At 65.1% G+C, this 40,542-nt stretch carries 36 protein-coding genes, 1 tRNA gene, 1 rRNA gene and 2 pseudogenes; 19 read left to right on the top strand and 21 right to left on the bottom strand.

Annotated elements, in window-relative coordinates:
* The first annotated feature begins 9 nt into the window (after positions 1 to 9).
* The 4 genes from rrf to E8F06_RS04120 all read left to right on the top strand — a co-directional run bounded on the left by rrf (position 10) and on the right by E8F06_RS04120 (position 3,497).
* A 5S ribosomal RNA gene (rrf, locus tag E8F06_RS04135) occupies positions 10 to 125 on the top strand.
* Positions 126 to 282: 157 nt separating this feature from the next.
* A complete protein-coding gene (locus E8F06_RS04130; RefSeq protein WP_280364516.1) occupies positions 283 to 1,275 on the top strand; it encodes an asparaginase in 993 nt (330 codons plus the stop codon).
* A 232-nt stretch (positions 1,276 to 1,507) separates the two neighbouring features.
* Positions 1,508 to 2,455, top strand: coding sequence for a Ppx/GppA family phosphatase (locus E8F06_RS04125; protein WP_280364514.1), 948 nt, complete (start codon positions 1,508 to 1,510; stop codon positions 2,453 to 2,455).
* Positions 2,456 to 2,477: 22 nt separating this feature from the next.
* Positions 2,478 to 3,497, top strand: coding sequence for a transporter (locus E8F06_RS04120; RefSeq protein ID WP_280364511.1), 1,020 nt, complete (start codon positions 2,478 to 2,480; stop codon positions 3,495 to 3,497).
* Between the two features lie 161 nt (positions 3,498 to 3,658).
* Here E8F06_RS04120 and E8F06_RS04115 read toward each other — a convergent pair.
* A tRNA-Arg gene (locus tag E8F06_RS04115) sits at positions 3,659 to 3,735 on the bottom strand.
* 320 nt (positions 3,736 to 4,055) lie between these two features.
* Here E8F06_RS04115 and gabD point away from each other — a divergent pair.
* The 4 genes from gabD (at position 4,056) to E8F06_RS04095 (ending at position 9,844) form a co-directional block, all read left to right on the top strand.
* Entirely contained in the window at positions 4,056 to 5,507 is a 1,452-nt protein-coding gene (gene gabD / locus E8F06_RS04110) for an NADP-dependent succinate-semialdehyde dehydrogenase (RefSeq protein WP_190834870.1), read from the top strand.
* Between the two features lie 168 nt (positions 5,508 to 5,675).
* Positions 5,676 to 6,953, top strand: a complete 1,278-nt coding sequence (gene gabT / locus E8F06_RS04105) for a 4-aminobutyrate--2-oxoglutarate transaminase (protein WP_280364505.1) — start codon at positions 5,676 to 5,678, stop codon at positions 6,951 to 6,953.
* A 342-nt stretch (positions 6,954 to 7,295) separates the two neighbouring features.
* A complete protein-coding gene (locus tag E8F06_RS04100; RefSeq protein ID WP_280364502.1) occupies positions 7,296 to 8,507 on the top strand; it encodes an HDOD domain-containing protein in 1,212 nt (403 codons plus the stop codon).
* A 116-nt stretch (positions 8,508 to 8,623) separates the two neighbouring features.
* A complete protein-coding gene (locus E8F06_RS04095) occupies positions 8,624 to 9,844 on the top strand; it encodes an HDOD domain-containing protein (RefSeq protein WP_280364500.1) in 1,221 nt (406 codons plus the stop codon).
* Here E8F06_RS04095 and E8F06_RS04090 read toward each other — a convergent pair.
* Together E8F06_RS04090 and E8F06_RS04085 are read right to left on the bottom strand one after the other, a co-directional pair.
* The gene (locus E8F06_RS04090; protein WP_280364498.1) at positions 9,841 to 10,431 is read right to left on the bottom strand and encodes a 2-hydroxychromene-2-carboxylate isomerase; all 591 of its coding nucleotides are present in this window, start codon (positions 10,429 to 10,431) and stop codon (positions 9,841 to 9,843) included. The genes E8F06_RS04095 and E8F06_RS04090 overlap by 4 nt on opposite strands.
* A 40-nt stretch (positions 10,432 to 10,471) precedes the next feature.
* Entirely contained in the window at positions 10,472 to 11,212 is a 741-nt protein-coding gene (locus E8F06_RS04085) for an SDR family oxidoreductase (RefSeq protein WP_280364496.1), read from the bottom strand.
* An 87-nt stretch (positions 11,213 to 11,299) separates the two neighbouring features.
* Between E8F06_RS04085 and E8F06_RS04080 the strand changes: the two genes are divergently transcribed.
* Positions 11,300 to 11,872 carry a TetR/AcrR family transcriptional regulator gene (locus tag E8F06_RS04080; RefSeq protein ID WP_280364494.1) on the top strand — a complete coding sequence of 191 codons (573 nt, stop codon included), beginning with the start codon at positions 11,300 to 11,302 and terminating at the stop codon, positions 11,870 to 11,872.
* On the opposite strand, the gene E8F06_RS04075 is transcribed toward E8F06_RS04080, so the two are convergent.
* Entirely contained in the window at positions 11,861 to 12,781 is a 921-nt protein-coding gene (locus E8F06_RS04075) for a LysR family transcriptional regulator (RefSeq protein ID WP_280364493.1), read from the bottom strand. The genes E8F06_RS04080 and E8F06_RS04075 overlap by 12 nt on opposite strands.
* A 60-nt stretch (positions 12,782 to 12,841) precedes the next feature.
* A complete protein-coding gene (locus tag E8F06_RS04070) occupies positions 12,842 to 13,744 on the bottom strand; it encodes a DMT family transporter (RefSeq protein WP_280364491.1) in 903 nt (300 codons plus the stop codon).
* 143 nt (positions 13,745 to 13,887) lie between these two features.
* Here E8F06_RS04070 and E8F06_RS04065 point away from each other — a divergent pair, with 143 nt between their 5' ends.
* Positions 13,888 to 14,811 (top strand): autotransporter domain-containing protein, encoded by a 924-nt coding sequence (locus E8F06_RS04065; protein ID WP_280364489.1) that lies wholly within the window; start codon positions 13,888 to 13,890, stop codon positions 14,809 to 14,811.
* A 100-nt stretch (positions 14,812 to 14,911) separates the two neighbouring features.
* On the opposite strand, the gene E8F06_RS04060 is transcribed toward E8F06_RS04065, so the two are convergent.
* Together E8F06_RS04060 and E8F06_RS04055 are read right to left on the bottom strand one after the other, a co-directional pair.
* Complete coding sequence (locus E8F06_RS04060; protein ID WP_280364487.1) at positions 14,912 to 15,076, bottom strand: rubredoxin; 165 nt, start codon at positions 15,074 to 15,076, stop codon at positions 14,912 to 14,914.
* A 96-nt stretch (positions 15,077 to 15,172) separates the two neighbouring features.
* Positions 15,173 to 16,237, bottom strand: coding sequence for a fatty acid desaturase (locus E8F06_RS04055; protein ID WP_280364485.1), 1,065 nt, complete (start codon positions 16,235 to 16,237; stop codon positions 15,173 to 15,175).
* A gap of 100 nt (positions 16,238 to 16,337) precedes the next feature.
* Here E8F06_RS04055 and E8F06_RS04050 point away from each other — a divergent pair, with 100 nt between their 5' ends.
* Complete coding sequence (locus E8F06_RS04050; protein ID WP_280364484.1) at positions 16,338 to 17,345, top strand: AraC family transcriptional regulator; 1,008 nt, start codon at positions 16,338 to 16,340, stop codon at positions 17,343 to 17,345.
* Positions 17,346 to 17,452: 107 nt separating this feature from the next.
* On the opposite strand, the gene E8F06_RS04045 is transcribed toward E8F06_RS04050, so the two are convergent.
* Complete coding sequence (locus E8F06_RS04045; RefSeq protein ID WP_280364481.1) at positions 17,453 to 18,148, bottom strand: Crp/Fnr family transcriptional regulator; 696 nt, start codon at positions 18,146 to 18,148, stop codon at positions 17,453 to 17,455.
* A gap of 84 nt (positions 18,149 to 18,232) precedes the next feature.
* Here E8F06_RS04045 and E8F06_RS04040 point away from each other — a divergent pair, with 84 nt between their 5' ends.
* Positions 18,233 to 18,757, top strand: coding sequence for an Mpo1-like protein (locus tag E8F06_RS04040; RefSeq protein ID WP_280364479.1), 525 nt, complete (start codon positions 18,233 to 18,235; stop codon positions 18,755 to 18,757).
* Between the two features lie 191 nt (positions 18,758 to 18,948).
* Here E8F06_RS04040 and E8F06_RS04035 read toward each other — a convergent pair whose 3' ends face one another.
* Both E8F06_RS04035 and E8F06_RS04030 read right to left on the bottom strand, forming a co-directional pair.
* Positions 18,949 to 19,701, bottom strand: coding sequence for a hypothetical protein (locus E8F06_RS04035; RefSeq protein WP_280364477.1), 753 nt, complete (start codon positions 19,699 to 19,701; stop codon positions 18,949 to 18,951).
* A 121-nt stretch (positions 19,702 to 19,822) separates the two neighbouring features.
* A complete protein-coding gene (locus E8F06_RS04030) occupies positions 19,823 to 20,611 on the bottom strand; it encodes a helix-turn-helix domain-containing protein (protein WP_280364474.1) in 789 nt (262 codons plus the stop codon).
* Between the two features lie 124 nt (positions 20,612 to 20,735).
* Here E8F06_RS04030 and E8F06_RS04025 point away from each other — a divergent pair, with 124 nt between their 5' ends.
* Positions 20,736 to 21,137: a hypothetical protein gene (locus E8F06_RS04025; RefSeq protein ID WP_280364470.1), complete on the top strand. Its 402-nt coding sequence runs from the start codon at positions 20,736 to 20,738 to the stop codon at positions 21,135 to 21,137.
* Positions 21,138 to 21,173: 36 nt separating this feature from the next.
* Here the strand turns inward: E8F06_RS04025 and E8F06_RS04020 are convergent, their stop codons facing one another.
* From E8F06_RS04020 to dibA, 7 genes are all read right to left on the bottom strand, one after another.
* Positions 21,174 to 21,914, bottom strand: a complete 741-nt coding sequence (locus E8F06_RS04020; protein ID WP_280364519.1) for a sulfite exporter TauE/SafE family protein — start codon at positions 21,912 to 21,914, stop codon at positions 21,174 to 21,176.
* 222 nt (positions 21,915 to 22,136) lie between these two features.
* Positions 22,137 to 23,126: a sulfate ABC transporter ATP-binding protein gene (locus E8F06_RS04015; RefSeq protein ID WP_280364468.1), complete on the bottom strand. Its 990-nt coding sequence runs from the start codon at positions 23,124 to 23,126 to the stop codon at positions 22,137 to 22,139.
* A gap of 5 nt (positions 23,127 to 23,131) precedes the next feature.
* Positions 23,132 to 24,004, bottom strand: a complete 873-nt coding sequence (cysW, locus tag E8F06_RS04010) for a sulfate ABC transporter permease subunit CysW (RefSeq protein ID WP_280364465.1) — start codon at positions 24,002 to 24,004, stop codon at positions 23,132 to 23,134.
* Between the two features lie 10 nt (positions 24,005 to 24,014).
* Entirely contained in the window at positions 24,015 to 24,833 is an 819-nt protein-coding gene (cysT, locus tag E8F06_RS04005; RefSeq protein ID WP_280364463.1) for a sulfate ABC transporter permease subunit CysT, read from the bottom strand.
* 201 nt (positions 24,834 to 25,034) lie between these two features.
* Entirely contained in the window at positions 25,035 to 26,033 is a 999-nt protein-coding gene (locus E8F06_RS04000; protein WP_280364460.1) for a sulfate ABC transporter substrate-binding protein, read from the bottom strand.
* Between the two features lie 128 nt (positions 26,034 to 26,161).
* Positions 26,162 to 26,344 (bottom strand): sulfur starvation response protein OscA, encoded by a 183-nt coding sequence (oscA, locus tag E8F06_RS03995; RefSeq protein WP_151131208.1) that lies wholly within the window; start codon positions 26,342 to 26,344, stop codon positions 26,162 to 26,164.
* A gap of 193 nt (positions 26,345 to 26,537) precedes the next feature.
* Positions 26,538 to 28,442 carry a phosphodiesterase DibA gene (gene dibA / locus E8F06_RS03990; protein WP_280364457.1) on the bottom strand — a complete coding sequence of 635 codons (1,905 nt, stop codon included), beginning with the start codon at positions 28,440 to 28,442 and terminating at the stop codon, positions 26,538 to 26,540.
* A 173-nt stretch (positions 28,443 to 28,615) separates the two neighbouring features.
* Here dibA and desA point away from each other — a divergent pair, with 173 nt between their 5' ends.
* The gene (gene desA, locus E8F06_RS03985; protein ID WP_280364454.1) at positions 28,616 to 29,803 is read left to right on the top strand and encodes a delta-9 fatty acid desaturase DesA; all 1,188 of its coding nucleotides are present in this window, start codon (positions 28,616 to 28,618) and stop codon (positions 29,801 to 29,803) included.
* 498 nt (positions 29,804 to 30,301) lie between these two features.
* Here the strand turns inward: desA and E8F06_RS03980 are convergent, their stop codons facing one another.
* Both E8F06_RS03980 and E8F06_RS03975 read right to left on the bottom strand, forming a co-directional pair.
* Positions 30,302 to 30,538 carry a hypothetical protein gene (locus E8F06_RS03980; RefSeq protein WP_280364452.1) on the bottom strand — a complete coding sequence of 79 codons (237 nt, stop codon included), beginning with the start codon at positions 30,536 to 30,538 and terminating at the stop codon, positions 30,302 to 30,304.
* Positions 30,539 to 30,592: 54 nt separating this feature from the next.
* Positions 30,593 to 31,558, bottom strand: coding sequence for a LysR family transcriptional regulator (locus tag E8F06_RS03975; protein ID WP_280364450.1), 966 nt, complete (start codon positions 31,556 to 31,558; stop codon positions 30,593 to 30,595).
* Positions 31,559 to 31,708: 150 nt separating this feature from the next.
* Between E8F06_RS03975 and E8F06_RS29330 the strand changes: the two are divergent.
* The 3 genes and pseudogenes from E8F06_RS29330 to E8F06_RS03955 all read left to right on the top strand — a co-directional run bounded on the left by E8F06_RS29330 (position 31,709) and on the right by E8F06_RS03955 (position 34,846).
* Positions 31,709 to 32,771, top strand: a pseudogene (locus E8F06_RS29330) (HlyD family secretion protein).
* Positions 32,771 to 33,799, top strand: a complete 1,029-nt coding sequence (locus tag E8F06_RS03960) for a DUF2955 domain-containing protein (RefSeq protein ID WP_280364444.1) — start codon at positions 32,771 to 32,773, stop codon at positions 33,797 to 33,799. Before E8F06_RS29330 ends, E8F06_RS03960 begins: the two are co-directional and overlap by 1 nt.
* A 75-nt stretch (positions 33,800 to 33,874) precedes the next feature.
* Positions 33,875 to 34,846, top strand: a complete 972-nt coding sequence (locus tag E8F06_RS03955; RefSeq protein WP_280364442.1) for a sensor domain-containing diguanylate cyclase — start codon at positions 33,875 to 33,877, stop codon at positions 34,844 to 34,846.
* A 163-nt stretch (positions 34,847 to 35,009) separates the two neighbouring features.
* On the opposite strand, the gene E8F06_RS03950 is transcribed toward E8F06_RS03955, so the two are convergent.
* Both E8F06_RS03950 and E8F06_RS03945 read right to left on the bottom strand, forming a co-directional pair.
* Positions 35,010 to 35,873 (bottom strand): ABC transporter ATP-binding protein, encoded by an 864-nt coding sequence (locus E8F06_RS03950; RefSeq protein WP_280364440.1) that lies wholly within the window; start codon positions 35,871 to 35,873, stop codon positions 35,010 to 35,012.
* A pseudogene (locus E8F06_RS03945) lies at positions 35,870 to 37,390 on the bottom strand (ABC transporter permease); the annotation flags it as partial. The pseudogene E8F06_RS03945 and the gene E8F06_RS03950, both read right to left, overlap by 4 nt.
* Before the next feature lie 368 nt (positions 37,391 to 37,758).
* Here E8F06_RS03945 and E8F06_RS03940 point away from each other — a divergent pair.
* Both E8F06_RS03940 and E8F06_RS03935 read left to right on the top strand, forming a co-directional pair.
* Entirely contained in the window at positions 37,759 to 38,811 is a 1,053-nt protein-coding gene (locus tag E8F06_RS03940; RefSeq protein ID WP_280364437.1) for an aliphatic sulfonate ABC transporter substrate-binding protein, read from the top strand.
* A gap of 471 nt (positions 38,812 to 39,282) precedes the next feature.
* Positions 39,283 to 40,505 (top strand): IS3 family transposase gene (locus E8F06_RS03935; RefSeq protein WP_280360116.1). Its coding sequence is split into 2 segments (ribosomal slippage): positions 39,283 to 39,628 and positions 39,628 to 40,505, totalling 1,224 coding nucleotides; the frame shifts between segments, so codons are not numbered across the junction.
* Positions 40,506 to 40,542: the final 37 nt, after the last annotated feature.

The following is a 40,542-nucleotide window of genomic DNA, read 5'->3' as shown; positions in this document are numbered from 1 at the left end:
ACCGAATTGCTTGACGACCATAGAGCGTTGGAACCACCTGATCCCATCCCGAACTCAGCAGTGAAACGACGCATCGCCGATGGTAGTGTGGAGCTTCTCCATGTGAGAGTAGGTCATCGTCAAGCTTCTATCCCAAACCCCCGATACGCCCAGGCGTGTCGGGGGTTTGTCTTTGCGCGCAAGAAAATTCAAGCTCGCGAAATACAACCAAAAGCCCGTAGGCCAAGGCGCCGAGCGGGATTAGGATGGCTGGGACTGCAGTACAACAAGAACGGAGAAACCATGTCCCCCTCCCGCAAGCTCCTGGTGCTCTATACCGGGGGCACCATCGGCATGCAGATGACCGACGCAGGCCTCGCACCCGCTTCCGGCTTCGAGGTGCGGCTGAGAGCCGAGCAGGCTGCACACCCTGAGCGTCTCGTTCCTGATTGGATATTCCGCGAGCTGTCACCAATCCTCGACAGCGCCAATATGACCCAGGCCAACTGGCTGCAAATGCGGGATGCGATTGTCGAGGGCGTGGAAAAGGAAGGCTGCGATGCCGTCCTGCTCCTGCACGGCACGGATACCCTGGCCTATAGCGCCGCTAGCCTTTCCTTCCTGCTCTTGGGGTTGCCCGTGCCGGTGGTACTGACCGGATCCATGCAGCCAGCAGGCGTCGAAGGTGGCGATGCCTGGCCTAATCTCTTCGGCGCTCTGGAGCGGCTTCATACCGGCATCGAGTCTGGTGTGTACCTCTATTTCAATGGCCACCTATTGCCGGGTACACGGGCTGGCAAGCAGAAGAGCGACGCCTTCGACGCCTTCACTGAATCACGGCGACCGGCACGTGGCATTCGCGCCAACAGCGTTCCTGATGCCCTCAACTATCGCCACCCGCGTCGTCCGGCGGTATTGGCAGTACAGCCGCTGTATCCAGGCCTAGGCGCGGCCCAGCTGCGCGCAACACTGGAAACGGGCGTCCAGGGCTTGCTGCTGGAATGCTACGGCAGTGGTACCGGCCCATCCGACAATGCCGAGTTGCTTGCTGCCTTGAAGGATGCTCACGCGCGGGGCGTGGTGCTGGCGGCGATCAGCCAATGCCCCGAAGGATCTGTCGAGTTCGACATCTATGCCGCTGGCAGCCTGCTGGCCAGTGCCGGGCTGGTTTCCTGCGCCGGGATGACCCGGGAAGCCGCCCTGGGCAAGCTGTTCAGCCTGATCGGGCTTGGGCTTTCCCAGGCTGATGTCGAAAGCTGGCTGGTCCAGGACCTCTGCAGAGAGCTGGCGGGCTGACGCATCTAGCTTCAGTACCCTGCGCTGTTAGTCCCCTCGCCTGAGTCGACGGGCCAGCCACTCGCCTGGCCCGCTGTCTTCACCCGCAGAGTCCTTCCCCGCCACCTGGCAGCTTCTCCCTGGCCTGTCATCGAAGTGTCATGGGCTGCGCGGCACCATTTCCCATCCTTTTTATATGCTCACGGGTGGCCGCCGTAGTCGCCCGCTTGCCAGCCAGACAGGGACTCTCTGCATGAAAGGCGATGCTTCGCTGTTTGCCGCCGTGGATCTCGGCTCCAATGCGTTTCGCATGATGATCGGCCAGCGAGTGCTTCGGGATAAGCGCCTGGTCATCGAGAAGATCAAAACGCTCCGCGAACCCGTTCGTCTCGCCGAAGGCCTGCAGGACAACGCCCTCGACCCGCGCGCACTGGAGCGTGGCTGGCAGGCCCTGGAGCGATTCGGTAAGCGCCTGCGTGGCTTCGAGGAGGCGCGCGTGCGTGCCGTAGCCACCAGCGCCGTCCGCCAGGCCAGGAATGCTTCGACCTTCCTAGTGGGGGCCGAAGCGCGCCTGGGATTCCCCATCGACGTCATCTCCGGTCAGGAAGAAGCCACGCTTGTCTACGCCGGCATCGCCCATACCATGCCGTGCGAATCCACCACCCGCCTGGTGGTCGATATCGGGGGTGGCTCCACCGAGCTGATCATTGGCCGTGGAAGTCAGCCGATCTTCACCGAAAGCGTTGCCGTGGGAAGCGGCGCCTTCGGTAAACGCTACTTCTACGACGGGCGCGTCGACAGCCGATCCCTCCAGGCGGCCGAACAGGCTGCCTGCATGCAGTTTGCTCGCGCGGCCCGACAAGTGCGCCAGCATGGCTGGCACATCGCTGTCGGCTCCTCTGGCACGGCGCGCATGCTGGCCAAGGTACTCAAGGCCAATGAACTCAACGACGGCAGTCGTGATGGCATCACCTATACCGGGCTGCTGCGCCTGTCGCTGCAACTGCTTGAGGCGGGCCAGGTCAAGCGCTTGAAGCTGGATGGGCTTCAGACACACCGGCTTGGCACGCTCCCAGGTGGATTGGCCGTTATGCTGGCCGCGTTCAAGGTATTCGGCATCGAGGAAATGTTCCCCTCCGAGCCGGGATTGCGTTTCGGCCTGCTGCACGGACTGATGCATGGCGGCGCCCGGCATTGCTGAGCGTCCATCCGCACGCGCACGCATGAATCTCGGCATGCTTTCAGGTCCCCAGGACGCCGACCTCCACGGTCTGCTCTATGGCTTCGTGTTCCGTCCGGGGGAGTCGGGCCAGGAAGTCGACTCGGCCGAGGCGCTGCGCTGCCTGCACAATCCACGTTCGCCTGATGAATTCCTCTGGCTGCATCTCAACCTGGCCCATGCGGCGTGCGAGCGCTGGATGAAGGTCAACCTGGACCTGCCGGAATCCTTCTTCGAGACCCTGCGAGAAGGCTCGCGCTCCACACGGATCGAACACGTCGAGGCCGCCCTGCTGGCCGTGGTCAACGACGTGGTCTTCAACTTCGGGATGGTTTCCTCGGACGTGTCCACCCTCTGGGCCTGTGCGCGCAGTCGCCTGCTGGTGAGCGCGCGGCTGCAACCGCTGCACTCGGTGGACAAGCTGCGCTCCTCGGTGAAGAAGGGCGAACGCTTCAGCTCGCCGATCGAGCTGCTGGTCCACCTGCTGCGCGACCAGGGTGACCTGCTCACCCAGATCGTTCGGGAGGCCGGTATGAACGTCGACCGTATCGAAGACCAGATGCTCTCCCAGCGCCTTGCCGACAATCGCGCCGAGCTGAGCGCCATGCGCCGCGTCCTGGTGCGCCTGCAGCGGCTGCTGGCGTTGGAGCCGGGCTCTCTGCTGCGGTTGCTCAATCGGCCCCCTGAGTGGCTTAGGGAGCGGGACGTACAGCAGCTGCGTGCTGCCACCGAAGAGTTCACGCTGATCATCAGCGACCTCACCAGCCTCGGCGAGCGCATCAAGCTCCTGCAGGAAGAGATCGCCGCCAAGCTCAACGAACAGACCAACCGCACGCTCTTCACCCTGACGATGGTTACCGTGCTCGCCCTGCCGATCAACATCATCGCCGGCTTCTTCGGCATGAACGTCGGTGGCGTTCCCCTGGCGGGCGATCCCCACGGCTTTTGGGTGCTGGTGGCGCTGGTGGCCACCTTCACGGTACTGGCCGGGCGCTGGGCGTTCCGCAAACGCGGCGACTACTGATCCAGCCAATTCCCGTAATCCCCGACGGCATCCTGCCGGGCTTCGGCACCGCTAGCATCCGCGTCCGGGTCTACAGGTAGGTCGCCCCTGTCGGTTCATGACATCGGATATATCCGAAAACGAAAAAGGCCCCAGGATTTCTCCTGGGGCCTTCTCGTATATGGCGCACCCGGCGGGATTCGAACCCACGACCCCTGCCTTCGGAGGGCAGTACTCTATCCAGCTGAGCTACGGATGCTTATGGGGGCGCAATAATACCGATGTCAGGGCTTGGCGTCCATGCGGGTTCCTTTGTTCGTGATGTTGAACGATGGTGCCGCTTGGGGTCATCTTTGATCAGGATTTCGACAAACAGTAACGACTTTTTGTTGATTTTATCGAACGGGCTATTGCCCTCAGGTTTTCGGCACCCTAGGATTCCGTTTGAGATTTCAAACGCCCCCTCGCCTTACCAGAAGCCGGGCCGTTCCAATCACTCCGTCCTGGCCAATCCTGTATTGGCTGAAGAACAACAACCTGCCCCGGGGCCCGTGCAGCGCCGGTGTGAAGGAGACAGAGATGCAATTGAAAGACGCCAAGCTGTTCCGCCAGCAAGCCTATATCGACGGCACCTGGCTGGACGCCGACAGTGGCCAGACCATCAAGGTCAACAACCCGGCCACTGGCGAAATCATCGGCAGCGTGCCGAAGATGGGCACCGCTGAGACCCGCCGCGCCATCGAGGCTGCCGAGCGTGCTCTGCCGGCCTGGCGTGCGCTGACCGCCAAGGAACGCGCCAACAAGCTGCGTCGCTGGTTCGAACTGATGATGGAGAACCAGGACGACCTCGGCCGCCTGATGACCATCGAGCAGGGCAAGCCGCTGGCCGAAGCCAAGGGCGAGATCGCCTACGCCGCTTCCTTCATCGAGTGGTTCGCTGAAGAAGCCAAGCGCGTATACGGTGACGTGATCCCCGGCCACCAGCCCGACAAGCGCCTGATCGTGATCAAGCAGCCCATCGGTGTGACCGCTGCGATCACCCCGTGGAACTTCCCGTCCGCGATGATCACCCGCAAGGCCGGCCCGGCTCTGGCCGCCGGTTGCACCATGGTGATCAAGCCTGCTTCCCAGACCCCCTTCTCTGCCCTGGCCCTGGTCGAACTGGCCGAGCGCGCCGGCATCCCGAAAGGCGTCCTGAGCGTGGTCACCGGCAGCGCTGGCGAAGTCGGCGGCGAGCTGACCAGCAACCCGGTCGTTCGCAAGCTGTCCTTCACCGGCTCCACCGAGATCGGTCGCCAGCTGATGGCTGAATGCGCCAAGGACATCAAGAAGGTTTCCCTGGAGCTGGGCGGCAACGCACCCTTCATCGTTTTCGATGACGCGGACCTCGACGCCGCCGTAGAAGGCGCGCTGATCTCCAAGTACCGCAATAACGGCCAGACCTGCGTCTGCGCCAACCGCCTGTACGTGCAGGACGGCATCTACGACGCCTTCGCCGAGAAGCTGAAGGCCGCCGTGGCCAAGCTGAAGATCGGTAATGGCCTGGAAGACGGCACCACCACCGGCCCGCTGATCGACGAGAAAGCCGTGGCCAAGGTCCAGGAGCACATCGCCGACGCCGTTTCCAAGGGCGCCAAGCTGCTCGCCGGTGGCAAGCCACACAGCCTGGGTGGCACCTTCTTCGAGCCGACCATCCTGGTCGACGTGCCGAAGAACGCCGCCGTGGCCAAGGAAGAAACCTTCGGCCCGCTGGCTCCGCTGTTCCGCTTCAAGGACGAGGCCGATGTCATCGCCATGGCGAACGACACCGAATTCGGCCTGGCTTCCTATTTCTACGCCCGTGACCTGGGCCGCGTGTTCCGCGTGGCTGAGGCGCTGGAGTACGGCATGGTGGGTATCAACACCGGCCTGATCTCCAACGAAGTGGCGCCCTTCGGCGGCGTGAAGGCCTCTGGCCTGGGCCGCGAAGGTTCCAAATACGGCATCGAGGACTACCTGGAGATCAAGTATCTCTGCCTCGGCGGTATCTGATCCAAAGACGGGGCAAGGCGCGAAAGAGCGCGCGGCGCCCCAGCTCCACCCATGAAGAAACGGGCCTCCGGCAAGCCTTCGCAGTCGATCATCGTATGCTGCGACGGCCCCTACCGGGGGCATTCATCCTTGAGACTGAGCCGCCCGATGAGCGGCCGTGAGGAACTTATGAGCAAGAACGAATCCCTGCTGAAACGCCGTGCCGCAGCCGTTGCCCGCGGTGTCAGCCAGATCCACCCGATCGTCGCCGAGCGCGCCGAAAACGCCACCGTCTGGGACGTCGACGGTCGTGAGTACATCGACTTCGCCGGCGGTATTGCCGTACTGAACACCGGCCACCTGCACCCGAAGGTGATCGAGGCCGTTCAGGAGCAGCTGACCAAGCTGTCCCACACCTGCTTCCAGGTTCTGGCCTACGAACCCTACATCGAGCTCTGCGAAGAGATCGCCAAGCGCGTACCGGGTGACTTCGCCAAGAAGACCCTGCTGGTGACCTCCGGCTCCGAAGCCGTTGAAAACGCCGTGAAGATCGCCCGTGCCGCCACCGGCCGCGCTGGCGTGATCGCCTTCACCGGCGCCTACCACGGCCGCACCATGATGACCCTGTCCCTGACCGGCAAGGTGGTTCCGTACTCCGCCGGCATGGGCCTGATGCCGGGCGGTGTGTTCCGTGCCCTGGCTCCGTGCGAACTGCACGGCGTGAGCGAAGACGACTCCATCGCCAGCATCGAGCGCATCTTCAAGAACGATGCCCAGCCGCAGGACATCGCTGCCATCATCATCGAGCCGGTTCAGGGCGAAGGTGGCTTCTACGTCAACTCCAAGGCCTTCATGCAGCGCCTGCGCGCCCTGTGCGACCAGCACGGCATCCTGCTGATCGCCGACGAAGTGCAGACTGGCGCTGGCCGTACCGGCACCTTCTTCGCCACCGAGCAACTGGGCGTCGTGCCTGATCTGACCACCTTCGCCAAGTCCGTTGGCGGTGGCTTCCCGATCTCCGGCGTCGTCGGCAAGGCCGAAGTCATGGACAGCATCGCTCCCGGCGGCCTGGGCGGCACTTATGCCGGCAGCCCGATCGCTTGCGCCGCGGCCCTGGCCGTGCTGAAAGTGTTCGACGAAGAGAAACTGCTGGAGCGCAGCCAGGCTGTAGGCGAGCGCCTGAAGGCCGGCCTGCGTGAAATCGCAGCCAAGCACAAGGTCATCGGCGACGTTCGTGGCCTGGGTTCGATGGTTGCCATCGAGCTGTTCGAAGGCGGCGACGAAAGCAAGCCGGCTGCCGAACTGGTTGGCAAGATCGTGGCCAAGGCTCGCGACAAGGGCCTGATCCTGCTGTCTTGCGGCACCTACTACAACGTCATCCGCTTCCTGATGCCGGTCACCATTCCCGACGCACAACTGGACAAGGGCATCGCCATTGTCGCCGAGTGCTTCGACGAACTGGCCTGATTCCCCAGGTAGTGAAAAAAGACCCGCTTCGGCGGGTCTTTTTTTGCCTGCGCGAATTGATTGCTGGCAGACCTTCGGCCTGCTTGGCGAATGAATTCACCCCTACAGGCGTGGGCGAAGCTTCGCGCAGCGTGGATAACGCCCTCCGGGAAGGGCGGTGGTGCCCCGCTCGAACTTTCCTGCGCTGCGTTCAACCTTGGTCTACACCACTTTCCAGCGTGCAGGCCGCGGATTAGACTGCCCGCCGCAATTTCATGACGACAGATCCTCCCCCTCCTTCAGCCAATTCCTGGCCCTGCGCAGGGTTTGTCACGGACGACCCACCCGCTATTCGAGGTATCCATGCCCGCCGCCGCCCAGGTTCCGGAAGTCCTGATTGCCGAGGCCGATCCCTGGACGTCGGATCTGCTGGCGCAACTGGTCCTGGATATTCGCGGTGATGTCCGCGTGGTGCAGGTGGCCGACGGCTGCGAAGCCCTGGCCCGCTGCAAGCGGCGGCTGCCGGATCTGGTGATTGCCGACGGCGAGCTGGGTGGGATCGATGGGGTGGAACTGCTGCGCCAATTGCGCCGCCATCCGCGCACGCCGGCCCTGCCTTTCGTGCTGATCAGCGCCCGCGTCGATGCGGCCAGCGTGCGTGCCGTGCGGCCGCTGGCGCCATCGGCGTACCTCGGCAAACCCTTCAACGCCGCCAAGCTGCGCAAGCGTCTCGGCGCCCTGTTGCCCGCCGGTGACGGCACAATGGGCCAGCAGACGCCGGCCTTGCTGATGAGCAGCCTGAAGGAATACCTGGACAGCGTTCGCGAAGAGGGCCAGGGAGCGCCCTTGCTGGACGATGTCCGCGACGCCGTGAGCCAGTGCCTGCAGGCGGATCAACTCGACCTGCGCGATCTTGATGAAATCTTCTCCCGCGACCCACAGATCACTGCTCGGCTGATCGCTGCTGCCAACAGCGCGGCCCAGCATCTCGGCATGCCCTGCCAGACCCTGGCCCAGGCCATGCAGCGGCTGGGCGTCACCCGCGTGCTCAACCTCGTGCTCGGCATGGCCCTGGAGCGTAATGCCCGGTTGCGTGACCCGCGCCTGTCGGAGCTGGCCGACCTGGTCTGGCAGGCCGCCCAGCGCAGCGCCGAGCTGGCCTACTGGGTGGCCAGCGAACTGGAGCTGGATGCCGAGCTCTGCTACACCGCCGGGCTACTGCACAACATGGGCGAACTGGCCCTGCTGCGCAGCCTGCAGGATTGGCAGGACGCCGGCGGCAACCTGGGTAACGAGGAGCTGCAGGACGTGATGCAGCGGCGGTCGGCGGGCTTCGGTTCGGCCCTGCGCATCCGCTGGCGCCTGCCCTTCGGCCTGCGTGAGCTGGTGGCTGCGTTCCACGGCCTGGGCGCCGGAGTGTTCTCCCGCGAAGCCCTGGTGCTCAACCTCTGCGCCGCGCTGCTGCGCCTGCCCCATGGCGAAACCCCGGCGAGCCTGACGGACGAGCGCGCGGCCCGACTGCTGCGTCTTGACGCCGCACTGCTGGAACGGTTGCCGGGACGCCTGCTGTCCTGATGCCGTCCGGGCTGGCGTGCCAGCCCCGGCATTGTCTAGTCTGCTGAAATGCTCGTTGCAGTTGTACGAGCGGTACAGGAAATTTCCGGGAGTTGAGCGGAACAGGATCGCCACGCATGGCTGATATGGAACAGGCACCCAGGGTGCTGATAGCCGACCCCGATCGCTGGAGCGCCGAGCTGCTTGTTGCGCTGGTGCGCAAGGCGCGCTGCGATGCCCAATTGGTGGTGCTGCAGGACAGCCTTAGCGTGCTAGAGCATTGCAGCACCGGTTGGCCTGACCTGCTGATCGTCGACTATGGCCTGCCCGGCATCGGCGGACTGGAGCTGCTGCGGGAAGTGCGCCGCCAGCGGCGCCATCCGCCCGTGCCATTTTTCCTTATCACCGAACGCGTGGATGCGGCCAGCGTTCGCGCCGCCCTGCCGTTGGCCCCCACCGCCTACCTGGCCAAGCCATTCAACGCCGAAGACCTGTTGAAGCGCCTGCGCAACCTGCTGCTGGAACCGGGTGAGGAGGTCGCCTGCCCAGTGCCGTCCAGCTCCACCGGGCAAGCACTGGACGACTACCTGGCCGAGGCGCGTGAATCCTCCGCGGGAGCGCCGCTGCTGACCACGGTGCTGGACGCGCTGCGGCTGGCCCTGGATGCCCCCACGCGCGACCTTGCCGAACTGGAGCCGCTGTTCCACCAGGACCCGCAGCTCACCGGCCAGCTGATCGCTGCCGCCAACAGTGCCGCCCAACACCTGGGCAGCGGCTGCCAGACCCTTGCCCAGGCCCTGTCCCGGCTCGGCCCACAGCACAGCCTTAACCTGGCACTGGGCCTGGCCCTGCAACGCAGCGTCAACCTCACCGATCCCTTGCTGGTGCCCCACGGCGAGCGCCTCTGGCGGCAATCGCAGCGCACCGCCGAGCTGGCGCGCTGGTTGGCGCAATGCCTGGAAGGGGATGGCGAGCGCTGTTACACCGCTGGGTTGCTGCACTCGCTGGGAGACCTTGCGGTGCTGCGTAGCATCCAGAGCTGGCGTGACGACGGCGGAGAAGGGCTGACCGAGGAGCAGGTCGACGCCGCACTGCACACCCATGGCGCACCCTTCGGTTCGGCCCTGCGCACCCGCTGGCGCCTGCCTCTGGAACTGCGCCAGTTGATCGCCGCCGCCTACCAGCTCGGCGGCGGCGTCTACTCGAAGGACGCGCTCATCGTGCACATCGCCAAGCTCGCGGCCGAGCTGCCCGAGGGCGAAGACGCCAGCGGCCTCGCCCGGCACAAGGCGGCACGGATGCTCGGCCTGGATGCCAGCTTGCTGGCGTCGCTGCCGAATCTGGCCGCTGCCGGCTAGGCCAGCGCCTCCTCGACGAAGTCCAGCCGGTCCTGGCCGAAGTACATCTCCTCGCCGACGAAGCAGGTGGGCGCGCCGAACACGCCGCGCTTCACCGCTTCCTCAGTGGCAGCCTTCAGTGCGTCCTTTACCTCCTGATCGCCCACCAGGGCCAGCAGTGCTTGCGGATCGAAGCCGGCTTCCTGCAGGACGGCGGCCACCACGGCGGGGTCGCCGAGGTTGCGCTTGTCCTGCCAGAGGGCGCGGAACATGGCGTCCAGATAGGCCCCGAAGCGTTCCGGCTGGCGCAGCTGCACGCCGATGGCGCCGCGCATCAGGGTCAGGGTATTGATGGGGAAGTACGGGTTGAAATGCATTGTCACGCCGTAGCGACGGGCGAAGCGCTGCATGTCGATCATGGTGTGGCGGGCCTTGGCCGGGACTGCGGCCGGGGACGCGTTGCCGGTGGCCTGGAACACGCCGCCCAGCAGCATCGGGCGGTAACGCAGCGTCGCGTCATGGCGCGCGCAGATACCCGGCAGCTGCGTCCAGGCCAGGTAGCTGGCCGGGCTGCCGAGGTCGAAGAAGAATTCGACCGTTTTGGTCATGGGTGCATTCTCGTCGTTGGTTGTCGGCTACGGCCAGGGATTACCAGCGTTCCATCCAGGGCCGCAGATCCAGCTCGAACGTCCAGGCATCGCGGGGCTGGCTATGCAGATACCAGTAGTTCTCGGCGATGTGCTCGGGGGCGAGGATGCCGTCCTGGTCCTTCAGTGCATAGCGCTCGGGGAAGCTCTCGCGGATGAATTCGGTATCGATGGCGCCGTCCACCACCACGTGGGCCACATGGATGTTCCTCGGTCCCAGCTCGCGCGCCATGCTCTGGGCCAGGGCGCGGATGCCGTGCTTGGCACCGGCGAAGGCGGCAAAGCCAGCGGCGCCACGCAGGCCAGCGGTGGCGCCGGTAAAGAGAATGGTGCCGCGCCCGCGGGTGACCATGCGCTTGGCCACCGCCTGGCTGGTGAGGAAGCCGGAGAAACAGGCCATCTCCCAGATCTTGAAGTATTTGCGCGCGGTCTCTTCGAGGATGCTGCAAGGCACGTTGGCGCCGATGTTGAAGACGAAGGCTTCGATCGGGCCGATGTCCCGCTCGATGGTTTCCACCAGCTCGGCGACGTCTTCTTCCTTGCGCGCATCGGAGCCGAAGCCATAGGCCTCACCACCGTCGGCGCGAATGGCATCCACCAGCGGCTGCAGCTTGTCGGCGCTGCGCCGGGTCACGCAGGCCACATAGCCCTCGCGGGCGAAGCGCCGGGCGATGGCACCGCCGGTGGCGTCGCCCGCACCAATTACCAGTACGACTTTCTTGTTTTCGGTCTCGCTAGCCATGCTGCTCACCTTTACTGAACGATCGTTAGCTGAACGTACGTTATGCTATGCTCGCCAACGCGTCAAGCCAGTCCACCGGAGGTCGTCGTGCGTTACTCAGCCACCCACAAGGAAGAAACCCGCCAGAAGCTGCTGGAAAGCAGCGGTTCGATCGCCAAGAGCGGCGGTTTTTCCACCACCGGTGTCGACGGCCTGATGAAGGCAATCGGCCTGACCGGCGGGGCCTTCTACAGCCATTTCCCGTCGAAGAACGACCTCTTCACCGCCATCGTCCAGCGCGAGCTGTCCCGTAGCCTGATCGGCCAGGTGGCGCGTGGCGAAGGCTTCTGCCGCGACAAGCTGGAACGTTGCCTCGACCATTACCTGAGCATGGCCCATCTGCAGAACCCCGACACGGGCTGTGCCATCCCGACCCTGGGTGCGGAGATCGCCCGTGCCGACTTCACGGTACGCGAGGAGGCCGAGCACTGGATGCTGGAGTTGCAGCGGGCCTGGGCGGAAATCCTCGAAGACGGCGAACTGGCCTGGGCACTGATTTCCCAGTGCGTTGGTGCATTGGTCGTGGCGCGCATGCTCGCCCGCGAAGAGACCCAGTCCGAAGTGCTGAGTGCCAGCCGGAGTTTCCTCGGCCGGGTGGTGGATGACCGGCTAGAGCAGTGACTGCTCGGCGCAGACGCTCAGAATCTGCTCCCTCAGCCAGACATTCGCCGGGTCCTGGTCGAAAGGCTGCGCCCAGAGGAGTTCCAGGGAAAAGCTCGGCAGGTCGGGCAGCCGGCTGGTGACGGTGCGGGCGTCGCCCAGGCGTTCGTGAACCCGCGCCGGCATGACCATCAGCAGCTCGCTGGCGGGGATCAGTTGCAAGGCCGCCAGGTAGTTGTTGGTCCGGGCGGCGATCTGCCGCGAGCGGCCCTGCTGCTGCAACCAGCCATCGATCATGTTGCGGTCCGAGTCCCAGGGCGTGGGAAATACCTGGCGCCGCGCACAGAAGGCATCCAGGTTATCCACAGCAGCGGTGCCAGCGGCGCGTACGCAAAGCAGGTCGTCCTTCAACAGCGCCAGGCTCACGAGGCCAGGATGGGCGCGGTGCTGGTGCGGGCCGAAGCCCAGGGCCAGATCCAGTTCGCCATGGACCAGCGCCTCAGCGGGGATTTCTCGCCCCAGGCGCTGCACATCAAGGCTGACCGGGTAACCGGCATCGCTCAGCCGGCGCAGCAAAGGCGGCAGGATCAGCAGCTCGAAATACTCCGGCGCGCAGAGCCGGAAGGTGCGCGGAGCCTGGCTGGGGTCGAAGGCATTGGCCTCGCTGAAGCAGGCGTTCATCAGCTCGATCATGGCGCGGGCGTGAGGGCGCATGGCCAGGGCCTTGCGGGTGGGGCGCATGCCGCTGCGGGTGGCGATGAACAACTCGTCGTCCAGGGTACTGCGCAGTTTCTTCAGGCTGTAGCTGACGCTGGAGGCGCTGAGGTTCAGTACTTCCGCCACGTCCCCCAAGTGCTGCCGCTCATGGATTTCGAGAAACACCAGTAGGTCCTGGATATCGATCTTGCGCAGTCCGTTGGCGAGCAGCATGGCCGGGTTCCATTGGGCGGGAGCGCCATCAGAACCCGCGCCAGTCGACATGGCAAGCACTCAGGCGGCCGCCGTGCGCGCCGGGCTCAAGCGCGCCAGCCAGAGCATGCCGAGGACGATCAGCACGGCGCCGGCCCAGGCCAGCGGCGCGGGTGCTTTATGCAGCCAGAAGCTCTGCAGCAGCAGGGCGAACAGGCCGCTCAGGTAGCTGTAGGCGATCACCGTAGCCGGCGGCAGCCAGTAGATGGCCCGGTGCAGCAGCCAGAAGGTGGCCAGGGTGGCGGTCAGGGCCAGGTAGAACAGCCAGGCGACGTCGCGCAGGGCGATCCCTTGCAGGCCTTCCCAGCGTTGTCCGAGGGTGCTCACCAGGGCCAGCAGCAGGCCGCCCGCCAGCAGGTTGCCGCAGGCCACGGAGGCGGCGCTGCGCTCGCCGCCGAGCCAGGGTTTAAGGCGCTGGCTGAGGGGGCCGTAGAGGGCCATGGCGAAGCAGCCGACGCCGTACACGCTGTAGGCGTAGGTGTCGAAATGGGCATTGTCGAGACCGAGCAGGGCCAAGGCGCCGAAGGCCGCGACCAGGGTCGGCCACAGGCGTTGCAGCACCGGCTTGTGCAGCAGCAGGCGTTCGCCACCGAGGGTCAGCAACGGCACGCTGACATACAGCAGCGCGGTATCCAGCGCCTTGGTGTGCTTCAGGGCTTCGAACAGGCTGCCGAAATAGAGGGCCAGCAGACCGCCCAGCAGCGCGTGGGCAAGTAGCGCACGACCGCCGGGGAGACCGGTGCGGCGCAGCAGCAGGAAAGGCAGGAACAGGCTGCCGGAAAGCAGTAGGCGTAGGGCGGTGAGGGGCAGGGCGTCGAGGGTGGGATTCACCTCCGCGGCGGCGAAGAACGACAGCGCCACCAGCAACGCCCAGAGCAGCATCGAGGCGTTGGCGTTGAGACCGGGGGAGAGGGATGGGCGCATGGTGAAGCTCCTGTGTGTGCAGGTGGCCATTGCGCCAGCGGGGCGAAATTCCGGCAAATCAGAAACTCGCGAGTAGATTCGGGAAATTGAATTGCCCAGCATGACGCTAGAGTTATCCACATTCCCCGCTGGAGATGCCCGTCATGGGTCAGGATCGATCGTCACGCGCTGCCTTCGCCGCACTCTGTGCTTTGCTGATGAGCGCGCCGGCCCTCGGCGACTCCCTCGCCGCCGCCAGCCGTGCCTACCTGCTGGAAGACAGCCATTTCCTCCGCGACGCTGCCTCCGAGCGCATCCAGCAGATTCGCTTTTCCTTCCGCGAACCGCCGCTGGACGAAGGTCAGTCGCCGGCTTGGGCGCGGGCCTTCGGCAGCCACGGTTCGACTGATGCTGACCACCGCGCGCCGCGTCGGGAGCGGGATATCGGCGGCGGGCTGCTGGGCAGCGAGCGCAAGCTGGGCAACTGGCTGGTGGGTGGATTGGGCGGCTACTCGGCGAGTTCGGTGGAAGTGGCGGGCGAGGACGCGGATATCCACAGCCTGCACCTGGGCGTCTACGCCGGTACCAAGATCTACAACCAGATCGGCGTGAAGCTGGGTGCGGCCTGGAGCGGCCACGACGGCGACCGGCGCGCGGCCGCCGGGGACAGCGGCCAGGTGTTCGGCGAACTCAGCTACTCGCTGGATTTTCGCGACTTCAGTGCCGAGGGTTTCAGCGAGCTGGCCTATGTGCGGCTGGACAGCGATTCGCTGGGCTCCCTCGACAGCCAACGCGACGAGATCGGTTACAGCACCTTCGGCCTGCGCGGCACCACGCGTATCGAGCTGGCTTCGGGGCGGCGCCTGACGGCACGCATGAGCTCCGGCTGGCGCCATGCCTACAGCGATAGTCGGCTGGAAGATGAGAGCGGCGCCGCCGTGGCCCTGACCCGCGATGCCTTCAGGCTGGATGCGGGCTTGGATTACCAGCTCACCGAACAGGCTTACGCCGGGCTGTTCTACAACGGCACCTACGCCGAGGACGCGCGCGACAACGGGGTGACGGCGCGGGTAAGCCTGCGCTTCTGACCCCTTGTAGGATGGGTTGAGCTTGCGAAACCCATCAACCGTGCGATGGGTTTCGCTCCGCTCTACCCATCCTACGAGAGAGCCTCGAATCGAGCCGGGCTCAGATTTCCTGCATATCGAAGTCGTTCTTGCCCACGCCGCAATCCGGGCAGATCCAGTCATCCGGTACGTCGTTCCAGGCGGTGCCGGCGGGGATGCCCTCTTCGGGCCAGCCTTTGGTTTCGTCGTAGATCAGGCCGCAGACCACACAAATCCAGGTTTTCATGCCGCTACCTCTTGCTTGCAGCTGTGCTCGGGGAAAGGCGCGCGCCGGGGGCGCGCGCAGTCGCGATCATAGGGGCGGCGGTGCGTCGCCCGTGCCCTAACCAAGGGTGGGTTGGGCGGCAGTCTTCTCCTTCGGGTTCCAGCGGTTGGCGCGGGCGAAGGTGCCGAAGTCGTTGAAGCGCACGCCCATCTCGCGCATCACCCTGTGCGCCACCGGCGCCGTCAGCTGACGGATGTAGAAGGGTTCCTTGACTACGAAATGGTGGATGGCGTGGGTGCTGCCGAAGTTGAAGCAGAAAGCCTGCAGCGGCCACATCCACCAGGGATTGAGCACCTGGGTCTGCTGGATCACGTTGCCCAGTTCGACGTCACCGTAGTAGTGCATGTTGGAGCTGACGAAGTGCAGGCAGAAGGTGCGCAGCACGTTCGGTCCCACGAGCACCACCACGGCGATGTTGACGATGTTCATCGCCTCCAGGGTGCCCGCCGACCAGGCGATGGGCGTATTCAGGGCCCAGGCCAGGGTGTCGAGGGCGTGGAAGCCGAGGAACACGTACCAGGTGCCCCAGTTCAGCAGGGCCAGCGGTGCGTAGACCTTCAGGGTGCGCCAGAGGATGCTGCGTTTCTGCGCCCAGGTCTTGGCCCGGCCCATGCGGATCAGCGAGGACATCACGTTGTCCCCCACCATCAGCAGGCGCGCCAGGCCCCAGGGTTCACCGTTGGTGATGGCGCGTTCTTCCAGGTCGGTTTCGGTACCGGACACCTTGTGATGGTTGAGGTGCAGGTGGCGGCGAACCCAGGGGTTGATGGTGCTCGGCCGCGCCATCCAGACCAGCGCCATCATCAGGTTGTGCGGCACCTTGCGCTTGCGGAAGTACATGCTGTGGATCAGGTCGTGCTCCAGCTCGTGGGTCAGCGAGGCTAGGAAGGCGTTGAGCAGCAGGCAGGCCCACCAGGCGATCTGGTCGTTCAGGTAGAGCAGGGCGGAGCCCAGCATGCCGGCCAGGGCGAAGGCGAGGATGCCGGCGCCGATGGCGTCCTGGTGGTTCAGCACGGGGTAGCGCTGGCGCAGCTCGTTGCCGTGGGCCATCACCACTTCACGAATATGCGCTGATCGCTGTTGGTCATTCAGCGAGCGGGGGCTTGCGGGCTTGGCGGACATGCTTCCATCCTCTTACTGGAGATGGTTCTACTGTGCCGTTCCGGGCTGTCGCCGCGCCCGACCGAGCACGCCAACCTGTTGACCGGAAACGCCAACCTGCATGAGCGAACCCACCACCCTCGCCAGCTGGACCCGAGCCCTGCGCAAGCAGCTGGACGCGCTTGGCCTCGACAGCGCCGACCTGTGCCGGCAGGCGCAGCTCGACCCGGCGCTGATGGACGACCCCAACGCACGCTATCCCTTGTCTGCTACCACCCGGCTCTGGCAACTGGCAGTAGAGGCCAGTGGCGACCCGGCGCTCGGCCTGAAGATTTCCACCTACGTCAGCCCCACCACCTTCCACGCCCTGGGCTACGCGCTGGTGGCCAGCGCCAGCCTGCGGGAAGTGTTCGAGCGCGTCGTGCGTTATCACCAGGTGGTCAGCGACGCGCTGGAGCTGGAGCTCAGCCGCCAGGGCGACCGGTACCTGTTCCGCCTGCGGGTGCGTGAAGATGGATTCGAGCCGGCGCCGGAGGCAGTGGATGCCTTCGCCGCGATCTATGTGCGCACCTGCCGCAACCGCATTGGCCGCGACTACGCGCCGCTGGCCGTGCACCTGCGGCGGCAGGAGCCGGCGGACCCGCAGCCCTGGCACCAGGTGTTCCGCGCGCCGCTGGTCTTCGGTGCCGAGGAAAACCTGCTGGAGTTCGCCGCCGAGGATTTCGAGCGGCCGCTGGACGATGCCAATGCGGAACTGGCCGAACACAACGAGGCGGTGCTCAAGCGCACCCTGGAGCAGCTTCAGCAGCCCACCTGGTCGCGCAAGGTACGGGCCTGCCTGGAGGCCCAGTTGCCCAATGGCGAGCCTTCTGCCGAGCGCATCGCCCACTCCCTGCACCTCAGCCTGCGCAGCCTGCAACGCCATCTGGCGGACGAAGGCTGCAGCTACGAACAACTGCTCGGCGACACTCGCCAGGCGCTGGCGCTGGTCCACATGCGCGACCCGCGCTGCTCCATCAGCGAGATCGCCTACCTGCTCGGTTTCGCCGACACCAGCAGCTTCAGCCGCGCCTTCAAGCGCTGGACCGGGCAGAGCCCGAGCCAGTATCGGGATGGTTTGCCGCGCTGATCGTTGGGTTTCGTTCCTCTACCCAACCTACTTTCCCGATTTGTAGGTTGGGTAGAGCGCAGCGAAACCCAACAGGCGGAGTGTGGATCGATAGAGCATCAACCGCCCTACGGCTTGCCCTGTGCGGCGCGCTTGAGCAGGTCCGGATCGAGAATCTCGATCTCCCCGTAATTCAGGCGCAACGCACCCTGTGCCTCCAGTTCCTTGAGGATCTGGTTGGTGGTCTGGCGGGAGATCGACAGCATCAACGCCAGTTGCTCCTGGGCAAGGTGGATCGAGCGCCGGCGCACCGTCAGGCCGCCATACCCCTCGGCGATCATCAGCAGCCGCCGCGCCAGGCGCTGGGGTGCTGGCAGCAGGCTCATTTCCTCCAGGGCGATGAACGCCAGGCGCAATTTCTGGCTCATCAGCAGGGCGAAGTCGCGCCAGTGCGAAGGCTGTCGATCGAGCAGGGCCAGCAGCGGCGCCTGGGGCAGGTGGAGCAGGGTCACCTGGCCGTCGGCGAAGGCATCGTGGGTTCGTGGCTGACCGTCGAACAGGGAGATTTCGCCGAACCAGTGGGGCGGCTCCACCAGCACCAGCAACGCCTCCTTGCCACTTTCGCTGATGCTGCCGACGCGAATTGCCCCTTCCAGCACCGCATAGAGCCCACAGGGCGGATCGCCCCGGCGGAACAGGCGCTGGCCAGGTTCCAGCCGGCGCAACTGAGCCATGGCCAGGAGCTCGTCCTGCAGGGCGGCGGGCAACAGGCTGAACCATTGGCCGGTCAGCAGGAGGTCGCGATGGTGCTTGAATTCGATCATGGGCTTTGTCGGCTAGCTGACAGAGGTTGCCTGGGGCATGACGCCATTATCGGCGCAACTGCCTGCAAACCTGAGGACACAACAATGAAAACCCTCATCGACCAACTTGGCCAGTACGCCGAGTACCACCGCGACCGCCGCAACATCGCCACCCATTTCGTCGGCATTCCGCTGATCGTCGTCGCCGTTGCCGTGCTGCTGTCCCGTCCGGGGACAGAAGCCTTCGGCCTCTGGTTGTCGCCGACGGCGTTGGTTAGCCTGGTGTCGGCGCTCTATTACTTCCGCCTCGATCTGCGTTACGGCCTGGTAATGGCCGTGCTGCTGACAGTGAGCCTGTGGATCGGCGCGGCCCTCGCCGTCCAGGACACCGCCACCTGGCTCGGCGCCGGGCTGGGGCTGTTCGTGGTGGGCTGGATCATCCAGTTCGTCGGTCACTATTACGAGGGCCGCAAGCCGGCCTTCGTCGACGACCTCACCGGGCTGATCATCGGGCCGCTGTTCGTGGTGGCCGAACTGGGCTTCCTGCTGGGGCTGCGCAAGGAAGTCGAGCATGCCGTGGAAGAACGTGCGGGTCCGACCTGTATTCGGGAGAAGAAGGCGGCGGTTTGATGTATGGAGGGATATCCGACTTCCCTCACCCCCGGCCCCTCTCCCAGAGGGAGAGGGGGGACTCGCGCCTACGGCCAGGAATGCAGCTCGTAGGGTGGGCCGGGCGGCGTTCCGCTTCAGCCCACCGTCGCGGGTCAGCGTGGGCTAAAGCCCACCCTACAGAGTTCGTGCTTCTGGCGAGCAAACGAGTTTCAGGGAGCGGGGGAGAGGGCGCCCAACGCCAGCAACTGCCCACTCATCGACCGTGCTTGGCGGTCCACCATCATGGGCGCGTAGGGCCGGCCGGAGGCGCTGACCAGCGTGTTGCTCTGGCTGTTCAGATCGCTCAGTGCCGTCCTCAGGAAACCCCAGCGAGTCTTCAGCTTGGCCAGCGCCGGGTCGGCTTTTTCGTCCAGCGGCGCCAATTGCTCATCGATGGCCGGCAGCAGGCGGCGTTCGTCCTGGCCGATGTAGGTGTCGCCGTTCTCGCGGGCAATCTCGAAGGTGCCGATATAGGCCCGGCTCAGGTACTGGACGTTGAGATATTCCACCTTGGCGGGGAGTTCATCGGCCCCGCCAATGCCAGCCTGTGAGCGGGCGGCGATGAGGAAATCGCGCAATGCCTTGGCCAGCTCCTGGGGATAGCGCCACGGCACGTCTTCTTCGTTGTGGCCGTAGGAAACGCCCTGTTCGAGTTGGGCAACAAAGGCGTCGTGTGCCTTGCGCAAGTCTTCGCTTGGCGTGGCGATGCGCTGGTAATCGGCGTCCAGGGCCTTGAGGTCGGTACGCATCCGCTCGGCATGGATGTCCTGGAATCCCTCACCCCGAAACAGCAGCAGGCTGGCCGTGGCACGGCTGGCATGGACCTGTACCAGCTCCAGAGGCGGGAGTTCGGCGGCGAGGATGGGCATTGCGATGCCCAGGAGAAGGCTGAATAGCGGGTACAGCAGAACCTTGCGGATCATGGCGGGTGCTCCTGTTCTTGTTGTTCTGAGGAGTCGTGAAAGGTGCCGGCACAGCTTACTGGGCTGTGATCCCGAGGCTACTACCCGAAAGAACGATTTGTTGTGGGTGAGTCGAGTTTTTTCAGGCGCCCGCCAGCAGCCTGCGTAACAACTCGGCACTCGCCGGGTCGGCGGGAAACAGGGTTTCCAGCCCCAGTTCGGCCAGGGTGACGTCCACCGGGGTGCCGAACACGGTGATGGTGCTGATGAAGCTGATCACCCCCAGGGGCGTACGCAGCTGCAATGGCACCAGCACCGCGTCGCTGGGCAGGCCGTCCGGCGGAGGCGGGGCGGGGTAGCCGCTGAGCTCATCGAACAGGTTCTGCAGTTGTGGATCGCCGCTGACCTCGATATCCCGGCGCAGGCGTTCCAGCAGGTGCGCCCGCCATTGGCCGAGATTGACGATGTGCGGCGCCAGACCCTGTGGATGAAGGGATACGCGCAGCACATTGAGCGGCGGCGCCAGCAGTGCCGGGGCCACGCCCGACAACAGTGGCGCGACGGCGCCGTTGGCCGCCAACAGGTTCCAGTGCCGGTCGACCGCCAGTGCAGGGTTGGGCTCGTGGGCCTTGAGCAACTGATCGACTGCTGCGCGGGCGCCGGCGAGCGCCGGGTCGGCCAGGTCGCGCTGGGGATACAGCGGTGCGTAGCCAGCCGCGGTCAGCAGGCGATTGCGCTCGCGCAGCGGAATCTCCAGTTGCTCGGCCAGGTGCAGCAGCATCTCGCGGCTGGGGTGGGCGCGGCCGTTCTCGACGAAGCTCAGGTGGCGCGTGGAAATCTCTGCGTCGCAGGCGAGGTCGAGCTGGCTCAGGCGGCGTCGCTGACGCCATTGGCGCAACAGGGCGCCGACGGGGTGGGTGTGTGCGTTCATGGCTCCGACGATAGTCCAGCCGGGGAATGCCGGCCATTACCTGGCAGGTAATCGACCCGCTGCGGCGATCGCGCAAATCTGTCGCCAAGCGCCAGCCCGGCGCCTCATCGACAGGAGAACCACCATGACTCATCTCGACATGTCCCGCCTGCTGCGCCGCGCCCTGCAAGCCGATGCCCTGGCCAGCGGCGCCATGGGTCTGTTGCTGGCGCTGGCCGCCGGCCCGCTGGAGGAACTGCTGGGCCTGCCCCGCGCGCTGCTATTGGGCGCGGGTATCGGCTTGCTGCCCTTCGCCCTGGCCCTTGGCTGGCTGGCCAACCGCGCCACCGTGCAGCGCGGCTGGATCTGGGCAGTACTGGCGATCAACGCCGTGTGGGTGGTGGACAGCCTCTCATTGCTGGCCCTCGGCTGGGTGGAGCCGACCCTGCTGGGCAAGGTCTTCGTGATCGGCCAGGCCGTGGCGGTGGGGGTGCTCGCCGAACTGGAGTTCTTCGGCCTGCGTCGCTGCCAAGTGATGAGCGCGTGATGTCTGTTGGCGCCGGCCTTGGCCGGCGCCTTGTTTTCAGAGCAGGCCGCGCAGGGCCAGGTCGCTGCCTAGCAGCAGCAGGCCGATGAAGAACCAGCGGCGGAAGCGTTCGGCACTGATGCGTTTGCGCAGCCACTGGCCGCCGGCCATGCCCAGCAAGGCGGGCACCAGGGCCAGCAGGGAAGCGCCCAGCACCGCCGGTTGCAGCAGCTCGCCGCTGTGGCCGAGGCTCACCGCCAGGGCAATGGTGGAGGCGCTGAAGGACAGCCCCAGGGCCTGCACCAGCTCATCCTTCTCCAGGCCGATGGCCTGCAGGTAAGGCACCGCCGGAATCACGAAAACCCCGGTCAGCGCCGTCAGGGCGCCAGTCACCGCACCGATCACCGGCCCCAGCCAGCCTTCATTGGCCGGCGCCACGGCGAAGCGCACCGATGCCAGTCCGAGCGCCGCGTAGACCACCAGGGCGATGCCGAGGATCGAGGTCGCGCCGGGCAGGTCGGCGGCATTCACCACCCAGGCCATGGCCCAGGTGCCGACGAAGATACCGGCGAGCATTGGCCACAGGCGTCGCAGCATGGCCAGCGGACTGCTGCCGGCGGCGAGCTGCCAAATGTTGGTGACCATGGACGGCACGATCAGCAGGGCGGCGGCCTGCATGGGCGGCATCACCAGACCGAGCAAGCCGACGGAGATGGTCGGCAGGCCCAGGCCGACGACACCTTTCACGGTGCCGGCGAGCAGGAAGGTGGCGGCTATCAGGGGCAGGTAGGCAATCAGGGAATCGGCCACGATTTCACTCCTTGTGTGGGGCGCATGTTGGTGCGCCAGTGAGTTCGTGGCCATTGTTCCCGCGCGGGCGGCGGGATGATTCGGGGTGGAGTGAAGTGTGGAATGCAGGATTGCTACGTAGGTTGGTGCAGAGCAAAGCCCAACACCGTTCGGGAGTGGGCTCCTTTGCGTTGGGCTTCGCTTCGCTCAGCCCAACCTACAGGGGAGGGATTAGAACCCCGCCGCCTTCTGCCAGGCCTTCGGCTTGAAGAACAGCGTCTCGCCACGCACCAGGCCGATCAGGCTGTCGTGGTCCTTCACCACTTCGGCCTCGATCAGTTCGTCCTGGCCGTCCACCTTCAGGGTCACCCGGGTGATGGCGCCCAGCGGGCGGATGTCGCGGACTTCGGCGGCGCGGTGTTCGGCCACTTCGGAACGCGAGAGCGAGACTTCATGGGGACGGAACAGCAGGTGCTGGTTGTCGCCCAGGTGCAGGCGGTTGGAGTCGCCAAGGAAGTGGTAGACGAAGTCGCTCGCCGGGTTCTCGTAGACCTCGCCTGGCGCACCGATCTGCTCGATCACGCCCTTGTTCATCACCACGATGCGGTCGGCCACTTCCATGGCTTCTTCCTGGTCGTGGGTCACGAACACGGAGGTCAGGTTGATCTCCTCGTGCAGGCGCGCCAGCCAGCGGCGCAGCTCCTTGCGCACCTTGGCGTCGAGTGCGCCGAAGGGTTCGTCGAGCAGCAGGATCTTCGGCTCCACCGCCAGGGCGCGGGCCAGGGCGATGCGCTGGCGCTGGCCGCCGGAGAGCTGCTCGGGGTAGCGGTCGGCGAGCCAGTCCAGCTGCACCATGTTCAGCAGTTCATGGACCTTCTCGGCGATCTGCTTCTCGCTCGGGCGCTCGCGCTTGGGCTTCATGCGCAGGCCGAAGGCGACGTTGTCGAACACCGTCATGTGGCGGAACAGGGCGTAGTGCTGGAACACGAAGCCGACGTTGCGATCGCGCACGTCGTGCTGGGAGACGTCCTCGCCGTGGAACACGATGCTGCCCACGTCCGGGGTTTCCAGGCCGGCGATGATCCGCAGCAGGGTGGTCTTGCCGCAGCCGGACGGGCCGAGCAGCGCCACCAGTTCGCCGCTGTGGATGTCCAGGTTGATCTGGTTGAGGGCCTTGAAGGCGTTGAAGTTCTTGCTGACGTTGCGGATTTCAATGCTCACGGTGGTTACTCCTCATCAGCATTCGACTTGAGACGGGACAGGCGCGACTCGCTCCACTGCTTGAGCAGAAGGATGCACAGGGCGAGCACCAGCAGCAGGCTGGCGACGCTGAAGGCGGCGACGTGGTTGTACTCGTTGTAGAGGATCTCGACATGCAGCGGCAGGGTGTTGGTGACGCCGCGAATGTGGCCGGACACCACCGACACGGCGCCGAACTCGCCCATCGCCCGCGCGGTGCAGAGCACCACGCCGTAGATCAGGCCCCATTTGATGTTCGGCAGGGTCACGTGCCAGAACATCTGCCAGCCGTTGGCGCCCAGCAGGCGTGCGGCTTCTTCCTCCTGGGTGCCCTGTTCCTGCATCAGCGGGATCAGTTCACGGGCGACGAAGGGGAAGGTCACGAAGATGGTTGCCAGGACGATGCCGGGCACGGCGAAGATGATCTGGATGTCGCGGTCCTGCAGCCATTCACCGAAGTAACCCTGGGCGCCGAACAGCAGCACGTAGATCAGACCGGCGATGACCGGCGACACCGAGAACGGCAGGTCGATCAGGGTGACCAGCAGGCTCTTGCCGCGGAACTCGTACTTGCTCACGCACCAGGCGGCGGCGACGCCGAACACCAGGTTGAGCGGCACCGAGATGAACACGGCGATCAGCGTCAGTTTCAGCGCGGAGAGGGCGTCCGGCTCGAAGATGGCGGTGAAGAAGGTACCCAGGCCTTCCTTCAGCGCCTCGCTCAAGACCACCAGCAGTGGCAACAGGAGGAAGACAGCAAAGGCCACCCAGGCGGAGGCGATCAGAAGACGGCGACCCAGTGCGCTGCCCCGGCGGGCGGCGTTGGCGGAGGACGCGGCGGTCAGGCTTGCGGAACTCATGGCGTTCTCCTCACGGGGTCTCGATGCGGCGTTGCAGCAGGTTGATCAGCAGCAGCAGGACGAAGGCGACAACCAGCATCAGCACGCCGATGGCGGTGGCGCCCGTGTAGTCGTACTGGTCCAGCTTGACCATGATCAGCAGCGGCAGGATTTCGGTCTTCATCGGCATGTTGCCGGCAATGAAGATCACCGAGCCGTACTCGCCCACGCCACGGGCAAAGGCCAGCGCGAAGCCGGTCAGCCAGGCTGGCAGCAGGGCTGGCACGAGCACGTGGCGGAAAATCTGCAGCGGCTTGGCGCCGAGGCAGGCGGCGGCTTCTTCCACTTCGCGGGGGATGTCGGCCAGTACCGGCTGCACCGTCCGCACCACGAAGGGCAGGGTGACGAAGGTCAGCGCCAGGGTAATGCCGAGCGGGGTGTAGGCGATCTTGAAACCGAGGTCGGTAGCGAACTGGCCCACCAGGCCGGCGGGCGCATAGAGGGCGGTGAGGGCGATACCGGCGACCGCGGTGGGCAGCGCGAAGGGCAGGTCGACCATGGCGTCGATGACCTTGCGGCCGAAGAAGTCGTAACGCACCAGGACCCAGGCCAGCAGCGTGCCGATGATGCCGTTGATCACGGCGGCGGCCAGGGCGGTGCCGAAACTGAGCTTGAGGGCGGCGATCACGCGGGGGGCGCTGATGATGGTCCAGAACTGATCCCAGCTCAGTTGCGTCGTCTTGAGGAACAGGGCACCCAGGGGAATCAGGACCAGCAGGCTGAGATACACCAGGGTGTATCCCAGGGTCAGCCCGAAGCCGGGTATGACCGGGGAGATGCGTCGTGACATGTTCTGTCCTTACTCTGCGTTGGAACGCTTGGTTTTCCGGAACCGACCCCGTCGAGCCGCTTCCAGCAAACAGGCCCGATCCGTGGATCAGGCCTGGTTTTGCTCCCTCCCTGGAGCGCTTTTCGATGGGTTTCGCTCCGCTCTACCCATCCTACGGAACGGGTCTCGTAGGATGGGTAGAGCTTGCGAAACCCATCATCGTTACTGCGCCTGGTAGATCTGGTCGAAGATGCCGCCGTCGTTGAAGAACTTGGGTTGGGCTTCTTTCCAGCCGTTGAAGTCCTTGTCCACGGTCACGAGGTCCAGTTTCGGGAATTGCTTGGCGAACTCGGCCGCGACTTTGTCGTTACGCGGACGGTAGAAGTTCTTCGCCGCGATGCGCTGGCCTTCCTCGCTGTACAGGTACTGCAGGTAGGCTTCGGCGACCTTGCGGGTGCCCTTCTTGTCGACGTTCTTGTCGACCACCGATACCGGCGGCTCGGCCAGGATCGACAGGCTCGGCGCGATGATCTCGAAGTTCTCGCCGCCTTGTTCTTTCAGTGCCAGGAAGGCTTCGTTTTCCCAGGCCAGCAGCACGTCGCCGATCTGGTTGTTGACGAAGGTGATGGTCGAGCCACGGGCGCCGGTGTCCAGAACCGGTACGTGCTTGTACAGCTCCTTCACGTATTCCTGTGCCTTGGCGTCGCTACCGTATTGCTTCTTGGCCCAGGCCCAGGCGGCCAGGAAGTTCCAGCGCGCACCGCCGGAGGTTTTCGGGTTCGGGGTGATGACTTCAACGCCTTCCTTGGTCAGGTCGCCCCAGTCCTTGATGCCCTTGGGGTTGCCCTTGCGTACCAGGAACACGATGGTCGAGGTGTAGGGGGTGCTGTTCTGCGGCAGGCGCGCCTGCCAGTCTGCCGGGATCAGCTTGCCGAGCTTCTGCAGCTCGTCGATGTCGCCGGCCAGGGCCAGGGTCACCACGTCGGCCTTCAGGCCGTCGATCACGGCACGGGCCTGCTTGCCGGAGCCACCGTGGGATTGCTGGATTTTCACGTCGTCGCCGCCTTCAGCCTTCCAGTGTTTGGCAAAGGCAGCGTTGTATTCCTGGTAGAGCTCGCGAGTCGGGTCGTAGGACACGTTGAGCAGTTCGGTGGCGGCGGCAGCCGGGCCGGCGATCAGGGCGCTGGCGAGGGCGGCGAGGGCGAAGCGGCGAATCGACATATCAAGCTCCTGGAAACTGGAATTTTTTTAGGTGTTGGCTAGGGCTGGTTGTTGTGTGTTCGTCGAAACGCCCTCCGGCCGTCCGGTCGGGCCTCAAGCCTCGCGAGGCTTGAATGGAATCTGGTGGATCAGTGGTTGCGCTGGTTGGGTTGCTGCAGACGGAATTTTTCCTTGCGCTCGATCTGCACCACCTGGCCGTTGTGCACGGTGATTTCCACCGAGCCGAAACGCAGGCCATGCAGGGCGGCCTGGATTTCACGCAGGATGCTGGCCTCGTCCTGGCCTTCCACGCTACGAAGAGTTGCGCTCATTATCGTGCTCCTAGAAATGGGGCCCGCGGCGTGGGTCAGGAAGGTGTTCCGCGTGGCGTGGAGCGAATCTTAATCAGGCTCCTAATATTCTTAAAAATACTATTTAAGAATTTTTATATAACCAGAAATAGATTCGGCTCAGACGAGCAGATCGGCGCGCCTGCGGTGGTGGGGGCGGCTGGTGTCGCCACCCTCAAGCGGTTGGCCAGAGGCGCTCCACTTCGCCCACCGGCAGTGGGCGGCTGAACAGGTAGCCCTGGCCGTAATCGCAACCCAGATTGCGGAGGAAACCGGCCTGGGCGTCGGCCTCGATGCCTTCGGCCAGCACACTCAGGCCCAGGCTGTGGCCCAGCGCGGTGACCGCGCTGGCGATGGCGATATCGTTCTGGTCCTCAGGCAGGCCTCGGATGAAGCTCTGGTCGATCTTCAGCTTGTGAACCGGCAGGCGCTTGAGGCGCTGGAGCGAGGAATAGCCCGTCCCGAAGTCGTCGATGGCCAGGCGTACGCCCAGATCGCGCAGTCGGGTGAGCAGGGCCTCGGCAGTGTCCGGGTCTTCCATCACCGCGCTTTCGGTGATTTCCAGCTCCAGGTGTTTCGGGTCCAGGCCGGTGGCGGCCAGCACGCGCGCCACTTCGCCATCCAGCTCGGCGCGGCGGAATAGCCGGCAGGACAGATTCACTGCCATGAAGGACAGCGCATGGCCCTGTTCCAGCCAGCGCTGCATCTGCCGGCAGGCCTGTTCCAGCACCCAGATGTCGATGCTGCCGATCAGCCCGCTCTCCTCGGCTATCGGCAGGAATTCGCCGGGCGGTACCAGGCCGCGCGCGGGGTGCTCCCATCGCACCAGCGCCTCGAAACCGATCAGGCGGCCGTCGGCCAGGCACTGGATGGGCTGGTAGTGAACTCGCATTTCGTCCCGTTCCAGCGCCAGGCGCAGGGCGCTGACCAGCTCGATGCGCTGGCGCGCCTGCTCGGTCAGCTCCTGGCTGTAGAAGGCATAGGAGTCGCGGCCCGAGCTCTTGGCCTTGAACAGCGCCGAGTCGGCGTTGCGCATCACCTGCTCGACGTTGGCGTCGTCATCCGGGAACAGGCTGATGCCGAGGCTGGTGCTGATGAACAGATCGTGGCCGCCCAGGCGGAAGGGCGTCGACAGATCGGCGCGGATGCGCTCGGCCAGTTCCGCCGCCTGGTTGGCCTGGGGGCAGTTGTCCCAAAGCACGCCGAACTCGTCCCCGCCCAGGCGGGCCAGGGTCATGCCGCCTTCCAGCAGGCCCTGCAGGCGCACGCCGACCATCTTCAGCAGCAGGTCGCCCTGGGAGTGGCCAAGGCTTTCGTTGATGTGCTTGAAGTGGTCCAGGTCCAGCAGCAGTACCGCGCCGTGCTGCTTCTCGCGGCGGGTGCGCTCCAGCACCTGCTCGACGCGCTCGGTGAACAGCAGCCGGTTGGGCAGGTTGGTCAGCGGGTCGTGGTGGGCGAGGAAGTCCAGTTCGTGCTGGGAACGTTTGATCGCACTGATGTCGGAGAACACCGCCACGTAATGGGTGAGCTGGCCGTCCTCGTCGTGGATGGCGCGGAGGTTCTGCCACAACGGGTAGATCTCGCCATTCTTGCGCCGGTTCCAGACCTCGCCGCTCCACTCATAGCGGTTTGTCAGCGCATGCCACATGGCCTGGTAGAAGGCTGGGGTGTGGCGCCCGGAACTGAAAATTCGCGGGTTCTTGCCGAGCACTTCGGCTTCCTCGAAGCCGGTGATGCGGGCGAAGGCGCGGTTGACGTGGACGATGCGGCTTTCGGCATCAGTGACCAGCACGCCTTCCTGGGTACTGTCGAAAACCGCGGCGGCCTGGCGCAGGCTGCTCTCGTGGGCACGGCGGGCGTCCAGGTAGTCCTTCAGGTGGCGCAGCTGCAGGCAGGCCAGGGCGAACAGCAGCACACTGGTGACCAGCACGAAGAGCAGCCCCTTGGCGGTCTGTAGCTCGGCCAGATGCTCCGGGTCGTTCACCAGGGCAAGCAGGATGCGGTCGCTGAACAGCACCCAGAGGCTGGCGAGAATGGTGTAGGGGAGCACCAGTTTCAGGGCGCTGAATTTGGAACGCATGGGCGCGGCCTTCCTGGCTGGGGTCACACACGGGGTGCGCATTATAGAAGCAACCGACGACCGGGGGGCTTCTATCTAAAAGACAGGATGGTTTTCTCCGGGGGCTTTGTGATAATCCGAGCCAGATTCGCGCAATAAAGCCCCGATTCACTTCACCCGAGGCAACACCATCCATGTGGTACAACGGTTTTCTTGACCTGTCGCTGTGGCAGCTGGTGGCGGTCACCCTGGTGATGACCCACATCACCATCGTCAGCGTCACCGTCTATCTGCACCGCTACTCGGCGCACCGTTCGCTGGAGCTGCATCCGGCGCTCAAGCATTTCTTCCGCTTCTGGCTGTGGATGACCACCGCCATGAACACCCGCGAGTGGACCGCCATCCACCGCAAGCACCACGCCAAGTGCGAAACCGTCGACGATCCTCACAGCCCGGTGGTCAAGGGCCTGTGGACCGTCCTGCGCACGGGCGCCGAGCTGTACGCGGAAGAGGCCAAGAACGAAGAGACCCTGCGCATCTACGGCAAGAACTGCCCGGATGACTGGATGGAGCGCAATGTCTACAGCCGCTACCCGATTGGCGGCGTGACCCTGATGGCACTGATCGACCTGGCGCTGTTCGGCGCTGGCGGCATCACCATCTGGGCCGTGCAGATGGCCTGGATTCCCGTCTGGGCCGCCGGTGTGATCAATGGCCTGGGCCATGCCATCGGCTACCGCAACTTCGAATGCCGCGACGCTGCCACCAACCTGGTGCCCTGGGGCATCCTCATCGGCGGCGAAGAACTGCACAACAACCATCACACCTATCCGAACTCCGCCAAGCTCTCGGTGAAGAAGTGGGAGTTCGACATGGGTTGGGCCTGGATCAAGCTGTTCAGCTTCCTTGGCCTGGCCAAGGTGCAGCGCGTGGCGCCCATCGCCCATCGCGTCGAAGGCAAGGGCAGCATGGACATGGATACCGCCATGGCCATCCTCAATAACCGTTTCCAGATCATGGCCCAGTACCGCAAGCTGGTGATCGGCCCGCTGGTGAAGCAGGAACTGGCCAAGGCCGACGAGTCCGTCCGCCACCTGTTCCGCCGTGCCAAGCGCCTGCTCTCCCGCGAGACCAGCCTGCTCGACGAAGGCCACCAGGCGCGCATTGCCGCCATGCTGGAGCAGAGCCAGGCCCTCAAGGTGATCTACGAGAAGCGCCTGGCGCTTCAGCAGATCTGGGTCAAGACCAGCGCCAATGGCCACGAGATGCTCGAAGCCATGAAGCAGTGGGTGCACGAGGCCGAGGCCAGCGGCATCCAGTCCCTGCGCGACTTCGCCGAACAGCTGAAGACCTACTCCCTGCGTCCGGCCACAGCAGCCTGACAACGGAAGTGCCCACAAGAAGGCCGGCAGAGATGCCGGCCTTTTTGCTTTCTGGGGCCGGCGAGGGGCTTTTTCTGTGGGAGCGATTTCAATCGCGAGAGGCATTGCAGGCCGAACCGATGGCTCGGTTGGCGAATGAATTCGCCCCTACAAGGCGGGGCTCCGAACTGCCGCGGTGCTGCAGGAAGGGCTCGCTTTCCCGGTGGGGGCGATTTCAATCGCGATGGGCATTGCAGGCCGAACCTGCGGTCCGGTTAGCGAATGAATTCGCCCCCACAAGGCGGGGTTCCGATCTGCTTCGGTGCTGCAGGAAGGGCTCGCGCTTTCTGTAGGGGCAATTTCAATCGCCAAGGGCAGCGCAGCTGCCCCAGGTCGCTCCACCCCGCCATTTCCTGCAGGCAAAAAAAGGCCGCTCATCATGAGCGGCCTGAACAGGACGTCGATAAAGGAGCTGTCACGCATCAACGTCAGGAGGTGGAGAACAGGGAGGGGCGGGGATCAGCTGTCCTGGTGGGCTTCGGACTGCGTCTGCTGATCGGCGCCTTGCTTGGCGATGGCTTTCTGCTGGGCGTCAGCGCGCTGTTCGGCCAGCGCTGCATTGCGTGCAACAAAGGAAGCGGATTCTTCGGCCAGGGTCAGTTGCGAGAAAAACAGGGTAAATACGGCGAAAGCGGCGGCAAAAATCGCATTACGTTGCATAACTTGGAGCCTCTCAGATGGTTCCTTGCGAAACATGGCGCCATCTTAGGGAGGCCCCTGCAGGGGAAAAATAGCGGTTTCAGTGAAGAACTATTTCTCGCGACGCAACAATTTGGAGTTGATCGCCCAGTGCTTCGGATCTTCCAGCAGGGCCTCGTCCTGGGTCAGCAACGGGGGCAGCTCGGCCTTGAGGAATTCCACCCAGGTCTTGATCTTGGCGTCGAGGAAGCGCCGCGACGGGTAGATCGCATAGATGTTGCGCTCACGCAGGCGGTGCTCCGGCAGCAGCCGCAGCAGCTTGCCCTCGCGCATGGGCGGGCAGGCGACGAAGGAGGGCAGCAGGCAGATGCCCATGCCGGCCTGGGCGGCCTTGGCCAGGGACTCGGCGACGTTCACCTGGAAGCTCTCGGCGGGCAGCACGTTGAATTCGCCCTGCTCGCCGTTGAACACCCAGCTGTCCTCATAGAGCGGGTCGAGCAGGCGCAGGTAGCGGTGATGCTGGAGGTCCGTCGGGCCGATGGGGACGCCGTGCTTCTTCAGGTAACCGGGCGCGGCGCAGAGCACGCTGAACATCGGCCCCAGCACCTGGGCCACCATCTGCGAGTCGGGCAGCTCGCGGGCGAAGGTGATGATGACGTCGTGGCCATCTTCCAGCAGGTCGGGGGTTCGCTGGGACAGGGTCAGCTCCACCACCACTTCCGGATAGAGCTCGGAGTAGCGCGCCACCAACGGAGTGAGGTGCTGCAGGCCGAGGCCGGTCATGGTGTGAACGCGCAGACGGCCGTGGGGCTTGAGGTGGGCGCCGCGCGCCTCGGCGGCGGCTTCGTCCACTTCGCCGAGGATCTGCCGGCAGCGCTGCAGGTAGCGTTCGCCCACTTCGGTCAGCGCCAGGCGGCGGGTGGTGCGATGCAGCAGACGGGCCTGGAGCTGCTGCTCCAGCTCCGACACCAGGCGAGACACCTGGGCGGTGGACAGGTCCATGGCCTGGGCGGCGGCGGTGAAGCTGCCGGTGTCTATCACCCGGACGAAAACCCGCATGCTGTGGAGCGTGTCCATTGTTACCCCTCGTGTAAGGCAGCTTCTCGCAATCGCGAGATTATCCACGATTCCCAGATAAATATACTGGCTCCCCAGAGCGGCGAAGGCCGAGGTCTTGCCGTTCCCGTCTTCCCGCCCGCCTTCGCTGCGGGCCCCTTCGAGGTACGCATGACTCCGGATCAAAGATTCGCCCGTCGGGTCCAGGCGGCCATCGTCCTGTTCGTCCTGCTGTTCGCCTACTTCCTGGCGGCGGACCTGTGGATGCCCATCACGCCCCAGGCGCAGCTGACCCGCCCGGTGCTGCGCATCGCTCCACGCGTGGACGGCCAGGTCCTGGATGTCGCCGTCGCCAATAACCAGCACGTCGAGGCCGGTCAGCTGCTGTTCCGCCTCGACCCCGAACCCTTCCGCCTTGCCGTAAGCGCCGCCGAGCTGGCGCTGGAGCAGGCCGGGCAGGACAACCGCCAGCTCGACGCCGCCATTGCCGCGGCCCGCGCCGACCAGACCGCCGCCCAGGCTTCGGCCACCGAGCTGCAGCGTGAGGCCGCGCGCCTCGGTCGCCTTGGTGCAGAGCCAGCACGTGTCGCGCCAGCTATTCGAGCAGACCGAAGCCCAGCGCGAGGCCGCCCAGGCCAAGCTGGCTGCCGCCGGTGCGCGAATTCGCGAGCTGTCGGCCCAGCGCGGCGCCGCCGGTGACGACAACCTGCGCCTGCGCCAGGCCCGCAACGCCCTGGAGCAGGCTCGTCTGCAACTTCAATACAGCGAAGTGCGCGCCGAACGCGCCGGCACCCTGAGCAACCTCCAGCTGTCTCCCGGCGCCTTCCTGCATGCCGGCAACCCGGTGGCCGCCCTGGTGGCGGATGATGCCGACATCAGCGCCGACTTTCGCGAGAAGGCCTTGCGCTACGTGCGCCTGGACGACGGCGCTTCGGTGGTATTCGACGCCCTGCCCGGGCACATCTTCCAGGCCAGGGTCAGCGCCATCGATGCCGGCGTGAAAGAAGGCCAGCTCGATGCCAACGGTGACCTCGCCGCGCCGGCGATCTCCGACCGCTGGGTGCGCGACGCCCAGCGCCAGCGCCTGCACGTCAGCCTCACCGAAGCCTTGCCCCACGCGCTGCCCAGCGGCGCCAAGGCGACGGTCCAGCTCTATCCGCGCGACTCGCACCTGGCGGACCTCTTCGGTCGCCTGCAGATCGCCGTGATCAGCATCCTGCACTACGTGTACTGATGAGCCGCAAGACCGCCCTCACCGAGAACGACCTGCGCCAGTGCCTGCGCCTCGCCGGCGGCGGCACCCTCGGGCTGTTCATCTGCAAGCTGATGGGCTGGGACAACGGCTCGTTCTTCTGCGTCTATCCCATGCTTCTGCTGGGCCTCACGCCGAGCATCAACGCCCACGTCGTCCGCCAGTTCCTCTTGCAGTCGGTGGTGGTCAGCGTCGAAGTGCTGCTGATCTACGGCCTGTTCGGCGACCGACCGCAGTTGATGGCGCCCCTGACCTTCCTGGCGTTCCTCTGGCGCTTCCGTCTGATGGCCCAGGGGCCGCTGTTCATGTTCGGCGCACTGGGCAGCGTGTTCCTGTCCATCCAGCTGCACTTCGCCAGCTACCCGGATACCCACCTCTACGACCTGGTCACCAGCAACCTGGTGGCCGCCGGCCTGACGGTGCTGATCGCCTGGCTGATGTTCTACCTCTTCCCCGACGCCGAGCCGCGCCCGCCCCGGCAGATGCCCGCCAAGGACCTGCCTAGCCAGCGTCACGAGGCCGTGCTCGGCGCCACCATCGCTACCCTGTCGTTCATGGTGTTCCAGAGCTTCGACCTGCGTGACTCGCTGTCGGCCCAGGTGGCGTCGATCCTGGTGCTGTTCCCCATGCACTGGAACGGCATCCGCTTCGCCGGGCGCATCCGCGCCATGGGCACCCTGCTGGGCTGCGCCATCGGCCTGGTGCTGCAACTGGTGCTCTACAGCCACTACGACGTACTGCCGCTGGTGACCCTGATGTACTGGACGGCGGCCTTCTGCTGCGCCCGCATCCATGTGCTGGAAGGCGCCCAGGGCATCGGCTTCGGCGCGTTGACCACCCTGGCCATCGTCTTCGGCCAGTACCTCACGCCGCAGCACGATGTGGTCTATTCCATCGCCTACCGCCTGAGTTCGGTGTGCGTGGCGGTGTTCCTCACCCTGGTGGCGGTGTTCGCCCTGCACCGGTTGCTCAATCGCTTCGCCGCCTTCCGTCATGCCAGCCACGCCTGACCGTCGGTTCTATCGCCGGGAGCACTTTTGCCCGCCTAATCTGTCAAAGGCAGGTCCTTTTAAGGTAGTGGCCGAATGGAAACGTCCCTCGAATCTCCAAGCGAACTGGAAAAACTCACCCTCGCCTTGCTTCACAGCCGTGGCGAGGTGGAGCGGCTGCGCGAACGCGAAACCATCTACAGCAGCCTGTTGGGCAGCGTGAATGCCGTGCTCTGGGCCTTCGACTGGGAGGCCCAGCGGATCATCTACGTCAGCCCCGCCTACGAGACCATGTTCGGCCGCTCGGCAGCCCTGCTGCTGGCGGACTACAACGAGTGGCGCAACTGCATCTACCCGGACGACCTGGAGTACGCCGCGCAGAGCTTCGCCGACGTGCTGGAGAAGGGCGCCATCGAGGCGCGCGAGTACCGCATCATCCGCGCCGACGGCCAGCTCCGCTGGATCAGCGACAAGTGCTTCATCAGCCAGCGTGGCGGGCAAGGGCATCCGACCATCGTCGTCGGCATTGCCGAAGACATCACCGAGAAGAAACAGCTGGAAGGTGAACTGCACCGCCTGGCCACCACCGACGTGCTGACCATGAGCAGCAACCGTCGGCACTTCTTCGAATGCGCCCAGCGCGAGTTCGAGCACTCCGTGCAGTTCGGCAGCCCGTTGGCGTTCATCCTGCTGGACGTCGATGACTTCAAGAAGATCAACGACACCCACGGCCACCAGATGGGCGACCAGGTGCTGCAGCGCATCGCCCAGTGCGGCGCCAACACGCTGCGCCGGGGCGACCTGTTCGGCCGCATCGGTGGCGAGGAATTCGCCGCGCTGCTGCCCGGCTGCCCGCCTGACCTGGCGTTGCAGATCGCCGAACGCCTGCAACGGGAAGTGCACCGCCTGCTCTTCAACGTCGACGGTACGAGCTTCGGCATCACCGTCAGCCAGGGCCTGGCCAACCTGCGCGACGACGGCAACCTCGACAGCCTTTACGCCCGCGCCGACGCCGCGATGTACCAGGCCAAGCGCAGTGGGAAGGACCAGATCGTCCTCGCCGATTGATCGTGCAGCGAAGCCCAACGCGGTGCGGGGAATCGTTGGGCTTCGCGTAGCTCAGCCGCAACCTACGGTTATTGCGAGGCTCCATCGGCCCAATCAACGATGCGCTTTTCCATAGGTTGGGCAGAGCGCAGCGAAGCCCAACGTTTCCGCGAGGGGACGCCGATCAGAGCGCAATGAACTCCGGCCGCACCCCCTCCACCCGCTGCAGAACCGGCGGCAGATAGTCGCCATCCCCCGTGAGCTGATGCAGCAATTGCTCCCGCAGCCTGTGGAAATCCGCCCCCGTGCGCTGCCGTGGATGGGGCAGGCCGATCTCCACCACTGACTTGATCCGCCCGGGTCTCGGCGCCATGACCACCACCCGGTCGGCCAGGTAGATGGCCTCCTCGGCATCGTGGGTGACCAGCAGGGTGGTGATGCCGGAGCGTTCGCGGATGGCCAGCAGCTCGTCCTGCAATTGCTGGCGGGTCAGCGCATCGAGGGCGCCGAAAGGCTCGTCGAGCAACAGGATGCGCGGACTGGCCACCAGACCGCGAGCGATCGCCACGCGCTGCGCCATGCCACCGGAAAGCTGGTGCGGGTAGGCCGACTCGAACCCCTTCAGTCCCACCAGTTGTACGAACTCGTGCACTCGCCGGGCTCGCTCGCCCTGGGTGAGTTTCTCGTTCACCAGCCCCAGGCCGATGTTCTGCGCCACCGTCAGCCAGGGGAACAACCGGTGCTCCTGGAACACGATGCCGCGCTCGCCGCCAATGCCCGAGACCGGCGCGCCGTCTACGCGGATTTCACCGCTGAATTCCGTGTCCAGTCCTACCAGCAGGCGCAGCAGGGTGGACTTGCCGCAACCGCTGGAGCCGACGATGGCGATGAACTCGCCCTCGTTGATCGCCAGGCTGAAATCCTGGATGGCCTCGAAGGCCTGGCCATCGACCGAGAAGACCTTGCCCACCCGATCGAAGCTGACCAGGGGCGCAATGGCGTGGGGCTGGTTGGCCGCTTCCCGGGCCGAGGGATTGAAAGCATTCATGCGTGTCTCCAGCGCGTCGCGCGCGTTTCGATGCGTTGTCCGAGGGCGCCGAGCAGGGCGCCGACCAGGCCTACCAGCACCATGGCGGCCATGACCTGATCCATGCGGAACAGCTGCTGCGCGCCGAGCATCAGGCTGGCGATGCCGCCATCGGACGGCATGAAGTACTCGGCGCCGATGGTGCCCAGCCAGGCATAGATCAGCGCCAGGCGCAGGCCAGCGAATATCGCCGGGGCCGCGCCGGGCAGCACCAGCAGGAGCAGGCGTTTGCCCAGGTTCAGGCGCAGCGCACGAGCGGCTTCCTCCAGTTGTGGTGACAGGCCGGCGATGCCGCGCTGGGTGGCGATGAACAGCGGGAAGAAGGCCGCCAGGCTGACGAACACCACCTTGGCCGCTTCGCCCAGGCCGAACCAGGCGGTGAGCAGCGGCACCCAGGCGAACAGGGCCACCTGGCGCAGCGCCGACAGGCTCGGCCCCAGCAGGCGTTCGGCTCGGACCGAGAGTCCCAGCAGCAGGCCCAGCAGGAAACCTGCGCCTCCGCCGACGGCCAGACCGGCCAGGGTGCGTTGCAGGCTGAGCTGCATGGCGTGGGGCAGGGAGCCATCGTTGAAGCCGTCCGCCAGACTGCGCGCCACGTCCAGCGGCGAGGCGAGGATGTTGCGGTCGACCCAGCCGAGGCTGCTGCTGGTTTGCCAGATTGTCAGCAGCGCGAGGGGCAGCAGGGCGCCTTGCAGACGTCGCCAGCCACTGGCGGCATGACGCCGGCGCTGCTCGCCAGTGGCTGGCTGCGGCCAATGCAGCAGGTGCAGTTCCACTACGCCAAAGCTGCGGTCCATCAGCGCCCCGACCAGGCCGATGAGCAGGATGCAGAGGAACACCAGATCGAGCATGAACAGCTGGCGGCCCCAGACCATCAGGTAGCCCAGGCCTTCGCTGGAAGCCAGCAGCTCCACCGCCAGCAGCGAGGTCCAGCCGGTGGCCAGGGCCAGGCGCAAGCCGGCGAGGAAGGCAGGCAGGGCGGCAGGCAACAGCAGGCGCAGGAACAGCAGGTGCCGGGGCAGGCGCAGGACCGCGGCGGCCTCGCGCAGCTTGGGCTGGGCATCGCGCACGCCTACCAGGGTATGCAGGGTTACCGGGACCACGACCGCCTTGATCAGCACCACCAGCTTGAGCAGTTCGCCGATGCCGAAAAACAGCATGAACAGCGGAATCCAGGCCAGTGTGGGGATCTGCGCCAGGGCCACGAAGGTCGGATACACCAGTGCCTCGGCGCGTTTCGAAGCGCCCAGCCAGGTGCCCAGCAACAGGCCGCCGGCGACACCCGCCAGTAGGCCCCAGAACAGCCGCTGCAGGCTTATCCACAGGTGGCTCCAGAGTTCGCCGGAGCCGAATTCCACGGCGCTCTGCCAGACCAGTGCGGGCGCCGGCAGGATCTGCTCGCTCATCCAGTGGAAGCGGCTCGCAAGCACCCAGAGCAGGGCCAGGCCAAGGGGCAGCAGCCAGGGCAGAAGGGCATCGGCATGACCGCGCAGCCAGCCCGGTGGGGCAAGCGCAGCGGGCGCCCAGGTCAGGGTTCGGCTCATTTCCATCTCCCGAACGGTAGTTCTTGATTTATTCGTTTATGGAATAAAAACAAGTTAATTAATGACTGACTTGGATAAAAACACGCTGATTCAGCGCCGGGAAGGCGCCGGCCGATGCCTTCTGCTCATATTTTTTATGCCTTTGCTGCATGCCCCATCGCAGGCCGCGCCGCGCTTCGCTTAGGCCGTTCAGTTACTAAAAAATGAATTTTTAATATTTGTTTGGCCTATGAACTCGCGCCTAGCTTCCGCTCCACAGCGCCGGTGATTGCCGGCGGCAGCCAGCCAAGGAGCGCGCCAGCATGAAAACCCTGCTCAACCATGTCCTCGGAGCCTTTGCCTCTCCATTGCTGATCGGTCTGCTCGGGGCCTTTCCGCTGGCCGCCCAGGCCACCTCGGCCCAGCCCGAATCCATCCGCATCGCCGTGCCCGACCTCAGCGCCGGCAGTGGGCACAGTGGTGGCGGCGTGGTTGACGTCCTGCGTGAGCGGAAGCTCTTCGAGCAGGAGTTCGCCAAGGACGGTATCCGCATCGACTGGCGCTTCTTCAAGGGCGCCGGCCCGGTGATCAACGAAGCCCTGGCCAACGGCCAGGTGGACTTCGCCTACCTCGGCGACCTGGCGGCCATCGTCGGCAAGGCCAACGGCCTGGATACCCGGGTGGTCAGCGCCAATACCCGTGGCGTGAAGAGTTACCTCGGCGTGGTACCGGGCTCCGGCATCAAGACCCTGCAGGACCTCAAGGGCAAACGCGTCGCCGTGTTCCGTGGCACTGCCCTCCAGCTGTCCTTCGCCAGCGCCCTGGCCAGCCAGGGCCTCAGCGAGCGCGACCTGAAAGTGATCAACCTCGACTTCAATGCTGCCGGCGCGGCCCTGGCGGCCAAGCAGATCGACGCGACCTGGGGCCTCTCCAACCTGATCGCCCTGCGCGAGCGCGGCCTCGCGGAACTGCCGCTGAGTTCCCGCGACCTCGACGGCGCCGGTAGCACCCAGGCTGTGCTGGTGGCCACCGGTGACTTCATCCGAAATTACCCGGATGTGGTGGGTCGCCTGGTAAAGGCCCAACAGCAGGCGGTGAGCTGGCTGCGTGACGACGCCAACAAGGATGCCTACGTGGAGCTGGTATCGCGCCTGTCCAGCTACCCGCCGGCGATTCTTCGGAACGACCTGGCCCAGGAGAATTTCAGCCGGTACTTCGATCCGCGCCTGGACGCCGAATTCATCGGCCTGCTTCAGCAGGGTGTGGACCTGGCGGCCAAGGAACGCCTGATCCGCCGGGGATTCCAGGTGAGCGAATGGGTGGACCCGCGTTTCATCGACGCGGCCTTGCAGGGGCCAGGACAGGCCTCGCGTTGACAGGGAAGTCCTGGACAGGAGGTCGCTGACAGGGAGTCATGAGAGCCGCCGAAAGGCGGCTTTTTTTATCCACAGGACATCGCGAATGAATTCGTTCCCACAGGTGAGGCATGCACTAGGCGGGATGCTTGCACGGATGGCTCCCTCTCCCTCTGGGGCGAAGGGCGGGGTTGGGGCGAGGGAAATGTCAGGTTTGCTGGGCGTTGATCAGGCAGACCTGCGGTCTGCTCAGCGATTGAAATCGCCCCCACAGGGAGCGCATCAGCCCGAAGGCCCGCACGGATAGCCCCCTCTCCCTCTGGGAGAGGGTTGGGGTGAGGGAAATGTAGGTTCTGCACCTGCCAGATCGCCCGCACGGACCGCCCCCTCTCCTCTTCAGGGAGAGGGCTGGGGTGAGGGCATGGGCGAGCCCCTTGAAACACAGGACACCGTTTCCCCCTTACCATAAGGGATAGGCAAACGACTGTGTTTATGACTACCAGCAAAGACAAAACCATCGAAGTGCTCGGCCAGGAGCGGCGCCGCCGTTGGAGTGCCGAGGAGAAGCTGGCCATGGTGCGCGAAAGTTTCGAACCCGGGCAAAGCGTCTCGGTGGTGGCCCGGCGCAATGGCATCAATCCCAACCAATTGTTCCACTGGCGCAAGCTCTATCAGGACGGCAGCCTGTCGGCGGTCAGTGCCGGTGAGGCCGTGGTGCCGGCCTCTGAGTTGGCCGACGCGCTGAAACAGATCCGCGAGCTGCAACGGATGCTGGGCAAGAAGACCATGGAGGCCGAGATCCTCAAGGAAGCGGTGGAGATCGCTCGCTCGCGAAAATGGCTTGCGCACTCACCCTTGTTGCCGGGGGACGACCAGTGAAAGCGGTCAGTGAAAGTCTCGGTGTAGCGCGCTCGCAATTGACGGCTCGACTCAAACAGCCCGCTCCAGGGCCGCAGCCGCGTCGGCGCCGGGCGCTCAACGATGGAGTCCTGGTCGAACAGATCAAGCAGGCAGTCGGCACGTTGCCCAGCTATGGCTATCGGCGGGTGTGGGGGCTGTTGCGTCGACAGCATGAGCAACAGGCCCTGCCACCGGTCAACGTGAAGCGGATTTACCGGGTCATGCGTGACCACGATCTGTTGCTGGAGCGCCGGCGCAAACAGCCGGGCGTGGCACGGCGTCACGAAGGTCGTGTCGCGGTGGACACGAGCAACACCCGCTGGTGTTCGGATGGCTTCGAGTTCCGCTGCGAGGATGGTGACAAACTGCGTGTGACCTTCGCCCTGGACTGCTGTGATCGCGAAGCCATCAGCTGGGTGGCCAGCCCAAACGGCTACAGCGGCGACGATGTCCGCGACGTGATGCTGGAAGCTGTTGAACAACGCTTCGGTGGCGAACTGCCCGCATCGCCGGTGCAATGGCTGAGCGATAACGGCTCGGCTTATACCGCCGAACAGACCCGAGCCTTTGCCCGACAGATCGGCCTGCTGCCCCTGACCACCCCAGTGTGCAGCCCGCAGAGCAATGGCATGGCGGAGAGCTTCGTGAAGACCATGAAGCGTGACTACATCCACCACATGCCCAAGCCTGATCGAGCGACGGCCCTGCATAATCTGGCCATCGCCTTTGAGCATTACAACGAGGAACATCCGCACAGCGCATTGAACTACCGCTCACCACGAGAGTTCAGGCGCTTGGCTGAGGCATCAACTTAACGGGGTGCCGGTGTCCGGTTTGATAGGGGCAAGTCCA

The sequence above is a fragment of the Pseudomonas sp. BN411 genome (assembly GCF_029871235.1).
In the GTDB taxonomy this organism is placed as follows: Bacteria; Pseudomonadota; Gammaproteobacteria; order Pseudomonadales; family Pseudomonadaceae; genus Metapseudomonas.
Note: the sequence above shows the minus strand (reverse complement) of the source record. Positions and strands in the feature narration are given on the sequence as shown.

What these genes read in the sequence shown, in the direction of transcription:
- E8F06_RS04130 (WP_280364516.1), top strand. Translation starts at nt 283, where the DNA reads ATGTCCCCCTCCCGCAAGCTCCTGGTGCTCTATACCGGGGGCACCATC.
- E8F06_RS04125 (WP_280364514.1), top strand. Translation starts at nt 1,508, where the DNA reads ATGAAAGGCGATGCTTCGCTGTTTGCCGCCGTGGATCTCGGCTCCAAT.
- E8F06_RS04120 (WP_280364511.1), top strand. Translation starts at nt 2,478, where the DNA reads ATGAATCTCGGCATGCTTTCAGGTCCCCAGGACGCCGACCTCCACGGT.
- gabD (WP_190834870.1), top strand. Translation starts at nt 4,056, where the DNA reads ATGCAATTGAAAGACGCCAAGCTGTTCCGCCAGCAAGCCTATATCGAC.
- gabT (WP_280364505.1), top strand. Translation starts at nt 5,676, where the DNA reads ATGAGCAAGAACGAATCCCTGCTGAAACGCCGTGCCGCAGCCGTTGCC.
- E8F06_RS04100 (WP_280364502.1), top strand. Translation starts at nt 7,296, where the DNA reads ATGCCCGCCGCCGCCCAGGTTCCGGAAGTCCTGATTGCCGAGGCCGAT.
- E8F06_RS04095 (WP_280364500.1), top strand. Translation starts at nt 8,624, where the DNA reads ATGGCTGATATGGAACAGGCACCCAGGGTGCTGATAGCCGACCCCGAT.
- E8F06_RS04090 (WP_280364498.1), bottom strand. Translation starts at nt 10,431, where the DNA reads ATGACCAAAACGGTCGAATTCTTCTTCGACCTCGGCAGCCCGGCCAGC.
- E8F06_RS04085 (WP_280364496.1), bottom strand. Translation starts at nt 11,212, where the DNA reads ATGGCTAGCGAGACCGAAAACAAGAAAGTCGTACTGGTAATTGGTGCG.
- E8F06_RS04075 (WP_280364493.1), bottom strand. Translation starts at nt 12,781, where the DNA reads ATGCTGCTCGCCAACGGACTGCGCAAGATCGATATCCAGGACCTACTG.
- E8F06_RS04070 (WP_280364491.1), bottom strand. Translation starts at nt 13,744, where the DNA reads ATGCGCCCATCCCTCTCCCCCGGTCTCAACGCCAACGCCTCGATGCTG.
- E8F06_RS04065 (WP_280364489.1), top strand. Translation starts at nt 13,888, where the DNA reads ATGGGTCAGGATCGATCGTCACGCGCTGCCTTCGCCGCACTCTGTGCT.
- E8F06_RS04060 (WP_280364487.1), bottom strand. Translation starts at nt 15,076, where the DNA reads ATGAAAACCTGGATTTGTGTGGTCTGCGGCCTGATCTACGACGAAACC.
- E8F06_RS04055 (WP_280364485.1), bottom strand. Translation starts at nt 16,237, where the DNA reads ATGTCCGCCAAGCCCGCAAGCCCCCGCTCGCTGAATGACCAACAGCGA.
- E8F06_RS04050 (WP_280364484.1), top strand. Translation starts at nt 16,338, where the DNA reads ATGAGCGAACCCACCACCCTCGCCAGCTGGACCCGAGCCCTGCGCAAG.
- E8F06_RS04045 (WP_280364481.1), bottom strand. Translation starts at nt 18,148, where the DNA reads ATGATCGAATTCAAGCACCATCGCGACCTCCTGCTGACCGGCCAATGG.
- E8F06_RS04040 (WP_280364479.1), top strand. Translation starts at nt 18,233, where the DNA reads ATGAAAACCCTCATCGACCAACTTGGCCAGTACGCCGAGTACCACCGC.
- E8F06_RS04035 (WP_280364477.1), bottom strand. Translation starts at nt 19,701, where the DNA reads ATGATCCGCAAGGTTCTGCTGTACCCGCTATTCAGCCTTCTCCTGGGC.
- E8F06_RS04030 (WP_280364474.1), bottom strand. Translation starts at nt 20,611, where the DNA reads ATGAACGCACACACCCACCCCGTCGGCGCCCTGTTGCGCCAATGGCGT.
- E8F06_RS04025 (WP_280364470.1), top strand. Translation starts at nt 20,736, where the DNA reads ATGACTCATCTCGACATGTCCCGCCTGCTGCGCCGCGCCCTGCAAGCC.
- cysW (WP_280364465.1), bottom strand. Translation starts at nt 24,004, where the DNA reads ATGAGTTCCGCAAGCCTGACCGCCGCGTCCTCCGCCAACGCCGCCCGC.
- cysT (WP_280364463.1), bottom strand. Translation starts at nt 24,833, where the DNA reads ATGTCACGACGCATCTCCCCGGTCATACCCGGCTTCGGGCTGACCCTG.
- E8F06_RS04000 (WP_280364460.1), bottom strand. Translation starts at nt 26,033, where the DNA reads ATGTCGATTCGCCGCTTCGCCCTCGCCGCCCTCGCCAGCGCCCTGATC.
- oscA (WP_151131208.1), bottom strand. Translation starts at nt 26,344, where the DNA reads ATGAGCGCAACTCTTCGTAGCGTGGAAGGCCAGGACGAGGCCAGCATC.
- dibA (WP_280364457.1), bottom strand. Translation starts at nt 28,442, where the DNA reads ATGCGTTCCAAATTCAGCGCCCTGAAACTGGTGCTCCCCTACACCATT.
- desA (WP_280364454.1), top strand. Translation starts at nt 28,616, where the DNA reads ATGTGGTACAACGGTTTTCTTGACCTGTCGCTGTGGCAGCTGGTGGCG.
- E8F06_RS03980 (WP_280364452.1), bottom strand. Translation starts at nt 30,538, where the DNA reads ATGTTTCGCAAGGAACCATCTGAGAGGCTCCAAGTTATGCAACGTAAT.
- E8F06_RS03975 (WP_280364450.1), bottom strand. Translation starts at nt 31,558, where the DNA reads ATGGACACGCTCCACAGCATGCGGGTTTTCGTCCGGGTGATAGACACC.
- E8F06_RS03960 (WP_280364444.1), top strand. Translation starts at nt 32,771, where the DNA reads ATGAGCCGCAAGACCGCCCTCACCGAGAACGACCTGCGCCAGTGCCTG.
- E8F06_RS03955 (WP_280364442.1), top strand. Translation starts at nt 33,875, where the DNA reads ATGGAAACGTCCCTCGAATCTCCAAGCGAACTGGAAAAACTCACCCTC.
- E8F06_RS03950 (WP_280364440.1), bottom strand. Translation starts at nt 35,873, where the DNA reads ATGAATGCTTTCAATCCCTCGGCCCGGGAAGCGGCCAACCAGCCCCAC.
- E8F06_RS03940 (WP_280364437.1), top strand. Translation starts at nt 37,759, where the DNA reads ATGAAAACCCTGCTCAACCATGTCCTCGGAGCCTTTGCCTCTCCATTG.